Below are 57,509 nucleotides of genomic sequence, written 5' to 3' on the forward strand. Positions count from 1 at the left end.
GAACGCAAGCTAGGCGATAAGCGCTATTCTATTGATGGGACACCAACAGACTGTGTTCTGATGGCCATGAAATATCTGATGGCTGACAAGTCTCCTGATTTGGTTCTGTCTGGCGTAAATGTCGGGGCAAACCTGGGGGAAGATGTTATTTATTCAGGTACTGTCGCTGCTGCTATGGAGGGGGCTATCCTTGGTGCGAGATCCGTTGCATTAAGCTTGAGGCCTGATGATCAGGATGAAAGCCTCTTTCACTGGGATACAGTCACCAAGTTTGCACCTGATATCATTGCGAAGCTTGCGACATGGTCTGAGCCTGGAAATCTGTTGTTCAATGTGAACTTCCCGGGCATTCCTGCTGATCAGGTCAAAGGTATTAAGGTCTGTGCCCAAGGACATCGCGACGAGGGCACAACAGTCGTAGAAGGGAATGATCCCAGTGGGCGACCTTATTTATGGGTTGGACAGTTTATCAGTCATCATACCTCGGTTCCCAATGCAGATCTGACAGCAATAGCCGATGGATACATTACGGTTACACCGCTGAAATACGACCTGACAGATAATGCTGTTTTGAAGAAAATGGGATTTTTGTTCCCATGAGTCTGGAAGCACGAAAAATCAGACTTATTATGGAACTAAGGCGCGGCGGTATTTCAGATACTGGCGTTCTTTCGGCAATTGAGCGTATTCCAAGAGAGGCCTTTGTCCCCGGACCTTTTCAAGATCAGTCCTATGAAAATATGGCGCTTCCCATTGGTCGGGGGCAAACCCTTAGTCAGCCGCAGGTTGTTGCGATGATGACCCAGGCGCTTTCTGTAACCAAACGCATGAAGATTCTCGAGGTTGGTACGGGCTCTGGATATCAGGCATCAATCCTGTCGCGTTTATGTCGGCGTGTTTATACGATTGAACGTTATCGGGAGCTATTGGGCGAGGCGGAAGAACGCTTTACAAATTTACGTCTCCACAATGTGACCACAAAGCTAGGGGATGGTTACAAAGGGTGGAAAGAGCAAGCACCGTTTGAACGCATAATTATCACAGCTGCACCAAAGGAAATTCCCGAAGCTCTGCTTGAGCAACTGGCAATTGGTGGTATTCTTGTTTTACCGTTGGGATCACAAGGTAATAATCAGGAATTGATCAGAATTACGCGGACAGAAAGCGGGTTTGATCACGAAAACCTTGGAGGGGTGCGTTTTGTGCCTCTTGTTCATGGAATGCCAAAGGACAGCTGATTGGCTTTGGCGGTGTGTTGTACAGGAAACGCTCGTAACTAATTTGATGTTTAACCGGACCAGCTTATCAACTTTAAAATTAGGATTTATACTGTTAAGCGCAGGGCTATACGGGTGTACGATAAATCCATCTTCGTTTCCGACGACGACCACAACAAAGAAAACGACGACGGCAACAGTTTATAATTATCCACCTTCTATTTTACCAAAGAGAAAACCAACGCCACCTCCGAAACCTTCCGACACGGGGCAGGCGACAGGCAGGGTTGCGGGTGTCTCAATTCCTGCATTGCTACCAGAAAATATTCCGCTGCCTAAACGAAACCCAAGAAGGCAGGTTCGGCAAAGCAGCTCATCGCCTGTTGTGCAAGAGGCAAGAACGACGTCGCAGACTTTGAATGACCCGTCGCAGGTTTCAACGACTCAATATACAGTAAATCGCGGCGATACAGTCTATTCCATATCGCGAAAACGCCGGGTCTCTATTCGCGAGCTTATTATCCTGAACAGGCTTTCCCCGCCCTATAAGCTATTGGTTGGGCAGGTTATCAAGCTACCGGTTTCGAAAGAACATGTCGTGATTGCCGGGGATACACTTTATAGTATCTCTCGTCGTTATGGTGTCGAGACAACGGCGCTGGTAAAGCTGAACAAAATTAACCCACCTTATGCTCTGTATATCGGGCAGCGTTTGAATTTACCTGCGTTACGAGAGGGGAATACGGTACGTTCCGCGACTGTTTCTCCGGTGACGAATAGTCCAAATGTAACAACTAAAAATAATAAGAAATCGTCACCCAAAACACCTGTTCGAAATGCTATTCCTGATAGCCCCAAAAACTTTACAGGCCCGGTTCCCAAACCGTTGCCGCGATCATTCAGTAATTTCCTGCGCCCTGTTAAGGGGAAGGTCATTTCGTCTTTTGGCCCAAAAGAAGGTGGCATACATAACGATGGTATCAATATTTCTGCGCGTCGTGGGACACCTGTTAAAGCAGCAGAGAATGGTGTGGTCGTTTATGCGGGAAGTGAGCTAAAAGGTTTTGGACAAATGTTGTTGATCAAGCATTCTGATGGATGGGTGACAGCCTATGCCCACACGGATCAGCTATTGGTTGGACGCGGTCAACGGGTGAAACGGGGGCAAGATATCGCCAAGGTTGGCAGTACAGGCAATGTCTCTAAACCCCAACTTCACTTTGAAATTCGCAAAGGCTCCCAAGCCGTCAATCCAAACAAGCTTTTAACCAATTAGATTTGTTTGAGAGAACTTTTCTCAAGGCACTTTTCTCTGGGAATCTTGCTCAGGGAATCTTGATAGACATGCGTCCGGCGAGGTCCTGTATAAACTGCCAGGCAACACGGCCAGATCGGGACCCGCGAGTAACCGACCATTCCCGGGCTTCGGCATGAAGTGCCTCTTGATCAATTTTGATACCGTATTTTTCGACGTAGCCTTCGATCATGGCAAAGAAAGTATCCTGATCACAATTGTGGAAACCTAGCCACAATCCAAAACGATCAGATAAGCTAACATTTTCTTCTGTTGCCTCAGAAGTATGAATGGCCGACGATCTTTCATTTTCGATCATATCACGGGCCATAAGGTGCCTGCGGTTTGACGTCGCGTAGAAGAGTACGTTTCTCGGGCGACCTTCTATGCCTCCCTCCAGGACAGCTTTGAGCGACTTGTAGGTATCATCTTGGCTGTCAAAACTTAGATCATCACAGAAAAGAATACAGGGACGATCTGACGTTTTTAAAATTTTCAATAACCTTGGTAGAGAAGGGATATCTTCACGGTGGATTTCAACAAGTGTCACTTTGTCGAAATTTCTCTTCTTTGCGAGTGAATTGACCTTGTCATGAACTGCTTTGACAATTGAGCTTTTTCCCGTGCCTCTTGCCCCCCATAACAACGCATTATTTGCGGGAAACCCTTCGACAAATCGCAGTGTATTGTTCAAAAGAGATTCTCTTTGGCGATCAATTCCCTTGAGTAGATCAAAATCAACCCGATTCACATCTTCAACAGGTTCCAAAGTATCTGGATTAGTCTGCCATACATAGGCATCTGCCAAAGAAAGGTCCGGGACACTATGTTGTTGTGGGGATAGTTTCTCGAGTGCCGTAGCAATACGTTCGAGTATTGGGTATAAGTCTTTAGAATCAGTCATTTAAATTACTCCGGCGCACGAACTGGCTGTCGATCATTTTGCGAACCCTAGCGAGCGTACCCAAGTCAGTCAAATGCTCTGTCTTGCCATGAGGTTTTCTTTGTTTTTCTGTTCGTTTGCATTTCCGGGCCAGACAGTTATAGTCCGCGGGTAATTTTTTTTGGGGGGTTGCTTGGCAACCGATTCCAAGTTCTTAAGTTTTGGAGGGATTAATGTTGATTTCCACAGCCTATGCCCAGGCAGCTGGTGGTGCTGGTTCGTCGAGTGAATTGTTTGCGACACTATTCCCACTCGTTCTGATCTTTGCGGTGTTCTATTTTCTGATTATTCGCCCGCAAAGCAAGAAGATGAAACAGCAAAAAGCGATGATTGATGCCATTCGTCGTGGTGATAAAGTTATCACTGCTGGTGGTATTGTTGGAACTGTTGCAAAAGTTCAAGACGGTGGCGAAGTTCAGGTTGATATTGCTGAAAACGTTCGTATCACTGTCATTCAGAGCACGATTGCAAGTGTTATCAGCAAGACAGAGCCTGCTGATAAATCTGCAAACGACGACAAAGAAAAAGACAAAAAATCTAAAGATTAAGCTGCTCTTAGTTTTCCTTTGAGAGGAAAATTTATAAAAAAGCATCTTTAGAGGTGGTTTTTACCTGCTCTGGTTCTATATCCAGAGCAGGTTTATTTCATATTTAACAGATAATACGGCCCGTTATGGTTCAGTTTTCCAAGTGGCAGATTTTTGCAGTTATTGGCGTTCTTGTTCTCGGTATTTTTTATGCCATGCCGAACTTGTTCAAAGAACAAACTCTTGAAACGTTCCCTGATTGGGTCGCGAGTGATCAAATTAACCTGGGGCTTGATCTTCAGGGTGGCTCATATCTCTTGCTGGAAGTTGATTTGGAAGCTGTCGAAGAAGAACAGCTAACGAATTTGGTTGAAGGGATCAGGGCAAACCTGCGTTCTGAACGCATTGGATATCAGAATCTGGGTGTCGAAGGCAAAGCCGCAGTCTTTACATTGCGCGATGCAAGTGAAGAGATGATCGGGCGTGTCCGCCAGATGATTTTTCAAAATAACCCGGGATTATTGATTTCAACAGATGATGCCAAGGTTATTTCCGAATACAGTGATCAAGTCCTGAGAGAGCGCCGAATTGCGGTCATTAACCAGTCAATTGAAGTTCTTCGGAAACGTCTGGATGAAACAGGTACAAAAGAGATCAGCCTGCAGAGACAAGGTGAAAGCCGTATCCTAATTCAGGTGCCGGGTGTTAAAGATCCAGATGAAATTAAGCGCTTGATCGGTAAAACTGCGAAGTTGACGTTCCACTTGGTTGATCAAAATGCTGACCCTTATTCAGGCAAGGCACCTGTTGGTTCACAAATTATGTTGTCGCAAGAAACACAGGCAAGTGGCCAACCACAACGTTACGTTATTAAAAAACGGGTGATGGTAAGTGGCGAAAACCTGATCGACGCACAGTCAACTTTCCAGGATGCTCAGCCTGTTATCTCGTTTACTTTTGATACAACAGGGGCGCAAAGATTTGCGCGGGTAACCCAGGAAAATGTAAACCGTCCTTTTGCCATTGTTCTGGATGGCAAGGTTATTTCAGCCCCTGTTATCAGGTCTCCAATCCTAACGGGTAATGGGATCATTTCAGGTAACTTTACACCGCAATCTGCAGAAGAACTCGCTGTACTTCTCAGGGCTGGTGCTCTACCTGCGCCGCTTGATATTCTCGAAGAACGTACAGTTGGTGCCGGGCTTGGTGAAGATTCAGTCAATGCAGGTAAGATTGCGAGTATCATTGGCCTGGTGCTTGTGCTGATCTTTATGGGATCAGCTTATGGCCTGTTTGGTGTCATGGCGAATTTTGCACTGGTTGCGAATCTTGTTTTGATTGTCGCCGTTCTGTCGCTGTTTCAGGCGACACTTACGCTGCCGGGGATTGCGGGGATTGTGTTGACGATTGGTATGGCCGTGGATGCCAACGTACTTATTTTTGAGCGTATTCGCGAAGAAATACGAAATGGTCGGGGACCGGTTATGGCGGTCGATGCAGGTTATAAACGGGCGATTGCAACGATCCTGGATTCAAATATTACGACCCTCATTGCGGCTGTTTTGCTGTTCCAGTTTGGGACAGGGCCGATCAAAGGATTTGCCGTCACACTGACCATCGGAATTGTTACATCTATGTTCACAGCGATTATGTTTACAAGATTGCTTATTGTGACCTGGTTGCGCCGCCGTCGGCCGCAATCGCTTGGTATATAAGAGGAGGCTGGAATAATGGCGTTAATTAAAAAGCTTCCGACAGATCTTAACATCAACTTTATGGGCAAAAGAAAGCTCTTTATGGCTTTCTCTGCTCTTATGATTGCCTTGTCCCTGGTGTTGGTGGCAACACGAGGATTGAACTTTGGTGTCGATTTCCGGGGTGGTATTCTGATTGAAATCAGAACATCGGAACCTGCAGATTTGTCCTCTCTAAGATCTCGTATTGGTTCGCTTGGTCTGGGTGAAATTAGCTTACAGGAATTTGGTGCGCCAACAGATGTTTTGATCAACATCCAGAAACAGGATGGTGATGAAAAAGAACAGATGAAAGCCATTCAGTTGGTCAAGGACGAACTGGGGGCTGCGGTTGAAGAATATCGCCGTGTTGAGTTCGTTGGTCCAAAGGTAGGTGCTGAACTTAAAGAAGATGGGGCTTTAGCCACGCTTTTTGCTTTACTGGGGATCGCTTTTTACATTTGGTTCCGGTTTGAATGGCAATTTTCGGTTGCTGCCTTGATGGCATTGACACACGATATTATTACGACAATCGGTTTCTTTGCCCTGACACAGTACGAATTCAATCTGGCGACGCTTGCGGCTGTTTTGACGATTGCGGGCTATTCGATCAACGATACGGTTGTTATTTTTGACCGTGTGCGTGACGAACTACGCCGCTATAAAAAGATGGAAGTAATCGACGTGCTCAATATGTCGATTAACAGAACACTTTCCCGGACCGTATTGACATCTGTTACCACATTACTTGCCCTTATCGCACTCTTTGTGTTTGGTGGCGAAGTCATCAGAGGGTTGAGCCTTGGACTTATCTGGGGTGTTACCATCGGGACCTATTCTTCTGTCGGGCTTGCTGTTCCACTGCTTTTTGCAACGAACGTCAGATCCTCTATTCCTGAAGAAGAGGAAGAGGGACTTGTGGACGAGAACGGTGATAAGATCGAACTCGTTCAGGAAAATGACAAAGCCAGTTAGGAGTTAACCTTCGTGGAAGTCTCGCTTAAAATTCCAGAAGGAAAACAGGTTATTGAAAAATATGGTAATGGTCGGTTCATGGTATCCGACCATTACCATGAAGGTTCAATTTTGGTACTACCGGATTTGACTGAATCCTGGTCCGTTCAGCGCTTTTCCGAAGTATCTTTGAAAACCCTCAGTTCTTTTGTCGAAAAGGCAGACGAGATAGAGGTATTGATTATCGGGTGCGGAGCCAAAGGTGAATTTATTACACCTGCTTTCCGTAATAGCTTGAAAGAAAAAGGTCTAATTGTAGATGCTATGGATACAGGTGCTGCCTGTCGCACCTATAACGTCCTTCTTTCCGAGGGCCGGAATGTTGCCGCTGCTTTGATCGCAGTTGATTAAGATTTTCGCAGGCGCTTATCATATGTCGAATGAAACTGGCCTTTCCTATTGTGGTGAAGACATTAAAAAGAACGACTATGATCGTTATTTAACCTGTCTTTTTGCAAAGGATACTGTGCGGGAAAATCTTTTTGCCCTTTATGCTTTCAATCAGGAAATAGCCAAGACTGCTGAAGTTGTCAGTGAGCCCTTAACGGGAATGATTCGTTTGCAATGGTGGCGAGAAGCTATTGAAGGAATTTACGAGGGAAAACCTCGGAAACATCTTGTTGTTGAAGCATTAGCCAAAGCCGTGACCGAGCATGAGCTAAAGCGTAATAAACTTGATGAGTTTATAAATGCCAGAGAATTTGATCTAGAAGAGGCGGTCCCGCAAAATTTGTCAGCCTTGGAAAAGTACGTTCGAAAAACGTCTTCGGAACTGCTGGCTTTGGCAAGCGATATCGTCATTAATAAAACAAGTTTGGATAAGAAAACAACAGCGTCTCTCGATCAAGTTTGTCGGTCTATGGGGATAGCCTGGGGATTACTTGGTATTGTTAGAGCTACGCCCTTTTATGCTGCAAAAAAACGAATTTATTTACCCCAAGATCTTATTAGTCAGTGTGAACTGAACACGGCTACGCTTTTTGAGTTAAAATCCTCACCAGAGCTATGCGAGATTACCAAGGTTTTAACGATGGCGGTCAAGAACCACCTAATTCAGGCGCGTGTTCTTTCAAAGGAAGTACCCAAGCAAGTCAAATCCCTGCTATTACTGGGTGTGTTGGCAGATCAGTATATCAAAAAATTAGAAGCCAATGGTTATAATCCTTTTGATAAGGCACTTCATCACCCAAAGACGTCTGCGACGTGGCAGCTTATGTGGGCCAATATTTGGGGACGTTACTAAATAAAAAGGTCGCTCACCAAAGCGACCTTTTAAACTGAGTAAACTGGTTTCCCAATTCTATTGGTTTTCATCCAGCCAGGTTTTTAAATCTTCCAGTGCGCGCTTGGAATAAAGCGGCTTACGATCTTTCTTTTTAAGCTTTTTACCCGGTCCCTTTGGAATGTTTGGGAAAATCCCGAAATTCACATTCATGGGCTGAAAGGTTTTTGCATCAGCGCCGCCTGTGACGTGATTTATCAGTGCGCCGTGGGCCGTGGTAATTGGGGGGGCGGGCAGATCTTTGCCCAAACGTTCCGCAGCGGCAAATCGCCCGGCCATCAAACCTGATGCGGCTGATTCCACATATCCCTCAACACCGGTAATCTGCCCGGCAAATCTGAGGCGCGGCATTGGCTTCATGCGCAGAGAATGATCAAGTAGCTTAGGTGATTTCAAAAAAGTATTACGATGAAGGCCCCCAAGGCGGGCAAACTCAGCTTCTTCAAGACCTGGAATTGCACGAATAATTTCCATTTGCGCGCCGTATTTCATCTTGGTCTGGAAACCAACGATATTATATATGGTGCCCAGTTTGTTGTCTTGACGCAGTTGAACAACAGCATAGGGTTCCTCGTCGCTGTGCGGGTTTGATAATCCAACGGGCTTCATGGGACCAAAACGGAGTGTTTCAACACCTCGGCTTGCCATGACTTCGATTGGCAAGCAGCCTTCGAAATAGGGAGTGTTTTCTTCCCACTCCTTAAAGTCTGTTTTCTCACTGTCGATCAAGGCTTGAATAAAGGTTTCATATTGTTCTTTATTCATCGGGCAGTTGATGTAGTCGGCGCCATCGCCGCCGGGTCCAACCTTGTCATATCTGGACTGGAACCAAGCCTTGTCAAAGTTGATGGAATCTTTGTACACGATGGGGGCGATTGCATCGAAGAAGGCGAGGTACTCTTCCCCGGTGATTGAAGCAATGACCTCGCTCATGCTTTCGGATGTCAAAGGTCCTGTGGCGATAATGACAGAATCCCACTCTTCAGGGGGAAGGGCTGAAACCTCTTCGCGTTTGATGGTCACGAGGGGGTGATCTTCCAAGCGCTTGGTGACTTCGTCTGAAAAGTCGTTTCTGTCAACAGCCAAAGCACCACCCGCAGGAACCATATGTTTTGCGGCACAGGACATGATGAGCGAGTCCATTCTGCGCATTTCTTCGTGCAACAGACCAACAGCATTATTTTCATAATCATCTGACCGGAAAGAATTGGAGCAGACCAGCTCGGCAAGACCTTCGCCCTGGTGTGCTTCTGTTTTCCGAACCGGACGCATTTCATGAAGAACTACGGGAACGCCTGCTTGTGCGATTTGCCAGGTTGCTTCTGTTCCGGCCATACCACCGCCAACGACGTGGATCTCTTTTAGGTCACTCTTGCTCATGATTGTCTCTTTACTATTCATTGCGCCTGCAATAATAAAATTTTTTGTGTTATATCTACTAAAAAGCTGCTTTGCACCCATATGTTTTAAATAAATATATTTTCTTTCTCAGACCGTAATAATAACACAATAAACCGGAGCTCTTTAATTTCATGCAACGAATTGATGATCGCGTAAGGCGTGGTGGCGATGAAGACAGTCTGATCGGCTCTGTGGTTGATTGGGTAATGGCGCAGGCACTTCGTGATACGACGATTGAAGCGTTATTCGAAGGCTGCTGCCTAAGGCTGAGGTCTGCGGGGTTACCTATTGCTCGCGGATATATCGCTTTTCGTACTCTGCATCCTCTATACAGCGCCATGGGGTTGACCTGGGAGCTTGGTAACGGCGTGAAAACGGTCGGTATGTCACACGAAAGTTCCGGCTCTGAAGAATGGCGCAGAAGTCCGTTCTATTTCATGTTGAGTAAAGAGATCGGCTTGCTGAGACGACGTTTAGTTGGCGAAGGTGCTATCCATGACTTTAAGCTTATGGAAGATCTTCGTGACGATGGTTATACAGATGTCTTGTGTTACGCGATCCATTTTGATCAGGAATCTCTGGGTGATACAGATGGCAGGGGCATTCTGGGAACCTGGTCGAGTGACATTAAAGCGGGATTGAGTGATACAGATATCAAATCGCTTATTCGCGTGCAAAACCGTTTGGCTGTTGCCTGTAAAGTTATTATTACCCAGCAAATTGCCCATAATATCTCAACAACATATCTAGGCCGTAATGCGGGACAACGGGTTCTCAAAGGGCAAATCCAACGTGGGGACGGTGAAAAAATTCATGCGGTTATCTGGTACAGTGATCTCAGAAATTCGACCGCCTTGGCAGATATGATGCCGGAAGAGGATTATCTGGATCTGCTCAATGGGTATTTTGAAAGTACGGCTGGGGCCATTATTGATAATGGCGGAGACGTTTTATTACTGATCGGTGATGCGGTTTTGGGCATTTTTCCGTTCTCAGAAGATAAAACACAGGCAGAAACCGGGGAAATGGCAGTAAAAGCAGCCCATGATGCGGTGGAACGTATCAAGGAACTTAATGCCTGTGCCTGTGATAATGGCAAATGCGAGGCCTCTTTTGGTCTTGGTTTGCATGTTGGTAATGTGATGTTCGGCAATATCGGATTGCCTGATCGGCTTCAGTTCACAACGGTTGGTCCTGCGGTGAACGAGGTTGCCAGATTGGAAGCACTGACCAAAGACCTTGGTAAGCGCATTTTGATGAGTAAGGAATTTGCCGAAATCGTCGGACGGAAATGCATGCCAATGGGCGAGCACACATTGCGCGGGATCGAAGAAGTACGTGAGATCTATACGCTGGATGATCAAATAAAGGTATGATTTATTAATCTGATTTATTGAAAAAGGCCGGATAGCTTGTTTTCTATCCGGCCTTTTTTGTTACTTCAGGTAAGGTTTTAAATATTCACCTGTGTAGCTACCCTTCGTCTTGGCGACATCTTCCGGTGTTCCTGTCGCGACAACGCGTCCGCCTTTGTCTCCGCCCTCGGGACCCATGTCGATAATCCAGTCGGCAATTTTGATGACTTCAAGATTATGTTCAATACACAGGATGGTGTTGCCTTGATCAACCAGGGTTTGCAAGACTTCCAACAGTTTTTTTACATCGTCAAAGTGCAGACCTGTTGTCGGCTCATCCAGAATGTAAAGTGTTTTACCCGTTGCACGTCTGGAGAGTTCTTTTGCCAGTTTAACGCGCTGGGCTTCCCCGCCGGAAAGTGTTGTGGCTGCCTGACCAACCTGCACATAGCCAAGGCCAACTCTTTGAAGTGTTTCCAGCTTGTTCCGTATCGAAGGGACGGCCTTAAAAAATTCCAGTCCGTCATCTACGTTCATCTGTAAGACATCAGATATGGATTTGCCCTTATAGAGAATTTCAAGTGTCTCGCGGTTATAGCGTTTACCCTTGCAGACATCGCATTCAACATAAACATCGGGCAGGAAGTGCATCTCGATCTTGATAACACCATCGCCTTGACAGGCTTCACAACGCCCGCCCTTTACATTGAAAGAGAAGCGTCCGGGTTTGTATCCGCGGGTTTTCGCTTCGGGCAAGCCGGCAAACCAGTCTCTGATCGGAGAGAATGCGCCAGTGTAAGTCGCGGGGTTTGATCGTGGTGTTCGGCCAATAGGGGATTGGTCGATATCAATTACCTTATCGATAAACTCTAACCCTTCGATGGCATCGTGGCTTCCGGGTTGTCCCTTTGCATTGTGGAGTTTCCGGGAAACCGCTTTGTAGAGTGTCTCCAGAATGAGTGTTGATTTCCCACTACCGGAAACGCCCGTGATACAGGTAAAGGTTCCAAGGGGAACATCAATAGAAACATTCTTCAGGTTATTCTCATTGGCTTTGAGGACTTTGATGGTTTGCCCTTTGTGGCCTTTGCGCCGCTGTTCCGGCAGGTTGATTGCCAATTCACCCGTCAGGTATTTCGCGGTTAAACTTTCTTTTGTTGCCATGACTTCATTGGGGGAGCCACAGGCGACAACCTGCCCACCATGGGTTCCGGCACGCGGCCCCATATCTACGAGGTAATCTGCGGTTCGAATAGCGTCTTCATCATGTTCGACTACAACAACAGTATTACCCAAATCTCGCAAACGACGCAGTGTTTCCAGCAGTCGGGCATTATCCCGCTGATGCAGACCGATTGAAGGCTCGTCCAGTACATAGAGAACCCCGGTCAGGCCCGACCCAATTTGCGAGGCCAGTCGAATGCGTTGGCTTTCACCACCCGACAGGGTTGCGGAAGAACGGGAAAGTGTCAGGTAATCAAGGCCGACATTTACCAGAAAATAGAGGCGTTCGTTAATTTCCTTGAGAATTCTGACCGCAATTTCATTTTCCTTGTCGCTGAGAATATCCGGGAGTTTATTGAACCATTTTTCAGCCTCGGCAATAGAAAGTTGGGCAATCTCGCCAACGTGTTTTTTACCAATTTTAACGGCCAGAGCTTCCGGTTTGAGGCGATGCCCATCGCATGTCTGGCAAGGCTGTTTTGTCTGGTATTTTGACAGCTCTTCGCGAACCCAGTCACTGTCGGTTTCGCGAAAACGTCTTTCCATGTTGGGAATAATGCCTTCGAAAGGCTTCTTGGTCTGATAGCTTCGGTTGCCATCTGTATAGGTTATTTCGATGACCTCTTTACCTGAACCATGCAGAAGCAGTTTTTTGATTTTTTCAGGTAGGTCGTTCCAGGCGAGATCAAGAGCAAAGCCGTAGTGCTCGGCAAGACTTTTTAGGGTTTGCAAATAGTATTTAGAAGTCGAATTTGCCCAGGGAGCAATGGCCCCTTCTTTTAGGGTAACACGTTGGTCCGGTACGATCAGATCACCGTCAAAGATCAGGGTTTTCCCCAATCCGTCACAGGCGGGACAGGCCCCAAAGGGATTGTTGAAAGAGAACAGTCTGGGTTCAATCTCGTCAATGGTAAAACCTGATACCGGGCAGGCATAACGGGCCGAGAAAATTGTCTGTTCACCTGTCTTGGCGTTTTCAGCAAAGGCGATGCCATCGGCAAGGTTCAATGCGGTTTCCAGGCTGTCAGCCAAACGTGTTTTTATGTCATCCTTGACCACCACACGGTCAACAACAACCTCGATGTCGTGCTTTTTCTTTTTATCAAGCGCGGGAACGTCGCCGATTTCGTAAAGCTCTCCGTCAACTTTGACGCGTTGAAAGCCTCGAACCTGTAAATCGGCCAGTTCTTTACGGTACTCGCCTTTACGCCCCCGGACAATTGGCGCAAGCAGATAGAGGCGGGTACCACTTTCCATTTCCATAACCTTGTCAACCATCTGGCTGACGGACTGGCTTTCAATGGGAAGGCCCGTTGTCGGTGAGTAGGGAATGCCAACCCGGGCAAAGAGAAGGCGCAGGTAATCGTAAATTTCTGTGACAGTACCAACGGTAGAGCGTGGGTTTTTGGACGTTGTCTTTTGCTCGATTGAAATCGCTGGCGATAGTCCTTCGATAGAATCCACATCCGGCTTTTGCATCAGTTCCAGGAACTGGCGAGCATAGGCGGAAAGGGATTCGACATAACGTCGCTGTCCTTCGGCGTAGATCGTATCAAAGGCGAGAGACGACTTGCCGGACCCACTGAGGCCTGTGATAACAACGAGTTCGTTTCTGGGTAAATCAACACTGACGTTTTTCAGGTTATGTTCTCTCGCGCCACGTACGGAAATAGTGCGGGATTCCTGTATTGAACTCATTTTGTCGCCTGTAAATGTTTTGCAAATGTTCTCGTTGGAATATATATGGACGAACAGTGAACAAAATGCATCCTTTTTTATAAAAACGGATGAAAAATTTGCTGAAAAGCTTTCTGAAAAATGCGAAGATCTTGCAGAAAAGAGATCGATCTTTTATTAGACGTTGGCTCTGAGCGACCCGACTGATAGGGTTTCAGATCAAATTTTTTAGATTCTAAAGTAAATCATAGGGAAGAAGCCATGGCTGGTAGTGTTAACAAGGTGATTCTGGTTGGTAATCTGGGGCGAGATCCTGAAATCCGTTCCATGCAATCAGGACAGCGTGTGGCTAATTTGAACATAGCAACATCAGAAAGCTGGAAAGACCGCAACACGGGCGAACGTCGGGACAAAACCGAATGGCACCGTGTGGTGATTTTTAACGATCGTCTGGTTGATGTTGCCGAGAAATTCTTGCGCAAAGGCTCCAAGGTTTATCTGGAAGGCCAGTTGCAAACCCGTAAATGGACGGATAACGCGGGTGTTGAAAAATACACCACAGAGATCGTTCTACAGAACTTCCGCGGCGAACTGACAATGCTTGATGGTCGTAACGACGGTCAGGGCGGCGGCTTTGGCGATTCTTCCGGTGGTGACGCTGGTGGCTTTGGCAGCAGCGGTAGCTCAGGCGGCGGTTACGGCGGCGGCTTTGGCGGTGGTTCCTCTGGTGGTGGATCAACAGGCGGCAGTGCACCAGTTGACGACCTAGACGACGAAATCCCGTTCTAAGTTTGTTGAAATACGTTAATGAAAGCGGCTCTTTGGGGGCCGCTTTTCTATTTGAGGTAGGGATAAGAAAGCTATGATCAAAACAGATCTCCTTCATTTTGAACAGCTTTCCACGGAACAGCTTTATCAGATTTTACAACTTCGTTCGGATATCTTTGTTCTCGAACAGACATCCCTATACCGGGATATGGATGGGCAAGATACAGTTGCCTGGCATGTTCTTGCTGCTGATGATGAGGGCCACCTTGTTGGCGTTCTCCGCATTCTGAAAGATCCTAAAGATCACAGCTGTTACAAGATTGGACGGGTCGCGGTTGCTAAGGCAGCGAGAGGGCAGGGGATCGCTGTTGATTTAATGGAGCGGGCACACAGCTTTATTGCCAAGCAGGACGCTGCCGAAAGGATTGAGATTTCAGCACAGCAACATTTGCAGAAGTTTTACAATAGCCTTGGTTATGTTACCGTTTCTGAAGAACCTTATGATGATGCGGGTATACCACACGTAGACATGATCCGGGCTGTATAAAATGGTGGAAAATTGTCCCTTGACAAATTAAAATAAAGTAGAATTTGTTGATTTGAGGTCGGGATCAAAAAATTATTTAAATTCAACCCTGTAGAACGGTATTTTTCCCTCTCTTTTTACACACATTTTGTTGTGGCTCTGCGATGAATTTGTTACATTTCATGTGATTTTTTTTACGCCTGAAATAACTGGTGTTTTGGCTTTGTGCTGTTCCCGGTTTTAGAGGGCATTTCTGTTAAACAGAAACAGGATAATTACGTGACTTCGAACTCTGATACATCATCCGATAATCTGGATATTTTTCCGGTAACAATTGAAGACGAAATGAAGCGGTCGTACCTCGATTACGCCATGAGCGTTATCGTGTCGCGTGCGCTTCCCGACGTCAGGGATGGCCTTAAACCGGTACACCGTCGTATTCTCTATGCGATGAAAGAGTCCGGTTACGACTGGAACAGAGCTTATCGTAAGTCTGCCCGTATTGTCGGGGACGTGATGGGGCAGTATCACCCGCATGGTGACCAGGCCATTTACGATGCAATGGTTCGTATGGCGCAGGATTTCTCTATGCGCCTGCCACTGGTTGATGGCCAGGGTAACTTTGGGTCCATGGATGGCGATCCACCCGCGGCGATGCGTTATACGGAATCCCGTCTGCAACGGGTTTCCAGCGAAGCGCTTTTGGAAGACATTGACCGCGATACGGTTGATTTCCAGGACAACTATGATGAATCCACAAAAGAGCCGATTGTTCTGCCAGCCCGTTATCCGAACCTTCTGGTCAATGGTGCCGGCGGTATTGCGGTTGGTATGGCAACGAACATTCCGCCACATAACCTTGGCGAAGTGCTGGATGCCTGTTGTGCCTATGTGGATGATCCCGAGATCTCTATTGATCAGCTGAACGAGATTATCCCGGGACCTGATTTTCCAACGGGCGGTGTTATCCTTGGTCGTACGACAATTCGCGATGCCTACCACACTGGGCGCGGTTCAATTGTTATGCGTGGTAAGGCCGAGGTTCAGGAAATCCGCAAGGACAAGATGGCGATTGTTGTTACCGAGGTTCCTTTCCAGGTCAACAAAGCCAGAATGCTAGAAAAAATCGCGGATATCGCCCGTGAGAAGACAATCGAGGGCATTACCGACATTAGGGATGAAAGCGACCGTCACGGTGTCCGCGTTGTTATTGAGTTGCGCCGCGATGTCGAGCCGGAAGTTATTCTCAATCAGCTTTATCGCTATAGCCCGCTGCAAACGTCCTTTGGCGCAAACATGTTGGCGTTGAATTCCGGTCGTCCAGAGTTGCTGGACCTGAAATCAATTATTTCGGCATTTATCGCATTCCGCGAAGAAGTCATTACACGCCGCACAATTTTCGAACTGAATAAAGCGCGTGATCGCGCCCACCTTTTGGTTGGTTTGGCGATTGCCGTTGCGAACATTGATGAGGTTATTGAGCTTATCCGGGCTGCTTCTGATCCTGTGATCGCGCGTGAACAGCTTATGAGCCGTGCGTGGCCAGCCAAGTATGTGGAACCACTCATTAAATTGATTGATGAGCCGGGCCGTAATGTTGATGCCGATGGCAATTATTTCCTTTCCGAAGCACAGGCAAGGGCTATTCTGGAGCTGCGTCTACAGAGATTGACCGGGCTTGAGCGGGATAAGATTGCCAAGGAGTTGGAAGAGATCGCGGATCAAATTCGCTTCTATCTCGAAATACTCGCATCGCGCGAAAAGCTTCTTGGTATTCTTCGTGAAGAACTCACGGAAATGAAGGCAAAATACGCCACGCCACGCCGGACAGAAATTCTGGATGGAGTGTTCGGGTATGATGATGAGGATCTTATCCAGCGTGAAGACATGGTGGTCACGGTCAGCCATAGTGGTTACATCAAACGTGTTCCGCTAAGTACTTATCGTGCGCAGCGTCGCGGTGGTAAGGGCCGTTCAGGTATGGCAACAAGGGACGAGGATTTTGTCTCCCAGATCTTTGTTTGTAACACCCATACGCCGGTTCTGTTCTTCTCTTCCCGTGGTATGGTGTACAAGATGAAGGTTTATCGCTTGCCACCGGGAACCCCGACATCACGCGGTAAAGCCCTGGTAAACATGTTGCCTCTGCAGCCGGGTGAAACCATCTCCACAATGATGCCACTTCCCGAGAACGAGGAAGCCTGGTCAGAAATGTACGTTATGTTTGCCACATCGACTGGTGGTATTCGTCGTAACAAGCTGTCTGATTTTACCCGTGTTATGGCGAACGGTAAGATTGCCATGAAACTGGAAGATGAAGACAGCAGATTGATCGGCGTGCAGACCTGTACCGAACACGATGACATCATGCTGTCGACAGCGCGTGGCAAGTGTATCCGTTTCCCTGTGAATGGTGTTCGTGTCTTTGCGGGCCGTACATCCACTGGTGTTCGCGGAATTTCCCTGGCTGAAGGGGATTCGGTTATTTCCATGGCCATTATCAATCACATGGATGCGGATTCAGAGACCCGTGAACAGTATCTTCGTTATGCCAATGCAAAGCGTCGCAGCGAAAACGCGGAAGAGGGCGAGTTTGATCCTTCAGCGCTAGAGACAACATTGTCTCAGGAGCAGCTTGATAGCATGGCAGAAAGTGAGCAGTTTATTCTGTCTATTTCTCAAGACGGTTTGGGTAAGCGTTCATCGTCCTATGAATACCGTGTGACCAGTCGTGGTGGTAAGGGCATTGGAAATCTTGATCTTTCCAGAGCAAAAGGAAAAGCAACGACAGTTATTTCCGTCTTCCCCATTGATGAGACAGATCACATCATGCTGGTAACTGATGGCGGCAAGCTTATTCGCTGTCCCGTGCACGATGTCAGAATTGCAGGGCGTTCAACACGTGGCGTTAATCTGTTTAATGTTGCTGATGATGAGAAAATCGTTTCTGTATCCAGATTGGTGGATGACGGTGAAGACGAGGAAGATGAAATCCTTGAAGGTGCCGAAGGAACAGAAGGTGTTGAAGCGACCGATACGCCAGAAGTTGAGGTAGCAGAGACTGCATCTGAGGCATCTGAAGAGGAAAAGGGTGGGGAGTAATCCTCACGTCCTGATAAAGAAGAGTTTAGGGGCATGACGAAAAAACACGTTGGGCTTTATCCCGGAACCTTTGACCCTGTAACCAAAGGGCACATGGACATCATTACCCGTGGGTGCCGTGTGGTTGACAAGCTGGTCATTGCTGTTGCGCGCAATGACCGCAAGGGACCGCTGTTCAATACCGAAGAGCGTGTGAACATGGTTTTACATGATACAGCTCCACTGCGGGACAAGGGGTTTGAGATCGAAGTTTTGCCTTTTGACAATCTTTTGGTGAACTTTGCACGGGAAGTTGGTGCGGGGGTCATTCTGCGCGGGTTGCGTGCGGTTTCTGACTTCGAGTATGAATTTCAAATGACGGGGATGAATGCTCGCCTTGATGCCGAAATTGAAACCGTATTCTTGATGGCTTCTGAGAAGCAGCAGTTTATTTCGTCTCGATTTGTCAAAGAGATTGGTTATCTCGGTGGTGATATCTCTTCTTTTGTCAGTGCCGAGACGAAATTGAAGCTGGAAGATAAGTTTGAAATTATGCGTAAATCCAAGGATTAATTGGCTTTTTTGCATAATTCTTCTCACTCGCTTTAAAAATATTCCTTTTTTTGGGGCAGAAGAGAAAAAGGCTGTTGACCGAATCAATAAGTGGTTCTATCTTCCGCCTCGCTTACCGCATTACACTTTAATGTCGATAAGCAAATGAGAATGGGCCCTTAGCTCAGCTGGTAGAGCGTCCGACTTTTAATCGGCAGGTCACAGGTTCGAATCCTGTAGGGCCCACCATTCTCCCCAGATTATTCTGGATTATACCATACAGAATGGGCCCTTAGCTCAGCTGGTAGAGCGTCCGACTTTTAATCGGCAGGTCACAGGTTCGAATCCTGTAGGGCCCACCATTCTGTACAAAACACCCCGCTTTCAGGCGGGGTTTTGTTTTTCTACTCTCAAAAGATCATAACTTCTCTGGCCACTTTCTTTTATCAATACTCTTGTTCACTTTCTCGGGGAATAATAGTCTGAACAGGTGGTAGAAATGTTGATGCTTTTAACATTCTGCTGAATATGGTTATTTCAGATTAAAACACGCTGCTTAAAAGGAAAAATCGTGTCCCAGAAACCACTTGGCCTGATTTGCGCTATACCAAATGAAATTCAGCATTTCGGATCGTCTTTTGAGAAGAGGGACGAAAAGCTGATAGCAGGTTTTTCATTCTTATTGGGAAAACTGGATGGCGTTGAAACGGTGCTGGTCGAAGCGGGCATGGGCAAGGTTAATGCCGCCATTGTTACAACATTGCTTCTCGAACAATTTAATTGCCGCACAGTCCTGTTTTCCGGGGTTGCTGGTGGTGTTGACCCTAAACTTGGGGTCGGTGATGTTATCATTGGCGCCAAGCTCATACAGCATGACTATGGGATGATTGTGTCTGATAAGCTGACAACCTATCAGCCCGGACATTTGCCTATTCACATGCCAACCGAAAAGCTTGGGTATGATGCAGACGCCGAACTAATCGACAAGATTTTTGGTGAGTTGAAAGATTTCGAACTCCCGATTATTTCTGCGGAGGCTGCTGGTGGTAAAGCCCGCAAGCCAGCTATTACATCGGGAACCATTTTGACCGGAGATCAATTTATTGGCTGCACGGTTGCAAGAGACAGGCTTGGTAATGAATTGGGCGGTTTGGCTGTTGAGATGGAAGGTGCTGCAATTGCACAGGTAGCAGAGCACTATCAGGTGCCTTTTGTCATTGTTCGTTCGTTAAGTGATCTTGCCGGGGAAGAAAGCACCATGGACTTTGTCAAGTTTCTTGAGGAAACCGCAGGGGGCGCTGCCTTGGTACTCAGACGAATTATCCGTTTGTTATGAGGGCTGGCGTAAAGAAGAGAGCTGTTAGCTGTAGTGTTGGCGGTTTCCTCGGGTCTCTTTTTACAATCTCAACAGGTTTTGCTGATAACAGTTCACCGCAATTTATAAGCCCCATTGATTGTTCTGTTCCCACGGAATGTGTCATTCAAAACTATGTTGATGCACGCCCGGGGACCGGGCATCGTGACTATGCCTGTGGAACATTGAGTTACGAACGCCATAAGGGAACAGACTTTAGGGTTCTTAGTTATGATTTGTATCGTCAGGGTGTTTCTGTGTTGGCGGCTGCTGATGGTGTTGTCGTCGGCCAAGGGAATGAGGCAAATGATGATGAGTATATTTTAAACGGAGACAATGCCGTATACCTGCAGGAAGTTGGGAACAATGTTGTTATAGATCATCCGAGTGGATGGCAAACAATCTACGCGCATCTAAAAAAGGGAACTGTCAGGGTTTCTTTAGGGGATAACGTCAAGGCAGGCGATGTTATTGGTGTTGTTGGGTTGAGCGGAAAGACAGAGTTTCCTCACCTGCATTTTCAGGTATCTCACAACAAAGGTGTCGTCGATCCCTTTACGGGACAAAAACCAGCAGGCTGTACAGTCTCGACCGAGAACTCTTTGTGGAATTTACCCGGGGGAAAAGAGTTTGAATATAAAGATACGGGGATTATAGACACAGGTTTTGCGGGGCAACCGCCTGTCCAAAAGCGATTAGCATTTCATAGTGAACAAAAAAGGCTATTAGTAAAGAATGACCCTGATATTCTTGTGTTCTGGGGGGAGTTTTGGGGCCTAAAAATCGCTGACCGCCTTACTGTAAGGTTTAAAAACCCCAAAGGCGAAATTGTTACCGAGCAAACATCCTTAAAGGATAATCAAGCATCCTATTTAAAGTATGTAGGTAAAAAGAAACCCAAAACCGGATGGATTCCAGGTGTGTATAGGGGCGAAATCAGATTAGAAAGATTAGTAAATGGGCAATGGGTTGTTGTTGATTACAGACAGGAAACGCACACTTTGCCGTAAGTTTTTGAATCTTAAACCTGTATATCCAGATTCTGGCCACGATCTTGGTTAGCGTTAAACTGTTTAGAATCAGCAGACGCTGCACTGTTTTCAACAGGACGCTTGGTTTCCACTGCTGCTTGTGAATTTTTTTCAGCAACGCTGATATCAATAGCTGCAGCAGGTTCAGAGAACCTAATTGTGGGTTCGAAAGATGTCGCATTAATATTCATAATTTGCATCCTGACACAAACACATTAAGTAAGTCTTAACACAATATGGGGAATTTTTTGGTGATTTAAAGGGAAAAAAACCTTTTAGTTCACTTGATGTTTCGTTAATCAGGTCCTTTAAATTTAATGTCGGAGATCGGAAGCGTGGATAACAACGAAATTACCAGCGTAGAAAAATACTTGCGTCAGACTTTTGGAAATGAAGCAATTGCGCTTGATAGAAAAACAAAGAAGGCTGATTCTATTGAGGTAAGTCTGGGCGGTGAATTCATTGGCGTCATATATAAAGATGAGGAAGATGATGATCTGTCCTATTCTTTCAACATGGCGATTTTAGCTGACGATCTGCCCAAATAAAATTACCAACGCGTGAAATACCCTTTGTAAAAAATTATGAGATTGCATCCTGGGCTTTCCTGTGTGTCGTGCGGTCTGGTTAGGTTTGTTTCGGAAGTGCCCGGTGCTATATCTTGTTGATTGGCTCCGGGTATCTTGTTTTGGGACTGTGTGATTTATAATATTTTGGCTCTAGGCATGAAATCACGTAGATGCCAGAGCACTTAATATTTGAGTATTTCCTGAATTGATCATGTCCCTTTTTTTGTCGCGCACTCAATGCAAAGGGTAACTGTTGGGTCCAGTTCCAACCGTTTCAGCTGGATTTCTTCATCACATCGTAAACAGTATCCATAGTTTCCATTTTGCAGACGCGTCAACGTGGTCTCTATTTTGCTGAGTTCTACCTGTCGGCGCCTTTCAGATTCGAGTGACATGGCCTGAGACTGTAATGCGTCCATCCGAGAAAGTCTGCCAACCTTGCTTTGGTCCAGTTCTACGATATCTCGTGATTGCTGGCTGGAGGCACGAATACCAGATATTTCGGTTTTTCGCTTTTCCAGATCAGTGGCAATTTTCTCTAAATTGATGGTTATTTTTCGATTAGACATGGAGCCTCGCTATCCCCGTTGAATAGCATCATAGCAAATAAATGCCCCAATCATAATAAAATAGAGGACGGGGTATAGAACAGAACGGTGGGGGGAGAAAACACCCCGGAACAAAACAGGGGGACGGCCAAATGGGGGTTACCATGAACAGGCATGGTATGGCCAACGTCTCGTTCCGAGGTGTTTATTGGAACATATCAAAACAAATTAGAAAAAGGTTGTGATGTTTCTGTGTCCAAACGTGTGTTTTAAATCAATAAATTAATGAAAATTAACAAAGTGTTAATTTCTATTGGGCGTGATGCAAACGAAAATTGCGATAGTATTTTCGTGTGACATGGTTTGGCTTCTTTTCTGGGAGTTTTAAGTCTTAAATATTATATGGATAGAGTTTCAGACAACGATCCTTATCAACCTTAAAACTGTTTATAAATATACTTTTGTATCATTCGAATAGGCTGTCATTGATTTATCCACAACTAATTTCATTTATTTGAAATTTTTCGTTTGCCCTTTTGGAAAGGATCAGTATATATCCCCATCAGCAACAGCGATGCGGTCGTGGCGGAATTGGTAGACGCGTAACGTTGAGGTCGTTATGGGCTAATAGCCCGTGGAGGTTCAAGTCCTCTCGACCGCACCAAATTGGAATGTTGTTGCTTAAAAATACTTAAGGGCTCCCTGGCAATTTTATGTATTGAAATTATTTGCTTGTTTAACAGCATGTAATTAATCGGGAGCTAAGAGTTTTATAAAGATGCGGCAATGGCGGAATTGGTAGACGCGCTAGCTTCAGGTGCTAGTTCCCTTTATGGGAGTGGAGGTTCAAGTCCTCTTTGCCGCACCATATTATATCTTTGACAGATCAAGCTCTTGTCATTCTCCTTCTATATTAAAACCTTTTCCATCTGATATTTTCATGTGTAGCAAAAGCTCGCCATCAGCTTTCGAGTCTGCGAGCAAGTTTTACGATTCTTCAGGCGTGAGCGGGGTGAGTTAATTCATTCACCAGTTTTACAATTTCTGTTTTTGCATTTGTGATGGACTGTTTATGTCGATCATCACCGAACTCTTGATATTCAGAGCGGATCTCATAAAAATTATCAACACCAAGGTATTTGCTCATGACTTTCATATGCGGACCTAGGTGATTGATTTTTTCCCGAATACCGCCAGGTTCAAACCCGAATTCGCCGGTTGATGTGATCAATACCAGTGTTTTTTCAGACATGATTGGTTCAAGGGGATAGTCTCCGCGCGCTAGATCAAACGTAAAGGTCTTGTGGATGCGAATTACTTGATCAAACCATGCCTTCAAGACCGCTGGCATGCCATAGTTATACATGGGGGAAGAAATTAGAATGATGTCGGCTTTATCGACCTCATCAATTAAAGTATCAGATACTGCGAGTAATTTTTGTTGTGATTTTGTGCGATTTTCCTCATCGGTGAAAACAGCTGCTATCCAATCCTGGTTGATGAAGTCTGGTGGAGTTTGGCTTAGATCCCGGTAGATCACTGTGTCATTTTGCCTTCGCATTTTCCATTCGCCGATAAATCCGGCTGCAAGCTTTTTTGATATCGAGTTATAGCTTGATTCAGAGTTGTCTGTTCTTCGTGCACTGCTATCCAGATGTAAAATTGTTGACATGATATTTCCTGTATCGCGAAGTTAATTCATCAATATGAAAATATATTGTTCATCTGTACCTCTTTGACAAAAGGGTATTTCTGCATCATAGATGAATAAAATTCACTCATAAGGTTTGGTATGTTTTTACATCTCCCCCCTTTGAACAGTATCCGGGTGTTTGATGCAGCTGCCCGTTTAAAAAGCTTTAAAGCCGCTGCATTAGAACTAAATGTCACGCCGACCGCAGTGTCGCACCAAATTCGCAGTTTGGAAGATACGCTTGGTACTCTGTTGTTTGAGCGAAAAACGCGCGCAATTGAGTTGACGGAAGAGGGGGAAAAACTGGCTCAGGTCGCATACCTTTCTTTGCAACAGCTTTCTTCGGTAATTTCCGAGATCACCCATTCACAATCAACACTGACTGTAAGTACGACTGCATCGTTTGCAGCTTTATGGTTGGTGCCTCGGCTTGAGAAGTTTCATCAACAAAACCCGACAATCCAGGTTGTTGTTAAAACAGGTGAACAATTGGATGATTTTGAACGAGATAGACGCATTGATCTTGTCATTCGCTATGGTCGTGATGATGAAGAGGCGCGTGATAAAATTAAACTTGTGACAGAGACTATTGGTGCCTACACAACGCCGTTGTATCTGAAGAACGTAACCAGAATAGAAGATGCTTGTTTGATTGAAACGAAGTGGAAAAATCAGAGCTTACCTTCTATTTCCTGGAGCCAAGTTACTACTGGAAAAATTAAGGAGATAAATACACGGCATTTTGATCAGGAACATCATGTTGTTCAAGCTGCTCTTGCCGGGCAAGGTATTGGGTTGGTGAGCTCTTTATTGGTGGAAACAGCTGTTGAACAGGGCTGGCTGGTGGAGTTTCCAAATCACCCAAAGACAGCCGGACTGGCTTATTATTCAATAATTCCATCTCATAATGCGAGAGATCAAAAGGTAAAGCGTTTTCAGGACTGGCTTTTGCTTGAACTGAGAAATAATAAAATTTGAACATCGCAATTTTAAATATTTTGGCTTTTGTTTCCTGATAATCCTGTCGCTGATGATAGAGTTTTCTAAATTCCTTCTTGAAAACAGGGGCTTTAACAGCAATGTTTAGGTACAAGGCACAGCCTGTTTGTCTTGGTGTCTTGAACAGTTGTTAAATGGAACCTGAATTTATGAAAGATAAAGGTGTAAAAGCCACTCGCAAGTCGCGGCAGTCCTTTACGCAACGACTTAGTAACTATCTTCTGGCCGGGGTCTTGATAACAGCGCCTGTTACCATCACTTTGTGGCTTGCATGGCGTGCCATTACCTTTGTCGATAGTCAGGTAACACCGCTTATCCCCTTGAAGTGGAATCCGGAAAACTATTTGCCTTTTGGCGTTCCCGGGTTGGGGTTGCTTGTGATTATTGTCGGACTGACCTTGATTGGTTTTTTGACCGCAGGTTACATAGGACGCTTGCTAAAACGTGCGAGTGATGCCCTTGTTAAAAAGCTTCCGGTTGTTCGCAGTGTTTACAGCTGGACACAACAGGTCTTTGAAACGGTTCTTTCCCAGAATTCCTCTGCCTTTAACGAAGTTGTGCTTGTCGAATACCCTCATCGAGGGTGCTGGGTTGTTGGCTTTATTACGGGGCGTACCAAGGGTGAAGTACAAAGCCTGACAGATGATACTGTCGTGAATGTTTTTGTTCCTGCGACACCAAACCCGACAACAGGTTTTCTGCTTTTTATTCCCAAACAGGATGTTCATCATCTGGATATGACAGTTGAGGAGGGCATCAAGCTTGTCATTTCAGGGGGCATACTATCGCCTTCTGAGATCAAAAAGCTTACTCAGGATGAAAAAGCGAAGAAAGCCGCGGAAGAAGCACAGGCGCATCATAAGCCAAGTGTCTTTATGAAGTTGAGAAACTATTTTTTTGGTGGCATGTTGGTGACGGCCCCGATTGGTCTTACATTCTGGTTGGCTTGGGAAATCATTATTCTGATTGATAGCTGGGTGCGCCCTTATATTCCGCTGAAGTGGAACCCGGAAACCTATCTTCCTTTTGCGTTGCCTGGGCTGGGGCTGTTTTTTATCTTTGTCACTTTGACATTGATCGGTTTCCTGACTGCTGGAATCGTGGGCAAAACATTGCTGCGGATCAGTGAGCGTTTGCTGGATCAGATGCCTGTCATTCGAACTGTCTATGGTGCCATCAAGCAAATCATTGAGACGATTTTTCAGGACCATTCCAATGCCTTCCGCGAGGTGGTTTTATTCCAGTATCCTCGACCAGGGTCATGGGCTCTAGGGTTTTATACCGGGGATTCCAATCGTTTGATTAAGGATATCTCCGAAGACGAATCAATTAATATTTTTCTGCCAACAACGCCAAATCCAACATCAGGGTTTTTGCTTTTTGTTCCTCGCAAGGAAGCCAGAATGCTGACCATGTCAGTGGAAGAGGGGATCAAGATGGTTGTTTCGGGCGGGATTGTTACCCCTGAATATCATGCACCAGAGCAAGAGCAGGAAAAGTTGACCGTAGAGGCAGTAAGCTCCGATCATGCGGCTAAACCTGTTGAAAAATCAGAGGAAAGTGATAAAGGCACAGAATCTCAAAAGGCTGCTTCGTAAATATAATAAACTTAACCAGACTTTAGATATTTAACTGCTGTATCTCTCTCAAAAAGATACAGCAGTATACGCAATGCCTGACCTCTTGGGGTTTGTAGTGTGGGATCTTTGTCCATGATCAGTTTGGCATCATTACGCGCTGTTGCCAGCAGTTCACCATGGCAGGCCAGATCGGCAACTTTAAACTCTGGCAGTCCGCTTTGCCGCGTCCCCAAGACTTCACCGGCACCGCGCAAGCGCAAATCCTCTTCGGCAATAACAAAACCATCATCACTTTCCCGCATGATCTTGAGGCGGGCTTTACTGGTTTCCCCCAGAGGGCCTTGATACATCAGGATACAGGTCGATTTTTCGCTACCACGCCCAATTCGCCCCCGAAGCTGATGCAGTTGGGCCAAACCGAAGCGTTCGGCATGTTCAATCACCATTATCGTTGCTTGAGGAACGTCAACACCAACCTCGATAACGGTCGTTGCAATTAGAAGGTCAACATTGCCTTTGGCAAATTTTTCCATAACGGCGTCTTTTTCTGCGCCTTTCATGCGACCATGAACCAAGCCCACGCGATCGCCAAATCGTTCACTCAGTTCGCGATATCTCTCTTCGGCTGCGGCAAGGTCTGATTTGTCTGAATCTTCAACCAGAGGACAGACCCAATAGACCTTTGTGCCCTGATCCAGGGATCTCGCAACGCCATTGATAACATCATCAATCCGCTCTACCGAAACAGTGCGGGTATCAACGGGTTGTCGTCCGGCTGGCTTTTCTGTCAGGCGAGAGACTGCCATGTCGCCATAGGCTGTTAACATAAGCGTCCGGGGGATGGGTGTGGCTGTCATCACCAGCATATCGACCCCGGCGCCTTTGCGTGCGAGGGATAGACGCTGGTGAACACCAAATCTGTGCTGTTCATCAATCACGGCCAAAGCGAGGTCAGAGAAATCGATTTCGTCCTGAAAAAGTGCATGTGTGCCAATAACCATCTGTGTCGCACCATCGGCAATGCTTTCCAGAATGGCCTTGCGTGCTTTTCCTTTATCACGCCCGGTAAGAATGACGATAGAAATCCCAAGCTTTTCAGCAAAGGGTTGTAAGGTTTTGTAGTGCTGCCGTGCCAGAATTTCTGTTGGTGCCATTAAGGCAGCTTGAGAGCCACTTTCTATGGCCGCCAACATCGGGAATAAGGCAACGGCCGTTTTCCCGCTTCCCACATCGCCCTGCACCAATCGAAGCATGCGATTTGAGCTTTCCATATCGGCGATGATTTCACGGATAGACTGATCCTGCGATCCGGTCAGCTTAAAGGGAAGGATGTCCAGCATTCTCTCTCTGAGAGATCCATCTCCCTTGATCACGCGCCCCTTTGCCGCCGTCTGCTGTTCCCGGACAAGGGATATCGCAAGCTGGTTTGCCAAAAGTTCATCATAGGCCAAGCGTTTTCTATAGGGGGAGAAGGCGGTCAATTCATCTTCGGATTGAGGGTGGTGAACTTTTTTAAGACAGCTATGCCAATCAAGCCAGTTTTCTTGCTCTTTAAGGGAATTATCAAGCCATTCAGGTACGGCAGGGACTAAGGCAAGGGAGGCCTTGATCGCTTTTGAAAGAGGCTTGAGTGTTACACCTGCGCTTAAGGGGTAAACGGGTTCGACAGTTTTGACGTCTTCTTCTTCGTTTAGTGGCACCATGTGATCAGGATGTGCCATTTGTAGTACATCGCCAAAGCGTTCGAGCTTGCCGCTTATGATCCGTTCTTCCCCGACAGGAAGGAGCTTCATCAGGTAATCCCCGCGTGCATGGAAAAAGATCAATGTCATTTCGCCTGTGTGATCGTGACAGATGACCCGATAGGGGCTACGACGATTGGGGGAGGGAATATGTCGGGATACGGTGATCTTCAGTGTTGCAACACGATCAGAGATCGCGTCGGCAATAGTTGGCGAATAACGCCGATCAACCATCCCCACAGGTAAATGCCAACACAGATCAAGCACACGTCCACCTGCCAGCTTTTCATAAAGCGTGCTTAAACGGGGCCCAACCCCCTGAAGAGTTGAAACAGGTGTAAAGAGTGGAAAGAGAATCTCTGGACGCACGGGCTTTGACTTGCAGAAATTAAATCGGATGTTTATTAAATGTTCTAGTAATGTTTCCTATATCACAGCTTAATGTGCAAGCGAAACGAACAAGCGTAGTAAATTCAATAGCGGGTGAGATTTATGAGTATGGCAGCTGACGCTGAATTGGAAAAAAGGCGTAAACAGCTCAGATTCAGAAGCTGGCATCGCGGAACACAGGAAGCCGATCTCATTATCGGAACCTTTGCCGATCAAAACGTTGGTAGTATGGATGCGACCGAACTGGATCTTTTCGAACGCGTACTCGAAATCCCGGACCCTGTCCTCTATGACTGGATTATTGGGAATTCCGCTCCGACGGAAAATATGCACAACAAAGTTCTTGATGCTTTGCTAAGCTTTAAATACACCCCGAATAAACGATAATTCCCCTTATTGAATAGGTTCTATTGCCGAAACCTTGGCGATCAGAGCGATGATTATTATAAAGAATTGTAACAGTGAAAACACTCGCGACCCGACTTCAAGCCGCCGATCACTATCAGATTTCATCAGCACCCGAAGGCTATGACGCTCAGCTTCTTGCCGAGCTTGTTGCCGAGCTGGCGCCACAGCCTGTTCTTCATGTTGCGCTCGATGATAACCGTCTGGCTGTTCTTGCCGAGCTTGTCGGGTTCTTTGCGCCCGATATAGAGATTATTGAAATCCCGGCCTGGGATTGTCTGCCCTATGACCGGGTCAGTCCGCACAAGGATATTCTCGCGGCGCGTATCAATGCTTTTGCGAAGTTACTGGCAACACCTGCTCCCAAGTCAGGGCGGCTTGTCTTGACCACTGTTTCCGCTGCACTTCAAAAAATTCCGCCTAGAGAGTTATTTAAAAACAGAACCCTAGTCGCCAAATCTGGCGTGGAAATTAAAAACGAAGATTTGGTGAAATTCTTTTCGACCAATGGATATCTGCGTTCAGAGACGGTTAGTGAGGCGGGGGAATATGCCATCCGTGGCGGTATTGTCGATGTTTATCCGCCGGGCGAAGAGCTTCCCCTGCGTCTGGATTTCTTTGGGGATGAGCTGGATACCCTAAGATATTTTGATCCGCTGACACAAAGAACAACAGGCGACGCGCAAAGTCTGGAGCTTAAGCCCGTCGGAGAAGCAATTCTTGATGAAAAGACAATCGAGTCTTTCCGAAAAGGCTATCGAGAGACCTTTGGTACTGTTGCCAAGGATGATCCGCTTTACGAAGCTATATCGGAAGGGCGACAGTATCCGGGAATGGAACACTGGTTGCCGCTTTTTTATGGCGATCTGGAAACGTTGTTTGATTATTTACCAACCGCTGTGGTGACACTGGATGGTCAAGTGGCAGAAGCAAGGGATGCCCGGATCGAGTCCATCACCGATTTTTTCCAGGCTCGTCAGACAATGGAAAACACGGCTGAAGGTGGCTGGGTTTATAAGCCAGTTCCTATGCAGCGTTTGTTCCTGTCTGTTGAAGACTGGGATGGTATTTTATCCAAAAGGCCGGTCACACAGTTTTCAGGCTTTACGTTACCTGATCATCTTGAAAACCTGATTGATGTCGAAGGGAAGCAGGGAAAAGATTTTTCCGAAGCCAGAAATCGGGAAGATGTGAATGTCTTTGACGAGGTCAGTGAATACATTCGGCTTCAACAGACAAACGGTAAAAAAATTATCGTTACCGGTTTTACTGATGGATCCCGCGATCGACTTGTTTCCATGTTTCATGAACACGGTTTGACCAATACCGATGTTCTAAAAGAATGGAAAATCCACAAGAAAACCATGCGTAAACAGGTTCAATTCCTGACGCTGGGGTTGGAACGCGGTGTGATTACGCCAAATGTTGTGTTTATTACCGAGCAGGACATTTTGGGGGAACGCCTTGCCAGAGCACAAAAAAGACGCCGCAAGTCGGATAACTTCCTCAAAGAAGTTTCTTCCCTTCAGGACAGAGACTTTGTTGTCCACATGGAACACGGGATCGGACAGTACATTGGTCTGGAAACCGTTGATGTTGGCGGTGCACCGCACGATTGTCTCAAGGTTATCTATAGCGGTGGCGACAAGCTTTTTGTTCCCGTAGAAAATATCGAAATACTGTCGCGTTATGGCTCGGAAGATTGTGGCGCTGAGCTTGATCGTCTGGGGGGGGCAGCCTGGCAGGCTAAAAAAGCACGCGTCAAAGAGCGCATCAGGGAAATTGCGCACCAGCTTATCGGCATTGCAGCGAACCGATTGTTACGCAAAGCGGACACAATTGATGTGCCCGAAGGGTTGTACGACGAGTTTGCCGCCCGTTTCCCTTATCCCGAGACCGAAGATCAGCTCAATGCCATTGCGGATGTTTTTGAAGATCTGAGGTCAGGGCGACCGATGGACCGCCTTGTTTGTGGTGATGTTGGCTTTGGGAAAACTGAAGTTGCTCTTCGGGCAGCTTTTGTTGCGGTTATGAGTGGCAAGCAGGTAGCTGTTGTTGTGCCGACAACACTCTTGGCCCGTCAGCACTACAATAACTTTGTCGAACGCTTCAAAGGTTTGCCTGTACGCATTGGGCAGCTATCGCGTCTGGCGACCAGTAAAGAGCAGACTGAAACCAAAAAAGGTCTTGCCGAGGGAACGGTTGAGATTGTGGTTGGAACCCATGCCGTTTTCGCGAAAAATATGAAATTCTCTGACCTTGGTTTGCTGATTGTTGATGAAGAGCAACACTTTGGCGTTAAGCAAAAAGAACGTTTGAAAGAACTGCGTTCTGATGTGCATGTTCTGACCTTAACAGCAACCCCGATACCGCGAACGCTACAGATGGCAATGTCTGGTGTTAAAGAAATGAGCCTGATTGCCACGCCACCGGTGGACCGTCTTGCCGTACGTACATTTGTGCTGCCCTTTGATCCTGTCATTGTACGTGAAGCGATTTTAAGAGAACACTATCGTGGCGGGCAGACCTTCTATGTCTGTCCGCGTCTGTCGGATTTAAGAGAGCTGAAAGAGCGTCTTGAAAAGCTTGTGCCGGAAGTCAAAATCTGTGTGGCACACGGGCAGTTGGCGGCTAGTGATCTGGAAGATGTGATGACCGCTTTCTGTGATCACCAGTACGATGTCTTGTTATCGACCAGTATCATTGAATCCGGGCTGGATATTCCAAGTGCCAATACAATGCTGGTTCACCGTGCTGACATGTTTGGTCTTGCCCAGCTTTATCAGATCCGCGGACGTATCGGTCGGTCCAAAATCCGGGGTTATTGTTATCTGACCCTGCCTGTTGGCAAGCTGTTGAGCAAAACAGCTGAACGCCGCCTTGAAGTTATGCAAACGCTGGATAGTCTCGGGGCCGGATTTAACCTTGCCAGCCACGATATGGATATCCGCGGAGCAGGGAATCTGGTCGGGGATGAGCAATCCGGCCATATTAAAGAAGTCGGTGTTGAACTCTATCAGCAGATGCTGGAGGAAGCCGTTGCAACGCTGCGCAGTGATGAAGTGAATAACGAAGAGGACCACACATGGTCGCCGCAGATCAACATCGGCACATCTGTATTGATACCGGACCGTTATGTGGCTGATCTGAATGTGCGCTTGGGGCTTTATCGTCGCCTGTCTTCCTTGACCGAGCGATCCGAAATTGACGGCTTTGCTGCCGAGCTTATTGACCGCTTTGGGGATCTGCCGGAAGAGGTGGAAAACCTGTTGCAGGTCATGTTGATCAAAGGTCTTTGTAAACAGAGTGGTGTTGAGAAGGTGGATGCAGGCCCCAAAGGTGCCGTTGTTTCCTTTAGAAATGATACCTTTGAAAACCCATCGGCGCTTATCATGTTTATTCAGGAACAGGTGGGAACCGTTAAAATTCGCCCGGATCACAAGCTCGTTTATCGCCGCGCCTGGGATGATGCCGCGAGCCGCCTGAAAGGCGTTAAGATGATGATGGAAGAGTTGGTCAAGCTTGCCAAGGCATCATAATTACTTAAGCAAAAACCTGTGCCCAATCCGGATAACCATTCAGCTCGGCTTGTTGAGCAACCTTTGACCAATCGTAATCCAGGGCTACAAGCTCGACAGACCAACGTCGTTCAGTTTTTGTTGCCATAGCATAGTGGGCAAGTGCTATGCCATTTTCGGCTTCCATGGGGTTATCTGTATCTGTGTATCTGGGGCAACCGACACTGCCGGGATTTATAATGGTACTTCTGTTGGGACCCATTGCGATATGTGCCAGATGACTATGACCACAAAGATATAGACTGGCCTGATGATCCGGGCCTATACGTCTGTGTACATCTTCACCACGAGCTAGAGCCAGGCGTCCGTCAACTTTATCTTCCAGTAGGTATTGTGTATCGCTATCAGGTGTGCCGTGAAACGCGAAGATGTCTTCATCTAGATGCAATCGGGAAGGGAGGTCACCAAGCTTCTGCTTTTCAAATCCTGACAGTACTTCACAGGCAAAGTTATAACCCGGATTGATTTCTGACGCTTTGCGTTCGGCGAGCCACCGATCATGATTGCCCCGCACAGTTGGCAAGTTTAGCTCTTTGAGAAGGTCGTAAGTTTCTTTGGGCCAAAAGGGGCCGGAAACACAATCCCCGAGGTTAAGGGTAAGGTCGGGCTTGCGGCGTTTAATGTCTTCAAGAACAGTTTCTAACGCCAGAAGGTTTCCATGGATATCTGATATAATTGCGATCTGCATTTGTCCAATAACCCCTTCTTTATTGTCTTATTCTCAATAGGATATTCGGAAAATAAAAAATACCCGAGCGTTACAAGTTTGATAAAATCAACTAATTCTATTCCCTGTTAGGTATTATTATTGCGTCTTATTTTCAAATCAATTGATTTAAGTTAGTTTCTCTATTATTGAATAATTCTCTTCTGTGGTTGCGCGACACCAATTCTAAGTCCGTAAAGATCAAAAAAATAATAAACACTTGGGATCAAACTTATGACAAAAATTTTATCCAGCCTGATCGCAGGCGCCGTCTTTTCTACTTTTGTGAGTGCCGCACAGGCGGAAACAACGCTGAGATTAACGCTACAGCTGCCCTTGAAACATCCGTTGGGCCAAAATATTTCCAGCTTTAAGGAAGAAGTTGAAAAGGAATCAAACGGAGAGCTGAAAATCGAAATTTTCCCTTCTGCACAGCTGTTTAAGGACAAAGAGGTTCCGCAAGCTGTTGCATCAGGTGCCATTGAAATGGGGATTGCTTCTTTAACACGCTTTGTTGGAACAGTGCCTGCTGTGGATGCGTTTTATGTCCCTTTTCTATTTGATAGTACAGAAAAGGTTCAGGCCGCGACTGCACCGGGTAGCTCTATTCGCCAAATTCTTGATCCCGCAATTGAGAAAACGGGTGCGAAGCCATTGTGGTACCAAGCTTTTGGTGGGGCTATTGTACTGACAAAGGGGGACACGCCAATTGTTGTTCCTGCTGATGCGAAAGGCAAGAAGATCCGTTCTTTTGGGGCAACGATCTCAGATACGATCGAAGCACTTGATGCGGCTCCGACTATTATGTCTGGCTCTAAGCAATTTCTTGCGTATCAAAATGGTACAGTTGATGCGGGCATGACTGGAATTACTGCTGTTCAATCCAGAAAGCTCTATGAGGTTATGGATCACCTTACCCTTACAAATCATGCTGATATCGAGTTTATTGTTGTTATTAATAATGATGTCTGGAACGGTTTGTCCGAGAAAGAGCAGGCAATTATTACGAAGGCTGGGCAACGGGTAGAACAGGAATTGCGGACTTCAATTGCCAATAAAGAAGCTGAGGCACGCAAATATCTGGCTGATAAAATCAACATTATCGAGCTAACTGACGAGCAACGTGCCGAGTGGAAAAAGGCCACGTCATCTGTCGTGGATGCCTATGTTGAAAGAGCAGGCGCGGAAGGCAAGGCCATCGTTGATGCCGCTGGCAAACTCTAGTAGTTCGCTTTCTGGGCTGTTATTTAGAAAGGGGTAATTCGGTTACTCCTTTCTATAATTCTTTAAGTGTCTGGCAAAATATTCCTTGGTCTAATGAATTTCTTTAAACACTTCTCCAAGACAATAGATAAGCTCACAAATGCTGCGGGTGTTGTTGCGGCTTGGCTTTTTTTCCTAATTGGATTTTTCATCACTTATGAAGTTGTTATGCGAAAACTTGGTATGCCAACTAAATGGTCGGAAGAATTTTCCCAGATTGCTCAAATCTGGTGTGTTTATTTGGGCATTGCTTTTGCCTTGCAAAAAAGAAGCCTGATCATCGTGGATATTATTGGCGACAACGTGAATAAGTTGTTACGCAAGGGATTGGATCTTTTTGCCATTATACTGACGGCACTTTTTTGTGTTGTCGCAACTGTGAATAGTTTCAAAGATATTGGTTATTCGCTTAAAACCTCTGCCACTACAGACACTGTACTGGCGATACCTATGTGGATTATTCAGATATCTCTTCCCATCGGACTCACGTTCCTTTTCCTCCAGTGCTTATCAGAATTCTACAAAACCTGCACAGGAACCGAAGAAACTCTGAGCGAACTAGATCAAGCGCACTAGGACACTATTATGGAAACTATTCTTATACTTCTTTCCCTAATTGGCCTTTTGCTTTTGCGTGTTCCTGTTGCAATCGCAATGGCTTCCCTTGGGGCTATTTTATTATGGCTCAAAGGCTTGCCAATGATAATGGTCAGCCAGTTTATGATATCAGGCGTTGACAGTTTTGAGCTTTTGGCTGTGCCGTTATTCCTTTTGATGTCTCATATTCTTCTTGTGGGCGGGGTTGGTTCTGACCTGTTTCGGGCTGTTCAGTCATGGGTGGGGCATTGGCCCGGCGGTTTGGCTATTGCGACGGTGCTAACTTGTGCTTTGTTTGCTGCTATCTCTGGTTCTTCAGTTGCAACAGCTGCAACCGTTGGAACCGTCGTCATCGTGGAGATGACAAAAAGAGGATATCCTAAGTTCTTTGTTCTTGGTCTGGTTGCGGCTGGGGGGACCCTTGGTATTCTCATTCCACCTTCAATTCCGATGATTATATATGGTGTTATAACCGAAGCCTCTATCCCAAATTTGTTTCTTGCTGGTATCGGACCGGGTATTTTCCTTGCCGGTATGTTTATTCTCTACAGCTTTGGTTTTGCCCGATTTAATAAAAATTATGTGCGTTCGGAAAAAGCAACCAGGGCAGAACGTATTTCTTCCAGTATTGCGGCACTTCCGGTTGCTCTGATTGCCTTCGTGGTCGTCGGGGGTATCTATGGGGGGCTCTTTACGCCAAGTGAAGCTGCGGGAGTGGGCTTTTTCTTGTCACTGGCTATTGTTCTGGCAAAGAGAAAAAATACTCTAGAGGATATTCATACCGCTGCGATGGCTGCCATGAAGACAACCGTGACCGTTCTGCTTATTGTCGCTGCCGCTGCCTTGTTTGGAAAATCCATTACGATTTATCAAATTCCACAAGATGTGACGACCTTTGTCGCAACGGCCTTTTCCGAGCCTTGGCTTTTTACATTGGTGATTTGTATCGTTTTGCTGGTCATGGGGTTATTTCTGGAATCATTGAGCATGTTGCTCATCATGATGCCGGTTTTATTTGAATCGCTGGCACCGATGGGAATACATCCAATCTGGTTCGGGGTTCTGTTTGTAATTATGATCGAATGCGCCTTAATTACGCCGCCAGTTGGCATGAACCTTTTTGTTGTTCAGGCCGTAGGAAAGGCCAAACTGTCCGAAGTTATTCAGGGTGTTTGGCCCTTTGTCCTTATTATGCTGGGAACTGCGGCCTTACTTTGGTTTGTTCCCGGGTTGGCGATGTATATACCTTATGGCGATAAATTTTAGACAGTGTCCTTAGCCGTTTTCGGTTAACTGTTGATGACCTATATCCAACATCTGGGCCAATGTATCGGGGCTTTGCGCGCCGGGAAGAATGTGTTGGCGATTGACAATAAAACAGGGAACGCCAGTCAAGCCGATATTGCGTGCGTTCTGATCTGTGTAGAGAACATCTTCGTGACCCTTGGCGCTATTCAGGTATTCTTCTGCTCCTTCAAGGCCAACTTCAACAGCAATATCTATAAGTACATTACGTTCGCCAATGTTTTTCCCTTCCAGAAAATAATTCTCAAACAGACGTTCCATAAGCTCGTCCTGTTTTCCCTGTGCCGCTGCGAAGAGGGATAGGCGGTGGGCGTCAACTGTGTTTGGCGTTTTTTGGATATCATCAAATTTAAAATCAATACCTTCGGATTTACCAGCTGCCGCGATCTGGCTGTAAAACTGTGTTGCGTTAGCGCGGCCGCCGAACTTTGTATCCAGATAAGTTTGACGATCCATGCCTTCTGTCGGCATATCGGGGTTTAACTGGAACGACAGCCAGCGAATTTTGACGTCAAAATTCGGGCGGAGCTCTTTGGCTTTTTGAAAGCGCTTATAGCCAATATAACACCACGGACAAATGGGGTCGGAATATACATCGATTTCAATAGGTGTTTTGGTCATAGTGATATTGGCCTTATTGCGTGATTAGAAAGATCTCGGTCTGTTTCTGACTTTGTTGGTATCGATCTATTTGTTATGAGTTACCTCGGATATAGGAACACTTTCTACGTAGTAAAAGGACAAGCTGTGCTTTTGGCCCCCAGCAAAACAAAAAGCATTACGAAAACAAACGCGACATTAGTTCAATTTGTGGGCAAGGTACTCGGTCGTCAAGGACTTCACATTGAAAAGCTGTTCACAATGTCCGGAGGTGCTATTCAGGAAAACTGGAAAATGGATCTTGGGTCATCAGGAGATGAAAAATTTTCCATTGTTCTGCGGACTGATGCCAAGACAAAAATCCCTGGAAGCTTGTCAAAAAAACAAGAATTTGATTTCCTATCGATGGCCTGGCGGGCAGGGGTAAAAGTGCCTGAACCCTATTGTCTTTGTGAGGATGTAAGTGTTATCGGGAAACCTTTTATTCTTTTGGAATATTTGCCCGGGACAACTGATTTTGATCAAATTCATCAGCTAAATATTGGTGAAGCGCTAGGGTATGAACTTGGTGTCGAATTGGCAAAGATCCATAGCGTAAAACCTGAAGGTACTCATGATGTTGACTGCTTATCTTCCATAGATTTTTCCCGGCAAAAGATAAAATCCTATCAAGAGTTTTTTGATGCCCGAGACGAAGTCAGCTTGCCATCTGAATGGGCGATGCGATGGTGTTTATCCCGACTGGAAAATATGACGACGTCACCTGTAACCTTGACCCATGGGGATTTCAGAACCGCAAATTACCTGGCGACATCAGATGGTTTGTCTGGCCTGTTGGATTGGGAGTTTGCGGGGTGGGGGGACCCCTATAGTGATTTGGGATGGTTTTGCGCAAAGTGTTGGAGATATGGCATGGAAGCCACACCAGCAGGCGGGATATCAACCAGAGAAAGCTTCTACAAGGGTTATAGCTCTGTATCAGGCAAAAGAGTTGATAATGACCGAGTGCTATTTTGGGAGGTAATGTCGCTTCTGAGATGGCTTGTTATTGCTATACAGCAGGGCGATAGAAACTTTGTTGCGGGCGAAAATGATTTGGAGTTAGGGTTAACGGGCCTTGTACGCCCCCCAGAGATAGAGCGTATGTTATTAGAGTTGACGCCGCCAGAAAGTTGGACAAACCTTCTGAATTTGGAGAGAACATATGCGTAAAAAAATAGAATTCTTACTCATACAGGCATCACAACTAATCGCGTTGTACGAAAAAAACAACAGGCCAGTACCCAGAGACACATCAAAGGCTGTTCAACGTATTGAATGGATTGCTGCATCGTTACAAAAAGCAGAAGTAGGCTCCTTATTTTCTGTAAGTGATAATTTATCAAATAAAAGACAGAAAGAAGGGATAAGGAATAAAAAACACGATGCGGACAAAGCGTTGTACGATAGTCTTATCAGGGAAAATGAGAGTACTTTGGAAACGATTAGCCCTTCTAGTCTCGCGCGTTATGTTCCATTGCTTGAGACACCGGAAAAATAGAAAATAATTTTTTTAACTAATTGATAAATAACATTATTATTAATTTTTAAGTTTTTATTTCTAAGTTTGTTCTCTTTTTGTTCTTGACGGGGTGTGTCTTTTGATGCATAGATGTTCACATATTGTTCTTATTGAGTTTGAACTGAGGAGCCTGATATGCAAGATGAAACAAAAATGTTAGATTTTTTACTAAGTAGCCTGGTGGCATTTGGTAGTTTCGGGTTTTTTCTTTTTGTACTCTCTTATGGTTGGTTAACCGCTTTTCAAGTTATTGCCCAATAGATTTTAGTAAACCCACTTTTAATAATAGTCACAGTCTATTTTGACTTCGTTTCGAAGAAATGACAAATCACCATCACCTTGTTCTATACAAGTGTGGTGGTGATCTTTTAGGGGGACGCTAGAGGTCTTTGTTGATTTCTAATAATTTAACCGACGGCGGCTTGTCCCTCGGTAAGTTCTTTCTCAAGAGATAACGGGAAAAGAATTTTGATCTTTGTTCCTTCTCCTTTTTGACTGGAAATAGTCCATTCCCCCCTGAGTAAATCTACAAAAGCATGAACGATGGGTAAGCCAAGCCCGGTCCCGGATAAATCAGAGGTGAAGGCATTTTTGACTTGGCCGAATGGCTTTGTCGCGAACTCAACCTCTTCTTCGGTCATGCCAATACCGTTATCTTCGATAATAATCTGAATTTGTTGGTTACAGGGCCACGCCCGTATCGTAACTCTTCCGTCCGCGGGGGTATATTGCACCGCGTTTTTGATGAGGTTGATAAGTACTTGGTACAATTTGCCTCTGTCGGTGTTGATCGTTTCTGGCAAATCATTGTCCAGTAATACCGCAACCGTTAGTTTCTTTTCCTCAGCATGATTTTGTACCGTGTTAACAGCATCAGATATTAATATTGACAGCGCTATATCGGTAAGTTCCAGATTCTGAGAATCCTGTTCAATTTTTGATAGTTCTAGCAGGGCGTCTACAATGCTGAGAAGATGATTGCCGGATGAAAAAATATCTTCGGAGTATCCAACATAAGTCTCGTTGATTGGCCCGAATGCCTGTGCGCGCATAATATCCGAAAAGCCGAGAATGGCATTTAAGGGGGTTCTCATTTCATGGCTCATATGAGCCAGGAAATTCGACTTCATTTCATTGGCTTCTTTGGCGCGTGTCGCTTCTCGTAATTCACGTTCGATTTCTTTTCTGACAGAGATATCACGTAAAATACCAGTATAGAGGATCTCTCCATCAATTTTTGTTTCACCGACAGAAAGTTCCAGGGGGATAATCGTTCCGTCTTTGTGTCGACCAGAAACTTCCCTGCCTATACCGATAACTCGTGCTTTCCGGGTATCTTCGTAATGTTTTATATATTCACGGTGCTCATTAGGACTGATGCCGTTGGTGATCATGGCAATATTTTGACCAAGAGCTTCTTGAGCTGCATATCCAAATATACGATAGCCACTTTCGCTCCATTGTCGAATAGTTCCGTGCTTGTCAATAACGATAATTGCTTCGACCGCGGTATCAAAAATTGCCTGTAATCTTGCCTGATCTGCGCGTGCATCTTTTTCTGCAATAGCTCTCTGGCGTGCCTCATCTGCCAGGTTTCTGACGCTTTCTTTCAAGCGAGCGGCAAAAGCAGCAGTCGCTACACCACCAGCCAAGACCAAAGTTCCAAGGCCGACAAAGACAGCAAGTACAACATCGGCTAAACGTCCCGTTGGGCCAATTTCTTCTAGGATTGGATAGAAAATAGCCGCTTGCATGGCAATGTAGTGCATGGATGCGACGGCAAGTCCAAGTGTTATGGCCGCAATGATCTGACGCACACGTGGATAGGATGTTTGCCTTTGCCCATATTCGACCACGGACAGAGAAATGTAAGATAAAATGATGGCGGCAAAAACTGACAGAGCAACGTATTGAGGATCATAAAAAAAGAATGGCAGGCAAGCGCATTGCTGCCATTCCGACGTAGTGCATGGTCCCAATGCCTGCACCCATCAATACGGCACCGATAATCAATCGTAAGTGAAGATTATAGCGTTGCTGACTCACCACAAACAAAGCTGTTAAACTGGCGAGAATTGCTGGAACAATTGAAATTGATGTTGTTAGGAAATCGTAGGATATTCCACAAGGCAGTGAAAATGCCAACATACCAATAAAATGCATGCCCCAGATAGCACCGCCAAAGGCCAGTCCACCTGCTACTTTCCAAAGAGACCCGCTTCCTTTGTTATTTTCGGTTAGTTTTTCAGCACGTGCTAAACACATCATGCCTGCCCAGCCGCCAAAGATAGCAATGGCAATTGATAGTGCGACGAGGTCGGGTCGGAAAGATCCAATAAGTGGCATAGAATTGCCAGGAAAGTCGACTAGAGATGTAAAGTAAGTGTCAATATACATGCCCCGATCCTAGCATCGAAAGCTTACTGAAAACTTTCTAAGGCAACTGCAAAATTGTAAAATTATATGATTATAAAAGAGTAATAATTATGCCTATAGACGTACTATGGCATAATACTAATCGCAAATACACAATGTCTGGACCAGTTTTTCGTCGTTCGAAAAACTTTTGTGGTCGATTGTGAACTTACTCCCTAGTCAAAGTATCATCAGTCAAGGTATCATCTCGATAACAATGTTTAGATCTATTCGAATGATAAAACAAGATAACTCGCAGAGTTGAATACGCACTTATTGGGCGAGATATATCATGATGTGAATATCTGTCGAAGATTTCATTCAGCCAACATTATAGAGGCATTAGCTTTAGCATGCGATGCAATTTTTACTGGTTATAGTCGAGCCTGATGAGATCTTACTCTGTTGAATCAGGAGGATCACCTGTAACTTTTCCCAATGTTTTCGCCATATCCAATAGGCGTTTTCTCACGGTTGTTTCTTCAATTTTGTAATATGCTCTAACCAGTTCTAATGTTTCTCTTCTGGCCATTGGATCTTTTTGAAAGGGCAGCTCTTCGCCTTCTTCTGCCATGCCTCTTATTTGGCCTGGGGAGCGGTGAGATACTTCATCAGTCATTTCATCAAAGAAGTAACCAATATCAATATCTAGAACCCGTGCGAGATCATACAGACGGCTTGCTCCGATGCGGTTGGTTCCACGTTCATATTTTTGAACTTGTTGAAATGTCAAGCCAAGGGCTTCGCCTAATTTTTCCTGGCTTAAACCAAGCAGGGTGCGTCGTAGTCTTAATCTTTGTCCAACATGGACATCGACTGCATTGGGAACGCCAGTAATTCTTTTCGGAAGTGATTTTTTATTTCTCATGCTTACCCTTGATGGTTGCGATAATACTCTTTGCTTTACCGCCCTCAATACTCAAAGTGTTCGCCTGTGAGTTCCAAATAACTTGCTATGAATCGTCAATTTAATCCGGCATACAATTAATAGCAGGTTTAGTCATAGATGACTGTTAGTAAATATATCAATAAACCAGTCATCTGTTAATGTTTTTATATTTTTTGATTTAATAAATTACTAATAGTGAGATGTTTTTTCAGGGAATTATTTCCTAAACATAAGATGGTTTTTCGTGTGGACTAGTATTGCCTATGGTTTTTTTGTTTTGTTTGTATGAATTAGTTTTCGTTGTGTGCTGCCTCAAGGTGTTGAGCAGCCTCACCCAAAAGGCGTCCTTCTAATGAGAGCTCAAGAAAGCGGATGTAATCCTCTTTTTGGGATACTTTTTCACGGGCGACTGGAATGACATCCAAAGGGTCTTGTGCATCCAGTTGATATTGTTGAATCAAGGCAATCAATTCTTGGCTCAATATTTCTAAACGCTTTTGAATGTCGGGGATCGTGACTGGTTTTGTCATTATGTTGCCTTTGTAATAGGGAATAAGTGTGAGGATTAATCATATGACGATGCAGTGTCGCAACAACTTTTTATTGTTGCGATGACTATGAGATATGAATTTGTTTGTAGAGTGAGCAATAAAATCACTCGGGTTATTTACCAATGCTGTTGATTTGCGTTAACGCAAAATGAGTTTCTGATCCGGGTGTGCGATAAACGATTTAAATCAATTCCAAAATCTTATTTTTCGAATTCCGTAAACTTGTTTTTATCGTGCAATGCCTTTAAAAAAAATGGTCATTACCAAATATAATATGCTGGAAAATAAAAGACATCAGTTTTCGTTATAAAACAGAATCAATACAGGGTAGGGGATAATATGGGAATTAAACCTTGGTTCAAAAGAGCCATCGTATCTGGCTTCACAACGCTTATTGTGGGGATAATGTTTCCAAGTATCTCGGTTGCTGCAGGAGAAGGGGCCCCCCATCTAGAAGGAAAAGACCTTGGTCTAATTTGGGTGATTCCGTTTGCTTGTATGCTTCTCTCTATCGCGATTTTCCCACTAGTCGCCCCGCATTTCTGGCATAAAAATTTTGGTAAAGTATCGGGGTTCTGGGCTACATGTTTTCTGGTTCCCTTTACTGTTTTTTTTGGTTATGAGCTTGCGCTTTATGAAACCCTGCATGTTGGGTTATTGGAATATTTTCCGTTCATAATTTTATTGTTTAGTTTGTTTACTGTTGCGGGCGGTGTCCGGGTTCGTGGCAAATTAACCGGAACTCCTGTGCTCAATACAACCATCCTGCTCATCGGGACAGCCCTTGCCAGTTTTATGGGGACGACAGGGGCTGCAATGTTATTGATCCGCCCGTTAATTCGGGCGATGGAACATCGCAAACACAAAACACATACTGTTGTATTTTTTATTTTCCTTGTTGCAAATATCGGCGGATCGTTGACACCGCTAGGTGACCCACCTCTCTTCCTGGGCTTTCTGAAAGGGGTAGATTTCTTCTGGCCAACTGTTCACATGTTCCTGCCCATGCTGTTCTTGTCCATTGTTCTTCTGATTTTGTACTTTGCTCTTGATAGCTTTTTGTACAGCAAAGAGGGGCCGATTATTGTTGATCCGGCAACAGTTGAACCTGCTGATGAAGTTTCTTTTGCTCTCGACGGAAAAATCAACCTTCTGCTTTTGGTTGGCGTTGTAGCAGCTGTTTTGATGTCTGGTGTATGGAAACCGGGTGTTTCGTTTGATATTTACCACGTAAAAGTAGAGCTACAGAATATTGTTCGTGATGCGATATTGCTATTCTTAGCGTATTTATCCCTAAAACTTACTAATGATCAAAGCCGCAAGGAAAATGGGTTTAATTGGTTTCCAATTCTAGAAGTTGGTAAACTTTTCATTGGTATATTTATTACCATTATCCCTGCGATTGCGATATTAAAAGCGGGCACTTCGGGTGCTCTGGGAATGATTGTTGAATCTGTGAGCACATCCGACGGTGAGCCGGTAAACTATATGTACTTCTGGGCTACGGGGATTTTGTCGAGTTTCCTTGATAATGCGCCGACTTATCTAGTGTTCTTTAATACAACAGGAAGTGATGTCGCAACCTTGACCGGAGAGCTCTCAAATACGCTGTTGGCAATTTCGGCTGGTGCAGTCTTTATGGGGGCGAATACCTATGTTGGTAATGCACCTAACTTTATGGTGCGCTCCATTGCCGAAGAAAGCGGTGTTCCGATGCCAAGTTTCTTTGGTTATATGCTTTGGTCCGGGGTTATTCTTATGCCATGCTTTGTTCTTTTGACCTTTATGTTCTTTATCTAGAGCATGTGTCTAGTTTCAACTTAATAGAAAAACGCTCCGGTTTTATGGAGCGTTTTTTTATTTATGGAAAAGGGAACTAATGGTCCCTTTCATAAAGGATGAATAGTTAATAGAGTTATACTCCTGCCATTATCACACGTGTATTCCAGGTGATAAAAATCCATTCCTGGAAAGATAGATTTGATCATGTCGCAAGTTAGCGCAATTAACTGTATTGAAGTACCTGATGGCTACGAGGAAATCGCTATCTCAACACGCGATCTTTATATAAATTATTTTAAAAAGCAGCCTGGGTTCGTTTCTTCGACCTTTTATCGGGCGTCGGTTCAGAATGGCAAAATTAACTTTATCAATATTGTGGTTTGGAGAGATAAAGAGGCATATGATGCGGTCGTCAATAAGGGCTATGAAAATTCAGATGGTCTAAATTCGGATGGAATGAAGGTGCTTGGGAAGGGATTTCCTGAGCCCATTAAAGTCCATCCAGGTGTTTTTGAAATAATTAGTAAATAAGAATAGCTCGTTCCTTATTTTTCATTTAATGGAGATACGTGTTGCGCCAGATTTTTTCCACAGTATTTAATTGTGTGACTATATTTGCAGTCTTACTGGCAATCTTATTATCCTTTTCTGTAAGGGCTGATGATATTGTGGTTGGTGTTACAGCGTTAACGGTTCAATCTCCTGAACGTACGGCACCATTAAATGTGATGGTATGGTATCCGGCAAGAGGCGGTGGCGAAACGACAAGTGTTGGGCAAAATGCTGTCTTTGAAGGTACTGTTGCTCAAAAAAATGCAGTTGTTGCCTCGGGGAGGTTTCCAACAGTTTTGCTTTCTCATGGTGGGATGAGATCTGCCCCGAACCAAAGTGCATGGCTTGCATCTCATCTTGTGAAAAATGGCTTCATTGTTGTCGATGTTAAAGCACCGCCACTTGGATATGATGATGCACCACAAGCAAATGCTGAATTGTGGAAGCGTCCGGCGGATATTTCTGCAACACTTACAGCGCTTGAAAATAGCCCCGAGTGGACGAGGCATATTGACCACCAAAAAATTGGAGCCGTTGGGTTCTTTTTGGGGGGAACCTCTGTCTTATCGCTTGTCGGAGCAAATATAGAAGCAGAGCGTTTTGTTAGTTCGTGTGATGAAATTAATATGGGAATGGATTGCGTCTGGTTTGAGAAGTTCGATGTGGATTTGCGAAAAATTGATTTAACCGACTTACAAAAGATACAAAGGGATAAGCGTATTCAAGGGACTGTTCTTGTCGATCCTGAGTTGACAGAGAGCTTTTCTGATCAAAGTTTAAGTAGCGTAAATATTCCGGTTTCTATTATTAATTTAGGAACTGCAGAAACGATACCAAAGGCCCTTAACGCATCGTCTTTGGTAAAAAATATTCCCAGGTCTGACTATTCAATCATAGAAAGTGCCAGTCGGTACAGCGCGTTCAATGTTTGCAAACCAAAGGGTGCTTATATTCTAAAAGAAGAGGGCGCAGGAGATGAAATTTGCGTATCCGATGTTAAGGTCGGACGTGAAAAGATTCATAATCAAATGGCTAATTTGATTATCCAGGCTCTAAACTTATATCTGCAAAATTAGCGCCGCAACTTTATCGCCAATTGGAATTAGTCACTGCTAGATAAATAGGCATCAAAGCCGTTTAATGAGACATGATAACCGGGATGGTAGCTTCCTTGACCAGATGCTTGGTGACTCCACCCAGTAGCATTTCTCTTAGACGACTATGACCATAGGCGCCACAGACGATGACATCACAGGACTGTGCCGTTGCTGCATCTTGGATGGTTTGCCCGATTGAGTTTTCTGTTTGGGCAATTTTAACCGTTTCTGCTTCGATCTCGTGCCGCTTGAGGTAATTCCTGACTTCACTCAGGGAAAGTGCGTCTTCGGTTTCTGGTTGAATTGTCAGAAGGAAAACCTTTTCGGCTTTTCTTAATGAATCCAAATTATCACGTACAGCGCGGAGTGCTTCACGCGTTCCTTTCCAGGCAACCATCATGCGTTTGCCGATATCTTTAGAGGCATCAAAGCCACGAGGGATCATAAGACAGGGAAGGCCACTGAGCAGGGTAACCTCTTCGACAAGACGTGTTCTGAAACGGTCTTCAAAGTGTTCAAAGGTTGGTTGGCTGACGATAATAATATCCGCAGCATGAGCATGATCAGCTAACAGGCTGATATGATCACCTTCTTCGACAATCCAGTTATGGGAAATGTTTTCACGGTGGCAGATATCCTTGAACTCTTTTTCAAGTTCGTCAGCGCGGTTTTCGGCTGATTTTGTTGCATCCAGAAGATATTGAACAGACGCTCCCCGACCGTATACTTCAACAGGCATACCAACTGGGGTAGTGATGAAGAGAGCAGATATATGAGCGTTGTTTTGTTTGGCGAGGCGCAGGGCTACATCCAGTCTTGTCTGGTGTTCATCATCATTAGCTAGGTGAACAAGGATGCTCTTGTGGCTCATCGTTTTTTCCTCATCGGTGTTTCTGGCGACAACAGATTGATATCTCAATGAATATTAACATAAGATGCTGCGGTGAAGACAAGATCTTTCTGTTTTTAAATCAAAGTAATATGATTTGCATATTTAACGGTTGTCCGTAGCCTGTACAGACATTAGCGTTCTAAAATGCAATGTAGTTGGTTCGTCTTGGAATTATAACGTCTGATCTATTTTAAATGCGAATGTTAAAGAACAGGAACGATTAAGTCCCAATGTCTTTTCTAAAAAAACACCTTCAACATGCCGTTCTTGTTTGGGTTATAATTCTGGCACAGATAGGCACAGGAGTAGCACAGATTGTATTTGAGAAAGATACTCTGACAATTTTTTCTGCAACAGGAAATGCGCACCGGTTCAATATCGAGATTGCATCAAGTAATGAAGAACGTTCACAAGGGCTTATGTATCGTAAAAGTATGGCGGTTAACGCGGGAATGTTGTTTGTTTATGAAAAGCCGAACAATGTCACGATGTGGATGAAAAACACCTATATCCCACTGGATATGTTGTTTCTCAATTCTGAAGGTAGGATTGTTTACATAAAAGAGAATACCACCCCGCATTCTACCAAAACCATCTCTTCAGATCAGGATGTGATTGGGGTATTGGAGCTTAATGCCGGAACAGCATTCCGGCTGGGTATCAAGATAGGAGATATTGCACAGCATCGTTTTTTTCAGAAATAATGCAATATTCCGAATTTAAACGCAGTCGTTTTTTAAACCTCTGGCTCTAAGGCTGCTTTTTCCAGTTGTTTCCAGCCCTCACCAGCCGCAACCAGACAACTTATACCATGTGGTGTGGTGACAATAATTGTCCAAGTTGCACCGTCTTTGTTGGTAAGAACCTCAATTAAACCGCCTTTATTTGTAACGCCAACAGCTTGAGTTTTTTCACTATACCGATCAGAAAGCATTTCAAGAATGCTATCTCGCTTATCGCACTGGTTTTGCGCGTAGGCCGGTAAGGTTGTAACGAAACCCGTAAAAGCGATCACAGCAAGAGTGATGTACTTTAACATAGGGGCCTCCTTTCAGGGTGCCATATAGAGCGAGCACCTGCTCTGTCTAATATATTGCGCTATGTATCTTAAATTTCAATTAATCCGGTGCCGTTCTACTTTTGATAGAATTTTTCGAATTGTTTGGCGAAAGTTTTTTTTAAAAACAAATAGATATATGATTGTCTTTGCTAAGGGGAACACGCATTTGTGATGTTCTTGTGAAGGGTGTTTATGTTCCCCTTTCATTATTTTTAAGGTTATGAAGGGTGCGAACTAGCCATTGATAGCCATGTAATTTCCATATCTCCCTCAATATAGGACAATCTGTCTTTTAAAAACGATTGTATGTAAGGTTGCTTCAAATGATTTTCTAAATCCTCCTTACTGCGCCAAACTTCGTAAAAGACAAATAGATTTAAATTATACCGATCCCGGTGAACATGGTATTGCATGGCCCCTTGTTCCAGGCGAGTTGGCTCGACAAGTGTTAAAAGTCTTTTTTCTAATGCATCACTCATTTCAGGTTTGGCATACACGCGACCAACTAATGCGTAGGGTGTTCTTTCTTGAGGCAGGGATTCTGGGAGTTCAATTTCAATATTTGTGGACATATACTTGACCTTTGGTATGATTAAGTTCGTACCTTAGTGTTTAATTGCGCCTTAGGTACGAGTCAAGTCGTACCTAAGGGGTAAGTATGCCAGATGAAGAAGGGCACCCGAGCTTTGAAGAAATAGAGCTTGGCAAAGTGTTATCAGCGCTCGCTGATCCTTTACGCAGAAAAGTAATCCGAGAACTATCTCTCGCGCCTGTTGGCTGTGAGCGAACCTGTGCTTCTTTTGAGTTGCCTGTGTCGAAGGCCACGACGACACATCATTTTAAGACAATGCGAGAAGCTGGACTTATCAGGCAGGTTAATCGTGGCAACAGCAGAGCAGCTCAATTGAGAACTGATGATATTGAGAATCGATTTCCGGGGTTATTGGATATGATCAGATCAGAACTACCCGAGACAGAATAGGTCTTAAGAGTATTCTTGTTCTGGTGCTTTCACCTGTTCGGTCTTGACCTGAACGTGAATAAGAGAGATTGTCCCGGCAGAATAATATATGTGCATATTAACGCTTAATCAGGAATGTGCGCATGTTTGTGAACATATTGTAGAAAATCAAAACCATGTCTTCTGAAATTGCCAAACAGGCCGAAGCCCGCCGTACCTTTGCTATTATCTCGCACCCGGATGCGGGTAAAACAACTCTGACAGAGAAGTTGTTGTTACTGGGTGGTGCTATTCGCATGGCGGGACAGGTGAAGGCCAAGGGCGAAAACAGACGTGCGCATTCCGACTGGATGAAGATTGAACAGGCGCGGGGTATCTCGGTGACAACCTCGGTTATGACCTTCGAATACGAAGGGGCGACCTTTAACCTGTTGGATACACCGGGCCATGAAGATTTCAGTGAAGATACCTATCGCACCCTGACCGCGGTTGATTCTGCGATCATGGTGATTGATGCTGCCAAGGGTATCGAGGCGCAAACCCGCAAACTTTTTGAGGTTTGTCGTCTGCGTGACATTCCCATCATTACCTTTGTCAACAAGATGGACCGCGAAGGTCGCGAGGTATTCGAAATTCTGGATGAAGTTGCCGAAGCACTGGCTCTGGATACGGTGCCGATGGTCTGGCCTGTCGGCGGTGGGGGAACCTTCAAGGGCTGTTATGACCTTGTGCGTGAAGAAATGATTCCCTTCACAGGTGAAGACAGCTACGGCACGCCGGTAAAGGCAGAGCTTTTGGGCGATGAACTGCCAAATCTAATTCCAGGCGATCTCTATGATACGCTATTGGAAGAGGCAGATCTGGCGATGGATGCCTATCCGGATTTTGATCTGGAAAGCTACCGCGAGGGGCATTTGACGCCTGTGTACTTTGGTTCGGCCTTGAAAAGTTTTGGCGTGAAGCAGCTTCTGGATGCCGTGTTGCAATTTGCCCCGGCACCAAAGGCGCAACCCGCAGAGCCAAGAGAAGTCGAGCCCTCTGACAGCAAGGTTTCCGGTTTTGTCTTCAAGGTACAGGCAAACATGGACCCGAAACACCGGGACCGTATTGCCTTTATGCGGATCTGTTCCGGCAAGTTCAAGCGCGGCATGAAGCTGCACCAGATCGGCACGGGTAAATCCATGAGCATTCATAACCCGATCATGTTCTTTGCCCAGAACCGGGAACTGGCGGAAGAGGCATGGCCGGGCGATATTATCGGCATTCCCAACCACGGAACGCTTCGGGTGGGCGATAGCATGACCGAGGGCGAAAACATCCGCTTTTCCGGGATTCCAAGCTTTGCACCGGAAATTCTGCAACGGGTGCGCCTTGATGATCCACTCAAAGCCAAACACCTTTCCAAAGCTTTGGAAAGCTTGGCGGAAGAGGGGGTTACTCAGGTTTTCCGTCCGGTTATCGGGGCCAGCTATATCGTTGGTGTTGTGGGCCAGCTACAGTTGGAAGTTCTCTTGTCTCGTATCGAGCAGGAATACGGCATTAATGTCGGCTTTGAATCCGCGCCCTTTGTGACGGCCCGTTGGGTAACATCGGACGATGCCGCGGCGATGAAACACTTTCTGGATCGCAACAAAGGTTCTCTGGCCGACGACAGAGATGGATGCCCCGTTTATATGGCCCGTAACCATTGGGATATGGGACGTATTCAGGAAGACAACCCCAAGCTCAACTTTACGGCGACCAGAGAGCGGTAGGGGATTTCCGTTATCTGCGACCTACTGATTAGAAGTCAGTTGCTCTATCCCATGGGCCTGAACTAAGAAAGACGGCGTAAACTTCCGGCGTTAGAGAATTTCTCCGCCAAAGGGGTTTACGCCGTTTTTGTCTTCGAACTCCACGACCCAAAGGTCGGGGTCGCGTTTGACGGCGCGTTCTACATATTCATGGGCATCATAGTCATCCATCAACTCGCCCTTGTTCGCGGCAAGCCAGGCCAGATTGCCGTCAATGTCACGCGTTTGACTGAGCACCTGACAGCCGGGGCCGAGAAGGTTGATTTTAAGCAGCAAGCTCCCGCGATCCGGATCGCCTTTGTGGATCACCATGGCCGGGATTCCATTCTGGTTCGACTGTCTGACCTGCGCCATGATCCAGAGGTCTGATCCGAGGGAATTTTCTGTCATAACTGCTTTTTAAACCTTGTTATCTCTGCTTGCTTGTCTCTGTGTGATCTCAAGCGAAGTCTTTGCCCTTTGGCACTGGTCAAGTCCCCTTGTTAAACCACTGGGGGGTAAAGACTTTCTTAAGTTGTTCAGCGCATTGTCTCTTTTAAAGCGAAAATTACAACGATTTTAAAAAAGATTGTTGCCTTGCGTGTTACTCTGTCTTATACGATGACCGTGGATACGGGGAGTAGCGCAGCCTGGTAGCGCATCTGGTTTGGGACCAGAGGGTCGGAGGTTCGAATCCTCTCTCCCCGACCACTAAATTATATCGCTGGTTTCTTGAAGACCTGATACTAGAGGTAAACATGCAAGTTCGTATTTATCAGCCGCCGAAAAATGCAATGCAGTCTGGTCGTGCAAACACCAAACGCTGGCTTGTTGAATATGAACCAGACGCAGCGCGCGAGATTGAACCGCTTATGGGCTGGACATCTTCTCGTGATACGCGCGGACAGCTTCGCATGTGGTTCGACAGTAAAGAAGAAGCGATCGCATATGCACAACGTCAAGGTGTTATGTACAGCGTTGAAGAGCCAAAGGAACGGAAATTAAAGCCCAAAGGATACGGCGATAATTTCAGTAACACACGCCTCGGCCGCTGGACACATTAATCACCTGACAAAAGAATAAAGCGTCCGTAGCTCAGCTGGATAGAGCAACTGACTTCTAATCAGTAGGTCGCAGGTTCGAATCCTGCCGGACGCGCCATGTATCAAAGGCCTTAGCATTATTGCTAAGGCCTTTTTTATGAATAGGTGATCAGTCCCCTGACCATTCAGGATCGTAAGCCACTAACTCCACTGTGTTTCCATCCGGGTCGCGGGTGAAAATTCCGCGCCATCCAATCCAGTCGAACAATTGGACTCTGTAATTCTGGCCGATCTGGTCGTACCAGTCCATTACGGCCTGTTGTTCTTCATATGGTAATGACAGGGCAATATGATGTAGCGATGATCCGGCGCCGGTTTGGGGCAATTGGTGTTCATTGGTGTTCATTGGTGTTTGTTACGGCGATTTCGTCAGGACGAAATAGGGCGAGTACACTGGTGTGACCCCCAAACCCTTCTGCAATCTTGAAAAATGTCACCCGGTCATCAACGTCTCCGGCGAGGTGTTCTAAGCCAATGACTTCTTCGTAAAACTTTGTCATCGCTTTCTTGTCGCGACACCGGATCGCAATTTCACCCAATGCCCGTACCTTAAAGCCTCTTTCTTTCATAATCTGCCTCATAAAGGGGTTATTCTGGTTTTAAAAATGGTTGGATACGGACATGGTTATTTCTAAGCAATGGCGTGTAGAAAATCACTTCACATGATAGGACGGTTCGCCTTCGGGTGTGCGTTTGTAATTTCTGCCTTTAAGTATTTCAAGTTTGTCAAATCCTGCCGAGACCAAGTCATCTAGGCTAAAGCCAGCGCGCCTTGCGGCGTCTGTAATCAGGAACAGGCAATCCACATATTCGGTGATATCATCCGGGCTGTCGATGGCTTCCTGTGCTTCGTCAATCAGGTGACGGAGAGGGCCTATAGGGCCTTTTTCAGTGCCAAAGGTTGCTTCGCTCCAGCTTTGATGTGCCTGATAAAGTTTCAGGAAGTTATGGGCTGTTTTGTTTGAATTATTCATTTGTCCGAGTAATTTGGGCGAGAAGTTTCGGTGAGGTGTTTTCAGGAAGAAATTAGTATGTAAATTGAAACACCTTTTCTTTTGTAAAAAAATCTTAATTAATCAGTTTGTATTCAACACCGTCGAACTTTAGTTTTTTTGTTTTAACCACCAGAGTTTCCCGAGTGTCACATTCTCCGTCAGTATTTATGTCATCTATAGTGGTTGTAATGTGACTTTTTATTTTCAGATCAAAAAAGCCATTCGATTTTTGATCTGACACAATAAAAATATTTTCGGTATCTGTAAATTCACCGGAACAATTTCCATCCCATCGCCCAACAGCGTCGAATACGGGGTATGCATCAAGGACTTTTTTTAATCCATTATTTGATTTTATAAAGAGTGAGAGGGTTTCACTTGTATATGGGTTGACCCGTGACATCCCTGAATAACGTACCCGAACACCGAACGCTCGGAGATCTTCGGTCATACGGTATGGTGCCGTATCTATACTAATCTCTTTAAGCTCGATAGCATCTGAAACCCATTGGTTTGTTTTGCTACTTTCAAAGTATTTATGTGTTATTTCGCCTGTTTGATGGTTGGCAAGAACAATGTGACTGTTGAGGTCAAAATACTGCTCTCCTTCATCTACAATTTCAGGGATAATTACTATAGCTTCGTTTGGGTTTTTAGGATTGGTCTTTAACGCAATTAAATTATTTTTGACCGATGACGGGGCGATATCTAATGCATTTATAACGGATGAAATCAAAGTGTCGTCACGCAGCTTGGTTGAATTTGCTGTATGGATAGTGTCGCCATGTTTAATGGCAAGCTCATTTGCAAACAAATCATATGCTATGTGCATTTTGTCATTGTTGAGGGCGTGCACGGAATCTTTATCAAATCCAGGGCTAACGTTTTTCGAAATGTGCTTTATCACCGCGAGGTTATGCAGGCTTTCTGATTTAATAACACCATTTTCATTGAAATATTCCAATTCACCACAGTACTGGGTCAGATTATCATTACAGGGAAAGTAATGGAATTCGGCTAACTTATATTTTGTGTACATACCCAATTCTTCGGTGACTAAACCGCCCAAATCCTCTTCGTTTTCAAGAAAATACGCTGTTCCCTCATCCTGAAACACACTTATGGGAAAAGCCTTGTAATATTCGTAAAAGAAGATTGAATTCTTTTTTTGGTAAGCCAACTTTTTACTAGCGGACAATCCTATGCTCATATGCTGTTTTACTTGTTCTCGTATTGCCTGGTGGAGGAGGGGGGATTTTTCTTTTTCGGGGTGCTGGATTAAATAAAGGTCTGGATACACTTTGGATTGTATGATCGACATATTTTTTAAAAAAAAATGGTTGCCGCCTACGCCAATGAGGGCCGCGACCAGCAGTACGCAAAGCGTTTGTATTCTAATTTTACCTTTTGAAATCCACACAAAAAGGCGTACTCCAAGCAATAGAATGCCAATCAGTAACAAAATCAAAAAGAGAATGAGGATGATTTCCATCAGGCTGTACTACTTTTGTTGTTGGTTTCGTTAAACTTCATTTTGTTTGAGGGAAGATCGTTAAAAAGTTAGTGTTTGGGCCATGTTATTCATGTTTTTGCGGCTAATTTGCAAGAAAGGTTTGGAAGTGGAGTTTTGGTGTCGTGCTTTGGGAAAAAATTATATGTAAATCGACAGTGGTCTTTATAGCACAGAACCTATTATAGGTAATGGTCTTAAAGGGGGGGAGAAGGGTGAGTATTAAAATAAGGCTGGCGCGGGAAGATGATGCGGAAGAGCTTTGTGGTCTCTTGAATGAAATCATTGAAATCGGCGGCACGACAGCGATGGAAGAAAGTCTGGACGTTGATCTGTTCAAACATTATTTTTTAACCGGAGACCATTGTATCTGTTGTCATGTCAGTGAGGACGAGGATGGTGCAATTACAGGATTTCAGGTTCTGGGAAGGCACCCGGAATTACCCGCCGATTGGGCAGATATTGGCACCTTTGCCAGAGTACATCCCCGTGTCTATGGCGTTGGCAAAGCGTTGTTTCCTGCTAGCTGTGCATATCTCGAGCGCCACGGGTTTTCTACGATTAATGCCACAATTCGCGCTGATAACAGTCGCGGGCTTAGGTATTATGAAAAGATGGGCTTTACGACCTATAAAACGACTAAATCTGTACCGCTAAGGGATGGTACGTTGGTCGATCGGTTTTCTAAAGCCTATCATTTGAATGGTACAGAAATGGTGAGAGAAATTAATTAGCCGGGGATAAGGTTGTGACCCTGTAATTTAAGATTTGAATATGCGATCATTGGGTAGAGTGATCGTTACTTTTGTTCCTTTACCCAACTCACTTTCAACCTTGAGCGTACCTTGGTGAAATTCGATAAGTTTTTTGGTGAGTGACAAACCAATCCCCGTTCCCGATGCCTCGGTTGTCTGTGACGTTCCAATCCTTACAAAGGGTTCTAAGATACGTGGCAAGTCCGCTTGATCCATTCCAATTCCAGAATCTTCTATGATGATATCAAGTCCAGATATGTGCCGTAAGGTGTCTAGGGAGACCGATCCTCCGTTTGGAGTGAATTTAAAAGCATTGGATAGAATATTAATCAGTATTTGCTTGATTGCTCTTGCATCAGCCCAGAGAGGAATGTTTTCGATGTTTCCTTTGGTGTATTCTATATTTTTAGCGCTTGCTGATCCTCCTATAATACGGTCTGTCTCCGCGAGAAGAATGGGCAATGACGTTTTTTCTTCTTCCAGATTATAACTACCGGCTTCGATCTTGGATAAATCAAGGATATCATTGATGATATCCAACAGGTGGCTGCCACTGGTATGAATATCGGCGATATATTCTTGATATTTGGTATTTTCGATGGGACCAAACAGGCTTTTTTCCATGATTTCAGAATAACCAAGAATGGCATTAAGGGGTGTTCTTAATTCGTGGCTCATGTTTGCCAGAAATTCGGTTTTCGAGCGGTTCGCTATATCGGCATTTTCCATCGCCGTTAACATTGCCTGTTTGTTCAGATCGTGCTGGGTTACGTCCCGAATCAGTATAACAACATGGTCCGGTGTATTTTCCTGCCCCTTAATAAGGGCGCTTCGAGCTTCAAAGGCTTTAGGGATTGATTTAATGCTCAAGCGATATTCTTTTGATTGAACTTGTCCTGTTGCTGCTGTGATTTTTATAAGCTCTAACCATTCATTTGCCACTTTATTGGGCATAACCTGGGTTAGTGATTTATGAAGCATGGTTTCTGGTGATGCGTGTAATAAGCTGGTGTCGCCATAGACATTGATTATTTTGCCTTTAAGTGAAAATATCATTCCAAGATCAGGCATGGCAGCAATGTGTGCTTTAAGGTTCGCCTCACTGGTTTTATGCGCTTCTTTTAGCTGCATCAAATGGGTTACATCTTGTGCTGTTCCTTCGTAGAAGAGAGTGTTCCCATCATCATCTTTTATGGCCCTGGCGGTTTCGCTGATCCATTTCTCTTCCTGATTATTATATGCCTTTATCTGGGAGACAAAGCCTTCAACAAAGCCATTTTCATCTATAAGTCTCATAAACTCTTGGCGACGATCTTTTTCAACATACCAATTATCTTCGTTGTATTGTGCTGTTTTGATAAGCTCTTCTTCGCTTTGGCAGTTGTTCATCTGTACCAGATAGGGGTTGGCCATTAAAAAATTACCATCGGGCGTTGTCCGATAGAACCCGATACCAGCATTTTCAACGGTATCCCGAAAGCTCTGTTCTATTTTGTTAAGCGATGTGGTTCTTGTTTTCACTTCTTCTTCCAACCGACGAGCCGTTCGTATAAGAGCTTTATTCGTATTGCGGTAAAAAAGGATGGTAACTGTGACCAGCCCCAAGGACAGGAAAATTGCAAGGAATATTCCCTGTTGGCGCAACCCTTGTATTGGTCCAACAATTTCTGTGTCCGGTGCGGAAAGGGCGATAACAAATTTTTTGTTATCGATAAAGGCGGTATCCCAGGCAATTAGCTTGCGATAGAGATTGTTTTCTTCTGCGCGTGTGATTGAAAATCTATATTCATCCTGCCCGCTTTTTTCACCAAGCAGGCGTTGGTCGACCCGCTGGACTTCTGGTTTTCCCTTATGCAGGCCATCATAGACGCTTCTGCCAATTATCTCGGTTTCGTGGTCATAAAGTATGACGCCATTCTCGTTGAGCATATATCCGGCACCATGCTGTCCAGATCTTAGCGGTGCGACATATTTTTGAGATAAAAGGCCGAGGTCAACAATTGTGGCAAGACTGCCTTGAAAGCCTTCTTGGTTTCTTATCGGTACAAGTATGGCGAAGAATTGCGCCTTTTCTTCCACATGAAAAGACGGAACAATCAGATTAATTTCCGGTGATCTCAAGGCAATCCAGCTTTGAGATACCCATTCTTGCATAATGTTTTCAAGAGAAGGGGACCAGTTAAAGTTCTGGATATTTGAGAACTGTTTTGTTTGATTTTTATCATAAAAGTTTACCCCGATAATGGCGGGGTTATAAGCCATAGATTTGGTTAGATCTTTTTCCAGAGACTCTTTGTCCAAAGGAAAGAAAAGGGCTGAGTTTTTTTCCTCATTTGCTAAATCAAGGGAAAAGCGTTGAATGTTATCGATTGAATTCTGTAGCGCTCTTTTAGTGATTTGAGTTTGAAGAAGTTGTTGATTATTAAAAGCATTTTCTTGCTGTGTTATTGCGTAATTTTCAAGCTTGTAGACGGCAGTAATAAAGCCACCAAACAAAAGTACAATTATAGAAAGATACAAAAATGATGTTGCTCGCCCAAAACTATAAAGCGAACTTTGTATACCTGTACTCATGCCTTACTTATCCTGACCTTGTACCAAACGCGAACTAATCTCTTCTTATGCAACGAGAGATTTTTATTCAGTGAGCGGTGTCAGGG

At 45.1% G+C, this 57,509-nt stretch carries 56 protein-coding genes and 6 tRNA genes (1 of these 62 only partly in view); 40 read left to right on the forward strand and 22 right to left on the reverse strand.

The genetic code is table 11. The annotated features are described in order from the left end of the window. The 3 genes in view from surE to WH95_RS07785 are tightly spaced (each overlapping or abutting the next) and all read left to right on the forward strand, a layout consistent with a single transcriptional unit that may run on beyond the window. Positions 1-600: the 3' portion of a 5'/3'-nucleotidase SurE gene (gene surE, locus WH95_RS07775; protein WP_046505240.1), read on the forward strand. It extends 189 nt beyond the left edge of the window; 600 of the gene's 789 nt are visible here — the last part of the coding sequence; the start codon falls outside the window, past its left edge; it ends in the stop codon at positions 598-600. Continuing rightward, the gene (locus WH95_RS07780; protein WP_046505242.1) at positions 597-1,238 is read left to right on the forward strand and encodes a protein-L-isoaspartate(D-aspartate) O-methyltransferase; all 642 of its coding nucleotides are present in this window, start codon (positions 597-599) and stop codon (positions 1,236-1,238) included. Before surE ends, WH95_RS07780 begins: the two co-directional genes overlap by 4 nt. Next, complete coding sequence (locus tag WH95_RS07785; RefSeq protein ID WP_157845916.1) at positions 1,201-2,493, forward strand: M23 family metallopeptidase; 1,293 nt, start codon at positions 1,201-1,203, stop codon at positions 2,491-2,493. The genes WH95_RS07780 and WH95_RS07785 overlap by 38 nt, the downstream gene beginning before the upstream one ends. A gap of 49 nt (positions 2,494-2,542) precedes the next feature. On the opposite strand, the gene WH95_RS07790 is transcribed toward WH95_RS07785, so the two are convergent. Beyond that, positions 2,543-3,415, reverse strand: coding sequence for an ATP-binding protein (locus WH95_RS07790; RefSeq protein ID WP_046505244.1), 873 nt, complete (start codon positions 3,413-3,415; stop codon positions 2,543-2,545). A gap of 212 nt (positions 3,416-3,627) precedes the next feature. Here WH95_RS07790 and yajC point away from each other — a divergent pair, with 212 nt between their 5' ends. From yajC to WH95_RS07815, 5 genes are all read left to right on the forward strand, one after another. Then, on the forward strand, positions 3,628-4,002 hold the full coding sequence (gene yajC, locus WH95_RS07795) for a preprotein translocase subunit YajC (protein ID WP_046505245.1): 375 nt from the start codon (positions 3,628-3,630) through the stop codon (positions 4,000-4,002). Between the two features lie 125 nt (positions 4,003-4,127). Further along, positions 4,128-5,696, forward strand: a complete 1,569-nt coding sequence (gene secD, locus WH95_RS07800) for a protein translocase subunit SecD (protein ID WP_046505248.1) — start codon at positions 4,128-4,130, stop codon at positions 5,694-5,696. Between the two features lie 15 nt (positions 5,697-5,711). After that, positions 5,712-6,689, forward strand: a complete 978-nt coding sequence (secF, locus tag WH95_RS07805; protein ID WP_046505250.1) for a protein translocase subunit SecF — start codon at positions 5,712-5,714, stop codon at positions 6,687-6,689. 12 nt (positions 6,690-6,701) lie between these two features. Continuing rightward, entirely contained in the window at positions 6,702-7,079 is a 378-nt protein-coding gene (locus tag WH95_RS07810; RefSeq protein ID WP_046505253.1) for an Mth938-like domain-containing protein, read from the forward strand. 22 nt (positions 7,080-7,101) lie between these two features. Further along, positions 7,102-7,971: a phytoene/squalene synthase family protein gene (locus WH95_RS07815; protein WP_046505256.1), complete on the forward strand. Its 870-nt coding sequence runs from the start codon at positions 7,102-7,104 to the stop codon at positions 7,969-7,971. A 57-nt stretch (positions 7,972-8,028) separates the two neighbouring features. Here WH95_RS07815 and trmFO read toward each other — a convergent pair whose 3' ends face one another. Continuing rightward, positions 8,029-9,390 (reverse strand): methylenetetrahydrofolate--tRNA-(uracil(54)-C(5))-methyltransferase (FADH(2)-oxidizing) TrmFO, encoded by a 1,362-nt coding sequence (gene trmFO, locus WH95_RS07820; protein WP_046505446.1) that lies wholly within the window; start codon positions 9,388-9,390, stop codon positions 8,029-8,031. 152 nt (positions 9,391-9,542) lie between these two features. Between trmFO and WH95_RS07825 the strand changes: the two genes are divergently transcribed. Further along, positions 9,543-10,787 (forward strand): adenylate/guanylate cyclase domain-containing protein, encoded by a 1,245-nt coding sequence (locus tag WH95_RS07825; protein ID WP_052741866.1) that lies wholly within the window; start codon positions 9,543-9,545, stop codon positions 10,785-10,787. Positions 10,788-10,847: 60 nt separating this feature from the next. On the opposite strand, the gene uvrA is transcribed toward WH95_RS07825, so the two are convergent. Continuing rightward, positions 10,848-13,688, reverse strand: coding sequence for an excinuclease ABC subunit UvrA (gene uvrA / locus WH95_RS07830; RefSeq protein ID WP_046505259.1), 2,841 nt, complete (start codon positions 13,686-13,688; stop codon positions 10,848-10,850). A 240-nt stretch (positions 13,689-13,928) separates the two neighbouring features. Here uvrA and ssb point away from each other — a divergent pair, with 240 nt between their 5' ends. The 8 genes from ssb to WH95_RS07875 all read left to right on the forward strand — a co-directional run bounded on the left by ssb (position 13,929) and on the right by WH95_RS07875 (position 20,958). Then, positions 13,929-14,456 carry a single-stranded DNA-binding protein gene (gene ssb, locus WH95_RS07840; protein WP_046505262.1) on the forward strand — a complete coding sequence of 176 codons (528 nt, stop codon included), beginning with the start codon at positions 13,929-13,931 and terminating at the stop codon, positions 14,454-14,456. Between the two features lie 73 nt (positions 14,457-14,529). After that, positions 14,530-14,982, forward strand: a complete 453-nt coding sequence (locus tag WH95_RS07845) for a GNAT family N-acetyltransferase (protein ID WP_046505264.1) — start codon at positions 14,530-14,532, stop codon at positions 14,980-14,982. 258 nt (positions 14,983-15,240) lie between these two features. Beyond that, positions 15,241-18,063 carry a DNA gyrase subunit A gene (gene gyrA / locus WH95_RS07850; protein WP_046505450.1) on the forward strand — a complete coding sequence of 941 codons (2,823 nt, stop codon included), beginning with the start codon at positions 15,241-15,243 and terminating at the stop codon, positions 18,061-18,063. Between the two features lie 33 nt (positions 18,064-18,096). Further along, on the forward strand, positions 18,097-18,615 hold the full coding sequence (gene coaD, locus WH95_RS07855) for a pantetheine-phosphate adenylyltransferase (protein WP_046505267.1): 519 nt from the start codon (positions 18,097-18,099) through the stop codon (positions 18,613-18,615). 152 nt (positions 18,616-18,767) lie between these two features. Beyond that, positions 18,768-18,843, forward strand: a tRNA-Lys gene (locus WH95_RS07860). A 37-nt stretch (positions 18,844-18,880) separates the two neighbouring features. Continuing rightward, positions 18,881-18,956: transfer RNA gene (locus WH95_RS07865), tRNA-Lys, on the forward strand. Between the two features lie 209 nt (positions 18,957-19,165). Continuing rightward, positions 19,166-19,930 (forward strand): 5'-methylthioadenosine/adenosylhomocysteine nucleosidase, encoded by a 765-nt coding sequence (locus WH95_RS07870; protein WP_046505269.1) that lies wholly within the window; start codon positions 19,166-19,168, stop codon positions 19,928-19,930. Further along, entirely contained in the window at positions 19,927-20,958 is a 1,032-nt protein-coding gene (locus tag WH95_RS07875) for a M23 family metallopeptidase (protein ID WP_052741867.1), read from the forward strand. Before WH95_RS07870 ends, WH95_RS07875 begins: the two co-directional genes overlap by 4 nt. Before the next feature lie 11 nt (positions 20,959-20,969). Here WH95_RS07875 and WH95_RS07880 read toward each other — a convergent pair whose 3' ends face one another. Beyond that, positions 20,970-21,170, reverse strand: a complete 201-nt coding sequence (locus WH95_RS07880; protein WP_046505271.1) for a hypothetical protein — start codon at positions 21,168-21,170, stop codon at positions 20,970-20,972. Positions 21,171-21,314: 144 nt separating this feature from the next. Between WH95_RS07880 and WH95_RS07885 the strand changes: the two genes are divergently transcribed. Beyond that, positions 21,315-21,527, forward strand: coding sequence for a DUF3126 family protein (locus WH95_RS07885; RefSeq protein WP_046505456.1), 213 nt, complete (start codon positions 21,315-21,317; stop codon positions 21,525-21,527). Between the two features lie 230 nt (positions 21,528-21,757). On the opposite strand, the gene WH95_RS07890 is transcribed toward WH95_RS07885, so the two are convergent. Beyond that, positions 21,758-22,117 carry a TraR/DksA family transcriptional regulator gene (locus tag WH95_RS07890; RefSeq protein ID WP_046505274.1) on the reverse strand — a complete coding sequence of 120 codons (360 nt, stop codon included), beginning with the start codon at positions 22,115-22,117 and terminating at the stop codon, positions 21,758-21,760. Between the two features lie 555 nt (positions 22,118-22,672). Here WH95_RS07890 and WH95_RS07895 point away from each other — a divergent pair. Next, positions 22,673-22,760, forward strand: a tRNA-Leu gene (locus tag WH95_RS07895). Positions 22,761-22,876: 116 nt separating this feature from the next. Then, positions 22,877-22,964: transfer RNA gene (locus WH95_RS07900), tRNA-Leu, on the forward strand. A gap of 129 nt (positions 22,965-23,093) precedes the next feature. Here WH95_RS07900 and WH95_RS07905 read toward each other — a convergent pair. Continuing rightward, positions 23,094-23,768: an FMN-dependent NADH-azoreductase gene (locus WH95_RS07905; protein ID WP_046505277.1), complete on the reverse strand. Its 675-nt coding sequence runs from the start codon at positions 23,766-23,768 to the stop codon at positions 23,094-23,096. Between the two features lie 120 nt (positions 23,769-23,888). Here WH95_RS07905 and WH95_RS07910 point away from each other — a divergent pair, with 120 nt between their 5' ends. Together WH95_RS07910 and WH95_RS21675 are read left to right on the forward strand one after the other, a co-directional pair. Further along, on the forward strand, positions 23,889-24,767 hold the full coding sequence (locus tag WH95_RS07910) for a LysR substrate-binding domain-containing protein (protein WP_046505279.1): 879 nt from the start codon (positions 23,889-23,891) through the stop codon (positions 24,765-24,767). Positions 24,768-24,937: 170 nt separating this feature from the next. Beyond that, complete coding sequence (locus tag WH95_RS21675) at positions 24,938-26,386, forward strand: DUF502 domain-containing protein (protein ID WP_204247738.1); 1,449 nt, start codon at positions 24,938-24,940, stop codon at positions 26,384-26,386. Between the two features lie 11 nt (positions 26,387-26,397). On the opposite strand, the gene recG is transcribed toward WH95_RS21675, so the two are convergent. Then, on the reverse strand, positions 26,398-28,479 hold the full coding sequence (gene recG, locus WH95_RS07925) for an ATP-dependent DNA helicase RecG (protein ID WP_046505281.1): 2,082 nt from the start codon (positions 28,477-28,479) through the stop codon (positions 26,398-26,400). Between the two features lie 123 nt (positions 28,480-28,602). Here recG and WH95_RS07930 point away from each other — a divergent pair, with 123 nt between their 5' ends. Further along, positions 28,603-28,887: an FAD assembly factor SdhE gene (locus WH95_RS07930; RefSeq protein WP_046505284.1), complete on the forward strand. Its 285-nt coding sequence runs from the start codon at positions 28,603-28,605 to the stop codon at positions 28,885-28,887. Positions 28,888-28,961: 74 nt separating this feature from the next. Next, positions 28,962-32,444 carry a transcription-repair coupling factor gene (gene mfd / locus WH95_RS07935; protein WP_046505286.1) on the forward strand — a complete coding sequence of 1,161 codons (3,483 nt, stop codon included), beginning with the start codon at positions 28,962-28,964 and terminating at the stop codon, positions 32,442-32,444. A 4-nt stretch (positions 32,445-32,448) separates the two neighbouring features. Here mfd and WH95_RS07940 read toward each other — a convergent pair whose 3' ends face one another. Continuing rightward, positions 32,449-33,171, reverse strand: a complete 723-nt coding sequence (locus WH95_RS07940; RefSeq protein WP_046505287.1) for a metallophosphoesterase family protein — start codon at positions 33,169-33,171, stop codon at positions 32,449-32,451. Between the two features lie 252 nt (positions 33,172-33,423). Here WH95_RS07940 and WH95_RS07945 point away from each other — a divergent pair, with 252 nt between their 5' ends. The 3 genes from WH95_RS07945 to WH95_RS07955 all read left to right on the forward strand — a co-directional run bounded on the left by WH95_RS07945 (position 33,424) and on the right by WH95_RS07955 (position 36,315). Further along, on the forward strand, positions 33,424-34,413 hold the full coding sequence (locus tag WH95_RS07945) for a TRAP transporter substrate-binding protein (protein ID WP_046505288.1): 990 nt from the start codon (positions 33,424-33,426) through the stop codon (positions 34,411-34,413). A gap of 93 nt (positions 34,414-34,506) precedes the next feature. Further along, positions 34,507-35,028 (forward strand): TRAP transporter small permease, encoded by a 522-nt coding sequence (locus WH95_RS20505; RefSeq protein WP_157845917.1) that lies wholly within the window; start codon positions 34,507-34,509, stop codon positions 35,026-35,028. Between the two features lie 9 nt (positions 35,029-35,037). Then, positions 35,038-36,315 carry a TRAP transporter large permease gene (locus tag WH95_RS07955; protein ID WP_046505290.1) on the forward strand — a complete coding sequence of 426 codons (1,278 nt, stop codon included), beginning with the start codon at positions 35,038-35,040 and terminating at the stop codon, positions 36,313-36,315. 9 nt (positions 36,316-36,324) lie between these two features. On the opposite strand, the gene WH95_RS07960 is transcribed toward WH95_RS07955, so the two are convergent. Further along, entirely contained in the window at positions 36,325-36,975 is a 651-nt protein-coding gene (locus tag WH95_RS07960) for a DsbA family oxidoreductase (protein ID WP_046505292.1), read from the reverse strand. 126 nt (positions 36,976-37,101) lie between these two features. On the opposite strand from WH95_RS07960, the gene WH95_RS07965 reads away from it, so the two are divergent. The 3 genes from WH95_RS07965 to WH95_RS21790 all read left to right on the forward strand — a co-directional run bounded on the left by WH95_RS07965 (position 37,102) and on the right by WH95_RS21790 (position 38,776). Then, the gene (locus WH95_RS07965) at positions 37,102-38,166 is read left to right on the forward strand and encodes a phosphotransferase family protein (protein WP_052741869.1); all 1,065 of its coding nucleotides are present in this window, start codon (positions 37,102-37,104) and stop codon (positions 38,164-38,166) included. Next, positions 38,159-38,494: a hypothetical protein gene (locus tag WH95_RS07970; protein ID WP_046505294.1), complete on the forward strand. Its 336-nt coding sequence runs from the start codon at positions 38,159-38,161 to the stop codon at positions 38,492-38,494. The genes WH95_RS07965 and WH95_RS07970 overlap by 8 nt, the downstream gene beginning before the upstream one ends. A gap of 156 nt (positions 38,495-38,650) precedes the next feature. Further along, positions 38,651-38,776: a hypothetical protein gene (locus WH95_RS21790; RefSeq protein ID WP_281174818.1), complete on the forward strand. Its 126-nt coding sequence runs from the start codon at positions 38,651-38,653 to the stop codon at positions 38,774-38,776. Positions 38,777-38,922: 146 nt separating this feature from the next. On the opposite strand, the gene WH95_RS07975 is transcribed toward WH95_RS21790, so the two are convergent. The 4 genes from WH95_RS07975 to WH95_RS07990 all read right to left on the reverse strand — a co-directional run bounded on the left by WH95_RS07975 (position 38,923) and on the right by WH95_RS07990 (position 42,349). Continuing rightward, positions 38,923-40,494, reverse strand: coding sequence for a PAS domain S-box protein (locus WH95_RS07975; protein WP_157845918.1), 1,572 nt, complete (start codon positions 40,492-40,494; stop codon positions 38,923-38,925). After that, the gene (locus WH95_RS07980) at positions 40,433-40,912 is read right to left on the reverse strand and encodes an MHYT domain-containing protein (RefSeq protein ID WP_046505298.1); all 480 of its coding nucleotides are present in this window, start codon (positions 40,910-40,912) and stop codon (positions 40,433-40,435) included. The genes WH95_RS07975 and WH95_RS07980 overlap by 62 nt, the downstream gene beginning before the upstream one ends. Before the next feature lie 415 nt (positions 40,913-41,327). Further along, on the reverse strand, positions 41,328-41,798 hold the full coding sequence (locus WH95_RS07985) for a helix-turn-helix domain-containing protein (RefSeq protein ID WP_046505300.1): 471 nt from the start codon (positions 41,796-41,798) through the stop codon (positions 41,328-41,330). 311 nt (positions 41,799-42,109) lie between these two features. Further along, positions 42,110-42,349 carry a hypothetical protein gene (locus WH95_RS07990; RefSeq protein WP_046505302.1) on the reverse strand — a complete coding sequence of 80 codons (240 nt, stop codon included), beginning with the start codon at positions 42,347-42,349 and terminating at the stop codon, positions 42,110-42,112. 360 nt (positions 42,350-42,709) lie between these two features. Between WH95_RS07990 and WH95_RS07995 the strand changes: the two genes are divergently transcribed. The 3 genes from WH95_RS07995 (at position 42,710) to WH95_RS08005 (ending at position 45,780) form a co-directional block, all read left to right on the forward strand. Beyond that, entirely contained in the window at positions 42,710-44,170 is a 1,461-nt protein-coding gene (locus tag WH95_RS07995) for a sodium:proton antiporter (protein WP_046505305.1), read from the forward strand. A 186-nt stretch (positions 44,171-44,356) separates the two neighbouring features. Continuing rightward, positions 44,357-44,683: an antibiotic biosynthesis monooxygenase family protein gene (locus tag WH95_RS08000; protein WP_046505307.1), complete on the forward strand. Its 327-nt coding sequence runs from the start codon at positions 44,357-44,359 to the stop codon at positions 44,681-44,683. A gap of 41 nt (positions 44,684-44,724) precedes the next feature. Beyond that, positions 44,725-45,780 carry an alpha/beta hydrolase family protein gene (locus WH95_RS08005; RefSeq protein ID WP_157845919.1) on the forward strand — a complete coding sequence of 352 codons (1,056 nt, stop codon included), beginning with the start codon at positions 44,725-44,727 and terminating at the stop codon, positions 45,778-45,780. Between the two features lie 61 nt (positions 45,781-45,841). Here WH95_RS08005 and WH95_RS08010 read toward each other — a convergent pair whose 3' ends face one another. Continuing rightward, the gene (locus WH95_RS08010; protein ID WP_046505310.1) at positions 45,842-46,672 is read right to left on the reverse strand and encodes a universal stress protein; all 831 of its coding nucleotides are present in this window, start codon (positions 46,670-46,672) and stop codon (positions 45,842-45,844) included. Between the two features lie 251 nt (positions 46,673-46,923). Here WH95_RS08010 and WH95_RS08015 point away from each other — a divergent pair, with 251 nt between their 5' ends. Further along, positions 46,924-47,397, forward strand: a complete 474-nt coding sequence (locus WH95_RS08015; protein WP_046505313.1) for a DUF192 domain-containing protein — start codon at positions 46,924-46,926, stop codon at positions 47,395-47,397. Between the two features lie 32 nt (positions 47,398-47,429). On the opposite strand, the gene WH95_RS08020 is transcribed toward WH95_RS08015, so the two are convergent. Together WH95_RS08020 and WH95_RS08025 are read right to left on the reverse strand one after the other, a co-directional pair. Further along, on the reverse strand, positions 47,430-47,732 hold the full coding sequence (locus tag WH95_RS08020) for a hypothetical protein (protein ID WP_046505316.1): 303 nt from the start codon (positions 47,730-47,732) through the stop codon (positions 47,430-47,432). Positions 47,733-47,971: 239 nt separating this feature from the next. Then, positions 47,972-48,325 carry a putative quinol monooxygenase gene (locus tag WH95_RS08025; RefSeq protein ID WP_082114038.1) on the reverse strand — a complete coding sequence of 118 codons (354 nt, stop codon included), beginning with the start codon at positions 48,323-48,325 and terminating at the stop codon, positions 47,972-47,974. An 86-nt stretch (positions 48,326-48,411) separates the two neighbouring features. Here WH95_RS08025 and WH95_RS08030 point away from each other — a divergent pair, with 86 nt between their 5' ends. Both WH95_RS08030 and WH95_RS08035 read left to right on the forward strand, forming a co-directional pair. Next, positions 48,412-48,735: an ArsR/SmtB family transcription factor gene (locus WH95_RS08030; protein WP_046505319.1), complete on the forward strand. Its 324-nt coding sequence runs from the start codon at positions 48,412-48,414 to the stop codon at positions 48,733-48,735. A gap of 155 nt (positions 48,736-48,890) precedes the next feature. Continuing rightward, on the forward strand, positions 48,891-50,468 hold the full coding sequence (locus tag WH95_RS08035; protein WP_046505320.1) for a peptide chain release factor 3: 1,578 nt from the start codon (positions 48,891-48,893) through the stop codon (positions 50,466-50,468). 90 nt (positions 50,469-50,558) lie between these two features. Here the strand turns inward: WH95_RS08035 and WH95_RS08040 are convergent, their stop codons facing one another. Next, a complete protein-coding gene (locus tag WH95_RS08040; RefSeq protein WP_046505322.1) occupies positions 50,559-50,897 on the reverse strand; it encodes a DUF1491 family protein in 339 nt (112 codons plus the stop codon). A gap of 223 nt (positions 50,898-51,120) precedes the next feature. Between WH95_RS08040 and WH95_RS08045 the strand changes: the two genes are divergently transcribed. The 3 genes from WH95_RS08045 to WH95_RS08055 all read left to right on the forward strand — a co-directional run bounded on the left by WH95_RS08045 (position 51,121) and on the right by WH95_RS08055 (position 51,647). Beyond that, positions 51,121-51,197, forward strand: a tRNA-Pro gene (locus WH95_RS08045). Positions 51,198-51,244: 47 nt separating this feature from the next. After that, positions 51,245-51,550 (forward strand): ETC complex I subunit, encoded by a 306-nt coding sequence (locus WH95_RS08050; RefSeq protein ID WP_046505325.1) that lies wholly within the window; start codon positions 51,245-51,247, stop codon positions 51,548-51,550. A gap of 20 nt (positions 51,551-51,570) precedes the next feature. Further along, positions 51,571-51,647: transfer RNA gene (locus WH95_RS08055), tRNA-Arg, on the forward strand. A 51-nt stretch (positions 51,648-51,698) separates the two neighbouring features. Here WH95_RS08055 and WH95_RS21480 read toward each other — a convergent pair. From WH95_RS21480 to WH95_RS20510, 4 genes are all read right to left on the reverse strand, one after another. Next, positions 51,699-51,914, reverse strand: coding sequence for a hypothetical protein (locus WH95_RS21480; protein WP_204247739.1), 216 nt, complete (start codon positions 51,912-51,914; stop codon positions 51,699-51,701). A 7-nt stretch (positions 51,915-51,921) separates the two neighbouring features. Further along, positions 51,922-52,158, reverse strand: a complete 237-nt coding sequence (locus tag WH95_RS21485; protein WP_204247740.1) for a VOC family protein — start codon at positions 52,156-52,158, stop codon at positions 51,922-51,924. Positions 52,159-52,242: 84 nt separating this feature from the next. Further along, complete coding sequence (locus WH95_RS08065) at positions 52,243-52,563, reverse strand: dATP/dGTP pyrophosphohydrolase domain-containing protein (RefSeq protein WP_052741871.1); 321 nt, start codon at positions 52,561-52,563, stop codon at positions 52,243-52,245. A gap of 94 nt (positions 52,564-52,657) precedes the next feature. Beyond that, positions 52,658-54,076 carry a PA3715 family protein gene (locus WH95_RS20510; protein ID WP_052741872.1) on the reverse strand — a complete coding sequence of 473 codons (1,419 nt, stop codon included), beginning with the start codon at positions 54,074-54,076 and terminating at the stop codon, positions 52,658-52,660. 233 nt (positions 54,077-54,309) lie between these two features. On the opposite strand from WH95_RS20510, the gene WH95_RS08075 reads away from it, so the two are divergent. Further along, positions 54,310-54,828, forward strand: coding sequence for a GNAT family N-acetyltransferase (locus WH95_RS08075; protein ID WP_204247741.1), 519 nt, complete (start codon positions 54,310-54,312; stop codon positions 54,826-54,828). A gap of 27 nt (positions 54,829-54,855) precedes the next feature. On the opposite strand, the gene WH95_RS20515 is transcribed toward WH95_RS08075, so the two are convergent. Further along, on the reverse strand, positions 54,856-57,423 hold the full coding sequence (locus WH95_RS20515) for an ATP-binding protein (RefSeq protein ID WP_052741873.1): 2,568 nt from the start codon (positions 57,421-57,423) through the stop codon (positions 54,856-54,858). Positions 57,424-57,509 lie beyond the last annotated feature (86 nt).

The sequence above is a fragment of the Kiloniella litopenaei genome, from assembly GCF_000982415.1.
In the GTDB taxonomy this organism is placed as follows: Bacteria; Pseudomonadota; Alphaproteobacteria; order Kiloniellales; family Kiloniellaceae; genus Kiloniella; species Kiloniella litopenaei.

Coding starts and splice junctions, on each gene's coding strand:
- WH95_RS07780 (WP_046505242.1), top strand. CDS start 597: ATGAGTCTGGAAGCACGAAAAATCAGACTTATTATGGAACTAAGGCGC.
- WH95_RS07790 (WP_046505244.1), bottom strand. CDS start 3,415: ATGACTGATTCTAAAGACTTATACCCAATACTCGAACGTATTGCTACG.
- yajC (WP_046505245.1), top strand. CDS start 3,628: ATGTTGATTTCCACAGCCTATGCCCAGGCAGCTGGTGGTGCTGGTTCG.
- secD (WP_046505248.1), top strand. CDS start 4,128: ATGGTTCAGTTTTCCAAGTGGCAGATTTTTGCAGTTATTGGCGTTCTT.
- secF (WP_046505250.1), top strand. CDS start 5,712: ATGGCGTTAATTAAAAAGCTTCCGACAGATCTTAACATCAACTTTATG.
- WH95_RS07815 (WP_046505256.1), top strand. CDS start 7,102: ATGTCGAATGAAACTGGCCTTTCCTATTGTGGTGAAGACATTAAAAAG.
- trmFO (WP_046505446.1), bottom strand. CDS start 9,390: ATGAGCAAGAGTGACCTAAAAGAGATCCACGTCGTTGGCGGTGGTATG.
- WH95_RS07825 (WP_052741866.1), top strand. CDS start 9,543: ATGCAACGAATTGATGATCGCGTAAGGCGTGGTGGCGATGAAGACAGT.
- uvrA (WP_046505259.1), bottom strand. CDS start 13,688: ATGAGTTCAATACAGGAATCCCGCACTATTTCCGTACGTGGCGCGAGA.
- ssb (WP_046505262.1), top strand. CDS start 13,929: ATGGCTGGTAGTGTTAACAAGGTGATTCTGGTTGGTAATCTGGGGCGA.
- WH95_RS07845 (WP_046505264.1), top strand. CDS start 14,530: ATGATCAAAACAGATCTCCTTCATTTTGAACAGCTTTCCACGGAACAG.
- coaD (WP_046505267.1), top strand. CDS start 18,097: ATGACGAAAAAACACGTTGGGCTTTATCCCGGAACCTTTGACCCTGTA.
- WH95_RS07875 (WP_052741867.1), top strand. CDS start 19,927: ATGAGGGCTGGCGTAAAGAAGAGAGCTGTTAGCTGTAGTGTTGGCGGT.
- WH95_RS07880 (WP_046505271.1), bottom strand. CDS start 21,170: ATGAATATTAATGCGACATCTTTCGAACCCACAATTAGGTTCTCTGAA.
- WH95_RS07890 (WP_046505274.1), bottom strand. CDS start 22,117: ATGTCTAATCGAAAAATAACCATCAATTTAGAGAAAATTGCCACTGAT.
- WH95_RS07905 (WP_046505277.1), bottom strand. CDS start 23,768: ATGTCAACAATTTTACATCTGGATAGCAGTGCACGAAGAACAGACAAC.
- WH95_RS07910 (WP_046505279.1), top strand. CDS start 23,889: ATGTTTTTACATCTCCCCCCTTTGAACAGTATCCGGGTGTTTGATGCA.
- WH95_RS21675 (WP_204247738.1), top strand. CDS start 24,938: ATGAAAGATAAAGGTGTAAAAGCCACTCGCAAGTCGCGGCAGTCCTTT.
- WH95_RS07930 (WP_046505284.1), top strand. CDS start 28,603: ATGAGTATGGCAGCTGACGCTGAATTGGAAAAAAGGCGTAAACAGCTC.
- WH95_RS07940 (WP_046505287.1), bottom strand. CDS start 33,171: ATGCAGATCGCAATTATATCAGATATCCATGGAAACCTTCTGGCGTTA.
- WH95_RS07945 (WP_046505288.1), top strand. CDS start 33,424: ATGACAAAAATTTTATCCAGCCTGATCGCAGGCGCCGTCTTTTCTACT.
- WH95_RS20505 (WP_157845917.1), top strand. CDS start 34,507: ATGAATTTCTTTAAACACTTCTCCAAGACAATAGATAAGCTCACAAAT.
- WH95_RS07955 (WP_046505290.1), top strand. CDS start 35,038: ATGGAAACTATTCTTATACTTCTTTCCCTAATTGGCCTTTTGCTTTTG.
- WH95_RS07960 (WP_046505292.1), bottom strand. CDS start 36,975: ATGACCAAAACACCTATTGAAATCGATGTATATTCCGACCCCATTTGT.
- WH95_RS07970 (WP_046505294.1), top strand. CDS start 38,159: ATGCGTAAAAAAATAGAATTCTTACTCATACAGGCATCACAACTAATC.
- WH95_RS21790 (WP_281174818.1), top strand. CDS start 38,651: ATGCAAGATGAAACAAAAATGTTAGATTTTTTACTAAGTAGCCTGGTG.
- WH95_RS07980 (WP_046505298.1), bottom strand. CDS start 40,912: ATGTATATTGACACTTACTTTACATCTCTAGTCGACTTTCCTGGCAAT.
- WH95_RS07985 (WP_046505300.1), bottom strand. CDS start 41,798: ATGAGAAATAAAAAATCACTTCCGAAAAGAATTACTGGCGTTCCCAAT.
- WH95_RS07990 (WP_046505302.1), bottom strand. CDS start 42,349: ATGACAAAACCAGTCACGATCCCCGACATTCAAAAGCGTTTAGAAATA.
- WH95_RS07995 (WP_046505305.1), top strand. CDS start 42,710: ATGGGAATTAAACCTTGGTTCAAAAGAGCCATCGTATCTGGCTTCACA.
- WH95_RS08000 (WP_046505307.1), top strand. CDS start 44,357: ATGTCGCAAGTTAGCGCAATTAACTGTATTGAAGTACCTGATGGCTAC.
- WH95_RS08010 (WP_046505310.1), bottom strand. CDS start 46,672: ATGAGCCACAAGAGCATCCTTGTTCACCTAGCTAATGATGATGAACAC.
- WH95_RS08015 (WP_046505313.1), top strand. CDS start 46,924: ATGTCTTTTCTAAAAAAACACCTTCAACATGCCGTTCTTGTTTGGGTT.
- WH95_RS08020 (WP_046505316.1), bottom strand. CDS start 47,732: ATGTTAAAGTACATCACTCTTGCTGTGATCGCTTTTACGGGTTTCGTT.
- WH95_RS08025 (WP_082114038.1), bottom strand. CDS start 48,325: ATGTCCACAAATATTGAAATTGAACTCCCAGAATCCCTGCCTCAAGAA.
- WH95_RS08030 (WP_046505319.1), top strand. CDS start 48,412: ATGCCAGATGAAGAAGGGCACCCGAGCTTTGAAGAAATAGAGCTTGGC.
- WH95_RS08035 (WP_046505320.1), top strand. CDS start 48,891: ATGTCTTCTGAAATTGCCAAACAGGCCGAAGCCCGCCGTACCTTTGCT.
- WH95_RS08040 (WP_046505322.1), bottom strand. CDS start 50,897: ATGACAGAAAATTCCCTCGGATCAGACCTCTGGATCATGGCGCAGGTC.
- WH95_RS08050 (WP_046505325.1), top strand. CDS start 51,245: ATGCAAGTTCGTATTTATCAGCCGCCGAAAAATGCAATGCAGTCTGGT.
- WH95_RS21485 (WP_204247740.1), bottom strand. CDS start 52,158: ATGAAAGAAAGAGGCTTTAAGGTACGGGCATTGGGTGAAATTGCGATC.
- WH95_RS08065 (WP_052741871.1), bottom strand. CDS start 52,563: ATGAATAATTCAAACAAAACAGCCCATAACTTCCTGAAACTTTATCAG.
- WH95_RS20510 (WP_052741872.1), bottom strand. CDS start 54,076: ATGGAAATCATCCTCATTCTCTTTTTGATTTTGTTACTGATTGGCATT.
- WH95_RS20515 (WP_052741873.1), bottom strand. CDS start 57,423: ATGAGTACAGGTATACAAAGTTCGCTTTATAGTTTTGGGCGAGCAACA.